This window comes from Actinoallomurus iriomotensis, assembly GCF_030269445.1.
Classification (GTDB): Bacteria; Actinomycetota; Actinomycetes; order Streptosporangiales; family Streptosporangiaceae; genus Actinoallomurus; species Actinoallomurus iriomotensis.
Genome location: NZ_BSTJ01000001.1, coordinates 145,569 through 200,931, shown reverse-complemented (window position 1 = coordinate 200,931; position 55,363 = coordinate 145,569). Strand labels below are relative to the sequence as shown.

The window sequence follows — 55,363 nt, the reverse complement described above, 5'->3', positions numbered from 1 at the left end:
CCGCCGCCGCAAGGTGCCGATCATCGTGCACGAGGCGAACCCGCGACCCGGCCTGGCCAACCGCCTGGGCGCGCGGTTCACCGAGCACGTCGCGGTGGCCGCCCCCGACACGCCGCTGCCGCACGCCGAGGTCGTCGGCATCCCGCTGCGCCGGGAGATCGCCACCCTCGACCGGCTGGCCATGGGCGACAAGGCGCGGGCGCACTTCGGACTGCGGTCGGACCTGCCGACCCTGCTGGTCTTCGGCGGGTCGCAGGGAGCACGCTCGCTCAACCGCGCGCTCACCGCGACGGTGGACTCCCTGCGCGCCGCCGGCATCCAGATCCTGCACATCGTCGGCCCCAAGAACGCCAGCGAGCCCGAGGTCACGCCCGACGACCCCGCGTACATCATGCTTCCGTACTGCGACCGGATGGACCTGGCGTACGCCGCGGCCGACTTCGCGATGTGCCGGGCGGGCGCGATGACCTGCGCGGAGATGACCGCGGTGGGGCTGCCCGCGGCGTACGTCCCGCTCCCGATCGGCAACGGCGAGCAGCGCCTCAACGCCGAGCCGATCGTGGCGGGCAACGGCGGCCTGCTGGTCGAGGACGCCGAGCTGACCGCCGACTGGATCCGCGCCAACGTGCTGCCGGTCCTGTCCGACGCCGAGCGGGTCGCCCAGATGTCCGAGGCCGCGGCCCGCATGGGCCGCCGAGACGCCGACGTCGCCCTCGCCGCCATGGTCGCCCGGGTCGTGGCGGCCGGCGAGTGAACACCGGCGCCCGAACCGCAGGGAGAGAAAGATGAGCCTGGTCACGCCGGTCGAGGTCGTGCCGGCCGATCGGCTGGGACGCGTCCACTTCGTCGGCATCGGCGGAGCCGGCATGTCGGGCATCGCCCGCATCATGCTGGGGCGCGGCATCCCGGTCTCCGGCAGTGACGCGAAGGACTCCGACCTGCTGGCGGACCTGCGCGAGCTGGGCGCGACGACGTACGTCGGCCACGCCGCCGAGCACGTCGGCGACGCCACCACGGTGGTCGTCTCCACGGCGATCCGCGAGACGAACCCGGAGCTGGCCGCCGCCCGCGAGCGCGGCCTGCTCGTCCTGCACCGCGCCGCCGCGCTGGCGTCCCTGATGGACGGCCGCCGGTCCGTGGCGGTCGCCGGCACGCACGGCAAGACCACGACCACCTCGATGCTGACGGTCGCCCTGCAGCACGCCGGCGCCGACCCGTCGTACTGCATCGGGGGCCAGCTCGTCACCACCGGCCTGGGCGCCGCCGACGGGTCCGGCGACCTGTTCGTCGCCGAGGCCGACGAGAGCGACGGCTCGTTCCTGATGTTCGCCCCGAAGGTCGCCATCGTGACCAACGTCGAGGCGGACCACCTGGACAACTACGCCAGCTTCGAGAAGGTCAAGGAGACCTTCGCCCGGTTCGCCGAGCGGGTCCGGCCGGGCGGGCTGCTCGTCGTGTGCGCGGACGACCCGGTCGCCCGGGCGCTGGGCGAGGACGGCGCGCGACGGGGCCTGACGGTCCGCACGTACGGCGAGGCCGCGGACGCCGACTACCGGGTGACGGGCTTCACACCTCAGGGGTTCGGCTCCCGGTTCACCGTCGGCGAGCGTGAGCTGCGGCTGTCGGTACCGGGACGCCACTACGCCCTCAACGCCACGGCGGCGTACGCCACCGCCGTCGAGCTGGGGGTGCCGGCGGACGCCGTCGCCGAGGGCCTGGCCGGGTTCACGGGGGCGCGGCGCCGCCTGGAGCCCAAGGGAGAGGCCGGGGACGTCAGGGTGTTCGACAGCTACGCCCACCACCCGACGGAGCTGGCCGCCGACCTGCGGGCGACCCGTGACTACGTCAGCGGTCTCGGCGGTGGCCGGATCATCGCGGTCTTCCAGCCGCACCTGTTCAGCCGCACGAAGTTCTTCGGGGCCGAGTTCGGCGCCGCGCTCGGCCTGGCCGACGAGGTCGTCGTGCTCGACGTCTTCCCGGCCCGCGAGGATCCCATTCCCGGCGTGACCGGTGAGCTGGTCGCCGACGCCGTGCCCCACGACGGCGTCGTCTACGAACCGGACGGAAACGCGGCGGCCGGGCGTGTCGCGGCGATGGCGAAGCCGGGGGACGTCATCATCACCATGGGCGCCGGAGACGTGACCGCGCTCGGGCCGAAGATTCTGGAGCTGCTCGGCGCCTGACCGCCGGTGGCGGCCGGGGCCCGTCCCGCCCGACGTCCGCGCAGGTGAGGAGACCCGGTGAGCATCGAGCCCGACGAACCCGGCGGTACGGAGGACGAGGACGCGCCACGTCCCCTCCCGCGACGACGGCGGGACCGGTCGAGCCGCTGGAAGGCGCTGTTCGTCGCGCTGCTCGTCACCGGGGTGCTCGGCACGGCGGCGTGGGTGCTGCTGGGCTCGCGGCTGCTCGTCGCCCGGCACATCGACGTGGTGGGGGAGCGGCTGGTGTCGCGCGACCAGGTGCTCGCCGTCGCCCGCGTACGCCTCGGCGAGCCGCTCATCAAGCTGAACACCGGGGCTGTGCGCGACCGGGTCGAGGCGGTCCAGGAGGTCGAGACCGCCCGGGTCGAGCGGCGCTGGCCGACCACGGTGCGCATCGTCGTGCGCGAGCGCACGCCGGTGGCCGCCGTGCAGCAGGACAACCGGTTCCTGCAGATCGACCGCTACGGCGTGACGGTTCTCACGTCGGCGGCGCGCCCGCGCGGCCTGCCGGAGCTCGTCGTGGCGACCCCGGTGTCGAGCGATCCGTCGCTGCGGGCGGGGCTCGCCGTCATCCGCGCCCTGCCCGCCTGGGTGTCCCGGCGCGTCGCGAGCGTCGAGGCGCGCTCGCCCGAGGCGGTCACGCTGCGGCTCAAAGAGGGCGTCGCCATCGTGTGGGGTGCGCCGGAACGCACCGAGGACAAGCTACGGTTGCTCCGCGGGCTGCTGAGCACGGCTTCGCAGCGCGAAACCAAGACCATCGACGTGAGCGCGCCGGAGGTTGTCACCACCGAGTAGCGGTGAACCCTTCGTACGCGCCACACTGGGGCGGCCGCATGACGGGGACATTCGCCATGTGGCGGGGGACGAAACAGGATTAGTGGGATGTCGCGCGACACGCCGATCGGCTCGGGGCCGGGTTAGTTGACCCTGCAGTGGTGCGCCCCTACTGTCCGTATCAGCCTTAGGTTGACATAACTGTAAGTCTCAACTTGAGGGTGAGGGTTCCGGCCCCGGTAGGAAACATGACGGTCGCCTTGACGGGCGGCCGATGGTCATAGAGATAGAGCGAGCGGAAGGGCCCCTCGTTGTGGCAGCACCGCAGAATTACCTAGCGGTCATCAAGGTCGTCGGCATCGGCGGTGGTGGCGTCAATGCCGTCAACCGCATGATCGAAGAGGGCCTCAAGGGCGTTGAATTCATCGCTATCAACACCGACGCCCAAGCGCTGCTCATGAGTGACGCCGACGTCAAGCTCGACGTCGGCCGCGAGCTCACCCGCGGTCTCGGCGCCGGCGCCAACCCCGACGTCGGCCGCAAGGCCGCCGAGGACCACCGCGAAGAGATCGAAGAGGTGCTCAAGGGCGCCGACATGGTCTTCGTCACGGCGGGCGAGGGCGGCGGCACCGGCACGGGCGGGGCGCCGGTCGTGGCCAACATCGCCCGGTCGCTCGGCGCGCTCACGATCGGCGTGGTGACACGCCCCTTCAGCTTCGAGGGCAAGCGCCGCGCGATGCAGGCCGAGGCCGGCATCGAGACGCTGCGCGACGAGGTCGACACCCTCATCGTCATCCCCAACGACCGGCTGCTGTCGATCTCCGACCGCCAGGTCAGCGTGCTCGACGCCTTCAAGGCCGCCGACCAGGTGCTCCTCTCCGGTGTTCAGGGCATCACCGACCTCATCACCACGCCGGGCCTGATCAACCTCGACTTCGCCGACGTCAAGTCGGTCATGTCCGGGGCCGGCTCGGCCCTGATGGGCATCGGCTCCGCACGCGGCGACGACCGGTCCGTCGCGGCGGCCGAGATGGCGATCTCCAGCCCGCTGCTGGAGGCCAGCATCGACGGCGCCCACGGCGTGCTGCTGTCGATCTCGGGCGGCTCCGACCTCGGCCTGTTCGAGATCAACGAGGCGGCGCAGCTGGTGTCCAACGCCGCGGCACCCGACGCCAACATCATCTTCGGCGCCGTCATCGACGACGCGCTCGGCGACGAGGTCCGCGTGACCGTCATCGCGGCGGGCTTCGACGACATCCGCCCGGACAACAGGCCCGGACCACAGTCCGAGCCCAAGCGCAACACCCCGGCGCGACCGCCGGTGGCCACGCCGCCCGTGGCGACGCCGCCGGTGGCCGCGCCCCGCCCCGTGGTCCCGCCGCAGACGCCCCCGCCGCCGCGCGTCACCCCGATGCCCGCCCCGCCGGCCCGGAGTGCCGAGCCGGAGGACGACCACAAGCCGCAGGCACCGGCGGTCCCGGCTTCCGCCTCGCCCAAGGCGGAGCTGCCGAAGCCGACCGAGCCCAAGCACGAGCCGCCGGGCCCGGGCAAGCCGGGCGAGCCCGGCCGCGACTCCGGAGGACCGGCCGGAGCCCCGGCGAGCGGGTCGGCCGGAGGAGCGGTCGGTGGGTCGGCCACCTCGCCCCGCTCGACGTCGAATGAGGCCGTCGCGGGCCCTAAGGTGCCGCGGCCGGCGACCGAGCCTGCCGCGGCGCGCCTGAACACCGACGCGTCCCGTCGCCGCCCCGTCGTCTTCGAAGAGGACGACGACCTCGACGTGCCGGACTTCCTGAAGTAGCCACCGAAGCGACGCCGGGCCGTTCTCCTGGCCCGGCACGCCGCGCGGACCTGCGGAATCCTTCCCGCCGATCGCGCGCCGGACGCCGACGCGGCACACCGTACGGACGTCCGGTCCCCGGTCGGCGCAGGGGGGTGGGCAGGGCCCTCCCTCCCGGGGGGCCATCCCACTTCCATTGTCCAGGGTCGGAAGCGTCCGGGCAGGTGGGCGGCGCGATTGTGGATAACGTGACCGCGCGCCGCCTCGGCGAACGCGGCATTCTCGGACAGGAAGGCGTACGGCGTTCTCGGACAGGAAGGCGTACGGCGTTCTCGGACAGGAAGGCGTACCCCGGGTGGACGGCGTCCGCGCCCGCGGCCCGCGCGGCGTCGAGGATCGCCTTCTGGTCCAGGTACGTCTCGGCGGGCGACGCGCCGGACAGGCGCACGGCGCGCCCGACCTCGGTCGCGTGTACGCGGTCGCCGCTCCCGGGCGGCACCGGCCGGTCCGCGCCATGTCGGCACGGCCGGGTCCGAGCCGGACCCGGCCGCACGCGCCGACCCCGCGTGATGGGGCGGTGACCCGGCGGGATACTCTGCCGCCGTCTCCCCGCGGAGGGTCGGAAAAGGGATGAGTCGTATCGAAGAACTGGCCGCGAACCTCGCCGCCGTACGTGAGCGGATCACCAAGGCGTGTCACGCCGCCGGCCGTGCGCCGGATGAGATCACGCTCGTCGCCGTCACCAAGACCTTCCCCGCCTCCGACGTACGGCTCCTCGCCGAACTGGGGATCACCGACGTCGCGGAGAACCGCGACCAGGAGGCGGCCGCCAAGGTGTACGACTGCCGCGACCTCGACCTGACCTGGCACTTCGTCGGACAGCTGCAGACGAACAAGGCCCGCTCCGTCGTCTCGTACGCCGATGTGATCCACTCGGTCGACCGGGCGCGGCTGGTGAACGCGCTGTCACGGGCCGCGACCGACGCCGGGCGTTCGCCGCGCTGTCTCATCCAGGTCTCCCTGGACGAGGCCGGTACGGCGGAGGGCGGCCGCGGCGGCGTACGGCCCGACGGGGTGCTCGCGCTCGCTGAGGCGCTCAGCGCCGCCGAGGGGCTCCGGCTCGGCGGGCTGATGGCGGTGGCGCCGCTCGGCGCCGACCCGGCCCCCGCGTTCGCTCGTCTGGCGGAGATCTCCGATTCTCTGCGCGCCGTCTATCCGGACGCCAAAACGGTATCGGCGGGCATGAGCGGTGATTTGGAGCACGCGATCGTGAGTGGCGCGACACACGTCCGCATTGGTACGGCGTTGCTCGGAGGTCGACGGGCAATCGTCAGGTAATGTCCCCACAGTGGACCTTGGCGTCCGTGTTCAAACGTAACGATCGACCAGTGGAAGCTTCCCGCAGGGATCTCTTGTCGGTGGACGACGGAGGGGGCGTATGGCCAGCGCGATGCGCAAGATGGCGGTCTACCTCGGCCTTGTGGAGGACGATCGCTACGATGATGAGTACGACGAGTACGACATCTACGACGACGATGCCGCGGACCGTCGCCGGGTGGATCGTGCCGACGACGAGTCATCCCCTCAGCAGTCCACGGGAGCCCCGGACCAGGCGGAAGGCGATCACAAGGCGTTCGTCTCGGAGCGTCGGCCGCCTCTTGCCGAGTCGGCGGTGTCAGACCTCGCTCGAATCACTACGCTTCATCCCAGGACCTACAACGAGGCCCGCACGATCGGAGAGCACTTCCGGGAAGGGACCCCGGTGATCATGAATCTCACCGAGATGGTCGACAGCGACGCGAAGCGTCTCGTCGACTTCGCGGCTGGTCTCATATTCGGCCTGCACGGAAGCATCGAGCGTGTTACGAACAAGGTGTTCCTGTTGTCCCCAGCCAATGTCGAGGTGACCGCCGAAGACAAGGCCCGTATGGCAGAACGAGGGTTCTTCAATCAGAGCTGACAGCCACATGCGAGAGTGTTCGTGAACCTTGGAAGCTACCTGAGCATCCCGCTCTACCTGTTCCTGCTCTTCCTCATCGGCAGGCTGGTACTCGAGACGCTTCAGGCGTTCGCCCGGTCGTGGAGGCCTACCGGGGTGGTGCTGGTGTTGGCGGAGACCACTTACACGGTCACCGATCCACCCCTTAGACTGCTACGCCGTTTCATCCCGTCCGTTCGGCTGGGTAACGTTGCGTTCGACCTGAGCTTCACGGTCCTCTTCTTCATGGTCTGGTTCTTGATCATCGTCGTCCAGCCGCTCTGATCGGGTACCGTCCGTTCGGGGACAGACTCCAAGCGCGCCAAGGAGACCAGATGCCGCTGACACCCGCGGATGTGCGGAACAAGCAGTTCAGTACCACCCGGCTTCGGCCGGGCTACGACGAAGAGGAGGTCGACGCTTTCCTCGACGAGGTCGAGGCGGAGCTCGACCGGCTCATCCAGGAGAACGAGGAGCTGCGGGCCAAGCTCGCCGAGTGCCTTCGTGGCAAGGTTCCGGCGATGGCCGCTCCCATCGTCGAGCCCAAGCCCGAGATGACGCACATGCCCGAGCCGCCCAAGCCTCCGGAGCCCAAGCCGGAGCCGGAGCCGATGCTGGGCAGCCTCGGCATACCCCCGGTCGCGCCGCAGCCGCCCGCCCCGGTGAGCAGCCCGGGTGAGGACAACATGGACACGGCCGCCCGCGTGCTCGCGCTCGCGCAGCAGACGGCCGACCAGGCGATCGCCGACGCGCGCCGCGAGGCCGACGAGACGCTGGGCCGCGCCCGCCGCGAGGCCGAGGAGATCCTCGGCAAGGCCCGCCGGCAGTCCGAGCAGATCGTCAGCGAGGCCCGAGCCCGCGCCGAGTCGCTCGAGCGCGACGCCCAGGACCGCCACCGTCAGGCGATGGGCTCCCTCGTGCAGCAGCGTGAAGAGCTCGAGCGCATGGTCGACGACCTCAACGCCTTCGAGCGTGAATACCGCAGCCGCCTGAAGGCCTACCTCGAGGGCCAGCTGCGCGAGCTGGAGGCCGGAGCCAGCCAGAACGCGCCGTTCGGCGTCGGCCCGGGCGGCACGGGTCCGCAGCCCGCACAGCCCGCCATGCCCCAGCACGCCGAGGTGCGCAACGGCCAGCCGTCGGTCGGACCGGCCAACACCGGCCAGAATCCCTTCCCGCAGCACCAGCCCGAGCCGCAGCACGCCCAGCACGCCACCGGAGGGTTCCACACCGCCGACAACCCGCCGCACGACCGCCGCTGATCAAGCGCGCGTCGCGAGAGGCGAATGTCCAGCCTCGAACAAAGTGGTAGCCGGTTGGAGGCGACCGAATCGGCCGAAGTTGCGCTAGCGTTGCTGCGCATCTCCGTACGACGGTCGGTTAGAGGGAGACCTGCGTGATCATCCTGAGTGGTGTGCTCGTCGTCCTGGCGATCGCCCTGCTAGTCACGGGCATCGTCACGGGCAACACCGGGCACGAGGTTGCGGGGCTTGACGGACTGAAGCTGATCTACGTCTCCATCGGGATCAGCATCATCTCCGCCCTCTGCCTAGCCATCGGGGTGTTCCTACGCCGCAAGGAGCTGTTCGGCAGCGCCGAGGCGGAGTCGTCCGCCAAGAGGTCCGCGGCGCGGTCCAAGACCGCCCGTACGGCCAAGGCGAAGGCACGCGTGGGCGCGGGCGAGGAGGCACCGGTCTCGGTGGTCCCGACGACCGCGATCGACGTGCCCCCCGAGACGAGCGTCTATGTGATCCCCGGCCGTAAGCGCTACCACCTGGAGACCTGCCGCCAGCTGGCGGGCCGCGACAAGGAGGAGCTCACCTACGTCGAGGCGCGCGAGGAGGGCTTCACCGCCTGCACGGCCTGTCTCCCCGACACGGCACTGGCGGCCCGAGCGGCGGTCACGGAGACCGAGCCCGCCGCCGAGACACCCGCGTCCCCCGAGGACGCCCGCCCCACCGAGTCCCTGGAGACCGCGGCGGACACCGCCGAGCTCACCGCTCCCAGGGCCGACGACCCGGCCTCGGTGACGCGCACGGATCTGCCCGTCACCCGGCTCGACGACGACGAGACCGCACCCGCAGCCGAGTCCCCAGCGGCGGCCGAGTCGACCGTGACGTCCGAAGCCGACACCCTCCACGAGGCCGACCACCACACCGACCAGGAGACCGACGCGGAGCCGCAGTCGGAGGTCGCCGAGGAGCCGTCCGAACCGGCCGCCGAACGACCGCTGGCGCGCAGCCGGTCGTTCTTCGAGCCGCTGGACCGGGACGACGCCAGGACCAGCGACGAGACGCCCGCCGAGGACGACGACGCGGCCCGCGCCGAGGAGCCCGCCGAGCCCGAGGCCGCCACCCCGGCGCCGTCGGAGCCGGAGGCCGCCGAGGAGCCGGAGTCCGTGGAGGACTCCGAGACGGCGGAGCAGCCGTCCGAGACCGAGGATGAGCCGGCCGCCGAGGCCCCCGCGGAGACGGACTCGGCCGAGACGGATTCGGCCGAAACGGCGGTGACCGAGACCGGCCGGTCCGACGACGCCGACGACCGGGCGGCCGACGAGGCCGAGGATCGGCCCGACGACCAGGCCGACGAGGAGCCCGCCGACACGGACGAGTCCGCGACCGGCGACGAGGACGAGGACGAGACGCCGAAGCCGGCCGACGACGCCGAGTCCGACGCCTCCGACGACGACGCCTCCGACGACGACGCCTCCGACGACGACGCCTCCGACGACGACGCCTCCGACGACGACGCCTCCGACGACGACGCCTCCGACGACGACGCCTCCGACGACGACGCCTCTGAGGACGACGCGGCGTCGGACGACTCGCTCGTCCGCATTCTGAGCGGCACCAAGCGCTACCACCGTCCCAACTGCGCCCTCATCGAGGACATCGCGGACGACGCCGACGACCTGGAGTCGCTGACCCGTACCGAGGCGAAGGAGCGCGGCTGCACCCCCTGCCTGGTGTGCCAGCCCGACAAGGATCCCTCGGACGACTCCTACTGAGCTCGCCCACACCGCAGAGGACCCGGCTCCGCCCGGGTCCTTTTCGTATGCGCGGGACCGGCCTCCGCCGGTAACGGCCAGGCGCCGGAAGGCGGTGCGTCCTACGGAGGCGGACGTTCGGGCCCGCCCGCGGCAAGGGCCGCTTCAAGGCGCGCGATGTCCTCGGCGTCCTTGGCGCGGCGCGGACTGCCCGGCACCCAGACCGGCATCATCCGCTTGATCTCGATCTGCGCACGGGGAGCGATGATCGGACAGGAGAGGCTCCCGATGCGGCCGGTGTGCGGCTCCAGCAGGTCCTCCGGCCACGGTGAGCCCGCCCACGGGCCACCCCCGACCACGACGCGTCCCGATCCGTCGCGGCGGATCAGGTTGAAGCTCAGGTCCTGCCCGTCCTTGAGCATGTCGAGCTGCTGTTCCGGCGGCAGGCCCGCCACCGGCCGGTACCCCCGCCGGGCGAGCTCCGCGCCCAGACGTTCCGCGTCACCGGCCCAGGCGAACCAGTCGATGTCACGGTGGTCCCGTGTCACCTCGCCGAGGAAGAAGTCCATCGCCCAGCCGCCCCGGAGCCAGACCGGAACCTCGCATGCCGCACTCGTCGCCAGCACTTCGGCGATCAGCCGAAGCTGCCGGCCGGCACGGAAGGTGTCCACGGCCGCGGACGCTAACGTCCTCCGGCGGCCGACGGCAACCCGGAATCGTGCGGCCGGCGGTGAGGGCGGGGCGACGGAACGGCGCCGCTGCGTCTGGAGGCGCTCTCCGCGTTGGCTCTTCCTGCCTCGTGCGGAATGATGCCCCTGTGGAGCTTTCAGGAAAGCCTTCCGAGCCCGATCCGGCGCGCATGCGCGCCTCGGACGCCGACCGCGATCGGGTCGCCGAACAACTGCGGGAGGCGCTGGCCGAGGGCCGGCTGACGGCCGAGGAACACGCCGAACGCCTCGACGCGGTCTACGAGGCGAAGACGTATGCCGAGCTGGCGCCGATCGTGGAGGACCTGCCGGCGACCGGCGGCGTGCGCCCGCCGGAGACCGGGCCGTCCGTCCGTGACGACCTGCCCCCGCCCCAGTCCGGCACGCCGAACATCGTCGCGATCTTCAGCGGCGCCGATCGGCGGGGACGCTGGCTGATCGAACCCCGGACCAACGTGGTCGCGGTCTGCGGCGGCGTCGAGCTCGACCTCCGGCAGGCGGTGCTGTCGCAGCGCGAGGTCACGATCAACATCGTCACCGTCATGGGCGGCGTGCAGATCACCGTTCCGCCGGGCGTGCGCGTGGTGAACTCGATCGCCGCGGTGCTCGGCGGCACGTCACTGCCGTCGGAGGACACGGTCGACGCGGCCGCCCCGGTCGTCCGGCTCACCGGATTCAACCTGCTCGGCGGCGTGGACGTGAAGCGCCGGACCGCGGACGGCGCCGACCTGTCCGGCAAGCCGGACCACCGCACGCTCCACGAGGAACAGCGCCGCATCCACCTGGAGTTCCGCGAGAAGCAGCGCGAGATCCACCGCGAGTTCCGCGACCAGCAGCGCGCACTACGCCGCCGCCGGCGCGGCTAGGACCCTAGACCGTCGGGGTGGGCCGGTAACGTACGTTCACGGCCGACGTGGGGTCGCCTTCGCCCACCCGGTGCAGGCGGACGGGCTCACCGCCGGGGTTGTCGTACAGCCGGATGCCGTCGCCGAGCAGGACCGGGGCGACGTGCAGGTCGATCTCGTCGATCAGGCCCAGTTCGAGAAGCCGACGCCCGATGGTGGGCGAGAACACCTCGAGGTTCTTCCCGCCGGCCGCTTCCAGCCCGATCCGCACCGCCTCCGCCGGGTCGCAGTTCAGGAACGTGATCCCTTCGGCGGGCGTCGCGTCCTCGGGGTGGTGGGTGAGCACGAAGATCGGGCCCTCCCAGGCGCCGCCGTACGGGCGCTTGTCATCGATCGCGGCGTCCCAGCCGTCTCGCCCGCCGAGGATGGCGCCCGTGGTCTCGACGTACTCGTCGACCAGGCCGGGCCGGAACGAGGTGCCGGCCATCCAGTCCATCGCGTGGTCCGGCCCCGCCACGAAGCCGTCCAGCGACATCGTGAAGTGCCAGAGCACCTTCCCGCCCGCGATCTGCCGCTCGGTGTCGCCCATCATCGCCTCCGCCATCTGCTTGCATTTTGCAATCGGTAAGGCGACATTAGGTCATCCGGTTGTATATTGCAATCGGATGAGGGAGGGATCTGCGTTGGTGCAGTCAGCGCGTTCGGGATGTCCGATCAACGCCGCGGTCGAGGCGTTCGGCGACGGCTGGAGTCTGCTCGTGCTGCGGGACGTCATGTTCGGGAGCCGGCGCTACTTCAGGGAGCTGCTCGCAGGTTCGGAGGAGGGGATCGCCTCCAACATCCTCGCCGACCGGTTGAAGCGGCTGGTGAACGCCGGCCTGCTGACCCGCGAGGACGCGGGGCCGGGACGGCGGGCGGCCTACAGCCTGACCGAGGCGGCGATCCAGCTGGTGCCCGTCTTCGCGCAGCTCGGCGACTGGGGGGTGCGCCACCGGCCGACAACGAAGCGGCTGCGCGTGCGGGCGGAGCTCCTCGCCGCCGGCGGCCCGGAGCTGTGGGCCGAGTTCATGGCCGAGCTGCGGACCATCCATCTCGGCGCGCCGCCGCCGGAACGCGACGGCCCGAGCGTGATGGAACGCCTGGCCGAGGCCTACGCCGCCGCGCTCTGACGGCCGTACGTGAACGGGGGGCGGGGCCGCCCACGGCGACCCCGCCCCCCGCGAAGTGTCAGGACGCCTTGCGCAGCCAGAAGGTGAGGCGCAGGCCGTCGTCCCGGTTCGACGGGAGCTCCTCCTCCGGCTCGTCGTCGTGCCAGGTGTTCGCGAGCACCTCGCTCGCCACCTCGGCACCGTGTTCGGTCAGGGCCTCGTCCAGGTCGGCGTCCGTGGTGCGCCACCACAGCTCGATCCGGTCGGTGATCTCCAGGCCGGCGTTCTTGCGGGCGTCCTGCACCAGGCGGATCACCTCGCGTACGAGACCGGCGCGGCGGAGTTCCGGCGTGACGGTCAGGTCCAGGCCGATCGTCTCCCCGGCGGCGCTCTCCACCGCCCAGCCGCTCAGCGGCCGCTCGGTGACGATCACGTCGGACGGGGTCAGTTCGACCTTGCCGACCTCCGGCGCGTCGACCGTCGCGGTGAAGGACTCGCGCAGCGCGTGAGTGAGAGCCGCGGGCTCGGCGGACGTGATCGCCTGGGCGACCTGCGGCGTCTGCTTGCCGAACCGCTTGCCCAGCTCGCGGAAGTTCGGCTTGACGACGTACTCCACGAGGTCACGGCCGATCGAGGCGAGGGTGTCGAACCCCTGGACGTTCAGCTCGTCGGCGATCTGCGCGCGGAGCTCGCCGGGCAGCGTGTCCCAGCCCGGCGCGCCGACCAGAGCGCGGCCGAGCGGCTGGCGGGTACGGACGGCGGAGGAGGCCCGCGCCGCGCGGCCCAGCTCGACCAGCCGCCGTACGAGCGCCATCTGCTCGCTCAGCGCGGGGTCGACCAGTGTCTCGTTCACCGTCGGCCAGCTCGCCAGGTGCACCGAGTCCGGGGCGTCGTCCCGGCGTAGCACGTTCCAAACGTAGTCGGTCAGGAACGGGGCCATCGGCGCCATCAGCCGGCTCAGCGTCTCCAGGCACTCGTACAGGGTCGCGAAGGCGGCGGCGTTGGCCGGCCCGCCCTCCGGGCCCTCCCAGAATCGGCGTCGGGACCGGCGGACGTACCAGTTGGACAGGTCGTCGATGAACTCGGTGAGCCGCCGCCCGGCCGCCGTCGTGTCGAAGCCCTCCAGCGCCTCGTCGACCTCGCGTACGGTCCGGTGCAGCTCGGCGAGCACCCAGCGGTCCAGCAGCGGACGGTCCGCGGGCGCCGGGGCCGGCGTCTCGGTCGTCCAGTCCGAGGCGTTCGCGTAGAGGACGAAGAAGGAGACGGTGTTCCAGTACGTGAGGAGCACCTTGCGGACGATCTCCTCCAGCGCCGCGTCGCCGACCCGGCGGGCCGCCCACGGCTGGCCGGCCGCCGCCATGTACCAGCGCAGCGCGTCGGCGCCGTGCTTGTCCATGAGCGGGATCGGCTCCAGGACGTTGCCGAGGTGCTTGCTCATCTTGCGGCCGTCCTCGGCGAGGATGTGCCCGAGGCAGACGACGTTCTCATACGACGAGCGGTCGAAGACCAGCGTGCCGACCGTCATCATGGAGTAGAACCAGCCGCGGGTCTGGTCGATCGCCTCGCAGACGTACTGCGCGGGGTAGGACGACTCGAACGTCTCCTTCTGCCGGTGCGGGGCGCCCCACTGGGCGAACGGCATCGAGCCGGAGTCGTACCACGCGTCGATGACGTCGGGCACGCGGCGGGCCTCGTCACCGCACTCGGGGCAGGCGAAGGTGACGTCGTCGACGTACGGGCGGTGCGGGTCGAGCGCGCTCAGGTCCGTACCGGCCAGTTCGCCGAGCTCCTTCAGCGATCCCACGCACGTCACGTGGTCCGCGGCGCACAGCCACAGCGGCAGGGGAGTGCCCCAGTAGCGGCTGCGCGACAGCGACCAGTCGACGTTGTTGCGCAGCCACTCGCCGTACCGGCCCTCCTTGATCGTCTCGGGGAACCAGTTGGTGGCGGCGTTCTCCTCCAGCAGCCGGTCCTTGATCACGGTCGTCTTGATGTACCAGGCGGGCAGCGCGTAGTACAGGAGCGGCGTGTGGCAGCGCCAGCAGTGCGGGTAGCTGTGCTCGTACGCCTCGGTGCGGAAGAGCCGGCCGCGTTCCTTCAGCTCCTCGATGAGGCGCGGGTTGGCGTCGCGGAAGAAGACACCGCCGACGAGCGGCACGGTGAGGTCGAAGTGGCCGTCCGGCCGGACCGGGTTCACGACGGGCAGCCCGGCGGCGCGGCAGGCGTTGAAGTCGTCGGCGCCGAACGCGGGCGCCAGGTGCACCAGGCCGGTGCCGTCCTCGGTGGTGACGAAGTCGGCGGTCAGCACCCGGTGGGCGTCGGGCACCTCCACCAGGTCGAACGGGGGCCGGTAGGCGGTGCCGGCCAGCTCGGACCCGGAGTGCCGGGAGACGATGTGCCAGCCCTCGCCGAGGACGCGGGCGAACAGCGGCTCCGCGACGATCACGCGACCGGGCTCGCCGGAGCGCGCCGCGACCACGTACGTCACGTCCGGGTGGACGGCCACGGCGGTGTTGGAGACGAGGGTCCAGGGAGTCGTGGTCCACACGAGCAGGTCGGTGCCCTCGAGCGGCCCCTCGGCGAGCGGGAAGCGCACGGTCACCGTCGGGTCGGTGACGGTCTCGTAGCCGCCCGGCTGGCCGAGCTCGTGGTCGGACAGGGGAGTGCCGCAGCGCGGGCAGTACGGGCTGATGCGGTGGTCGCGGACCAGCAGGCCCTTGTCGAAGACGACCTTGAGCGACCACCAGACGGACTCGACGTACTCGGGGTCCATGGTGCGGTACGCCTGCGCGAGGTCGACCCAGTAGCCCATGCGCTCGGTCATCGCCTCGAACGCGTCGACGTGGCGGAGCACCGACTCGCGGCACCGGGCGTTGAACTCGGCGACGCCGTACTCCTCGATGTCCTTCTTGCCGGTCAGGCCCAGCTCGCGCTCCACGGCCACCTCGACGGGCAGTCCGTGGCAGTCCCAGCCGGCCTTGCGGCGGACGTGGAAGCCCTTCATGGTCTTGAACCGGGGGAACAGGTCCTTGAACACGCGCGCCTCGACGTGGTGCACGCCGGGCATGCCGTTGGCGGTCGGGGGGCCCTCGTAGAAGACCCAGGGGTCTCCGCCGGCGGTCTGGTCGAGCGAACGCTCGAAGACCTTGTCCTCGCGCCAGCGCGTGAGCACCTCGCGCTCCAGGGCGGGCAGGTCGACCTGGGTGGGAAGGGCGCGCATCCGGCGCGCTCGCAGCTCTTCGGCCATGGGACTCCTCCGGCGACACGGCATTGACACGTGGACCGGAGGGACGAGGCGCGTGGGCCCCGCGGTACCACCCTCCTTGGCCGCCCCGGAAAGGGAGCGACCCGCTCATTCATGCTCGGCGGCCGGGTCTACTGGGTCGAGGTGACCGTTCTGCCGGCGGCTACGGGGTGATCAGATCGCCGGGCACACCCCCGGACTCGCACCGTCTCCGGGTCGCTCATGGTTGCGTACGGCGGCAGGTGTCCCCATCAACGCCTTGCCGATAGCGACCATAACGCACAGAGGGCGATGAGTTCTTCCCGGTTATGTACGGGCGGCGTACAGGACCCGGTCGCGTCCGGGGGTTTTCGGTCGGGTGATCGGGGAAAATCGGATGTTTGGCGGTTGAACGACGGGGTTCGGACCGGCGTTCCGCGCCAAGTTTGGGTAAGCGGCCGGTCGGCGTCGGCTTTGCTAACCGCCTGTATTAGGACATATGCGGCGTGTTACAAGACCTGGTCATTTGCCGTCTCGATGACGCGCGACCTATGCTTCCCGCACTGCCAGAGATGATCGGCGCAAGGGGGGCCCGACTATGGACGGCACTGCCGGCCCGAAGGATAGGAATCCCACGGCTGAGGCGCCTCGCGCGACACGCACCGGCACACGGCGCGCGTCCGCGACGGGACGAAAGATCTCCCCGGCGACCGCCAAGCGGTTGCCGGTCCGCCAGGGGGAAGGTCACTGGACGGCGGGCGAGCTCGCCGACGTACGTGACCGGCTGGAACTGGAGATGACGGCTCTGCGTTCGGAGATCGCCGCGGCCGAGTCGCAGATCGCCGAGCGGATGAACGATGTGACGGAGGGGGCCGGCGACGACCAGGCCGACGCCGGGGCCAAGACGTTCGAGCGTGAGCACGAGATGGCGCTCACCTACAACGCGCGGGATCTGCTCGCGCAGAACGAGCGCGCGGTCGACCGGATCGGCCAGGGCACCTATGGTGTGTGCGAGTCGTGCGGGCAGCCGATCGGGAAGGCGCGCCTGCAGGCCTTCCCGCGTGCGACCCTATGCGTGATATGCAAACAGAGAGAGGAGCGTCGCTGAGCGACGCCATGAACCCAGGGCAAGACGCCGGCGTCCGGCCACGGCGTATCGGCGTGCTCGTCGCCATCGCGATCGCCGCGTTCGCGCTCGACGTGATCAGCAAGGCGATCGTGGTGGCGACGCTGCCCGACCGGCCGCAGCCCGTCGAGCTGCTCGGCGGCCTGCTGACCCTGCGGGTGATCCGCAACAGCGGTGCCGCCTTCAACATCGGCACCGGCATGACGCTGGTGTTCACCGTGATCGCGGCGGGCGTGGTCGTGGCCATCCTGCGCTACGCGCGGCGGCTGCGCAGCCTGCCGTGGGCCGTCACGCTCGGCCTGCTGCTCGGCGGGGCCCTGGGCAACCTCGCCGACCGCCTGTTCCGCTCGCCCGGGGTGTTCCGCGGGCACGTGGTCGACTGGATCGAGCTGCCGCACTGGCCGGTGTTCAACCTGGCCGACGCATCGATCGTCTGCGGCGGCGTGCTGGCCGTCCTGCTCGCCTCGCGAGGTCTGCAGGTGGACGGCACGGTGCAGCGCGACGACAAGCCCGAGAAACCCGAGAAACCTGAGAAACCCGAGCAGCCCGAGGCCGGTGCGCCCGGCGAGGCCGCCGAGCCGGAGACGCCGGCCGCGGACCGGCGGGAGGCCTCGGTGGCCGGCGACGACCAGAGCGGCGGCCCCCGACCGGACGCCGAACACTGATGGCCGAGCATCGCAGCCTGCCCGTGCCCGACGGGCTCGAGGGCGAGCGCCTCGACGCGGCGCTCGCGCGGTTGTTCGGGCTCTCGCGCACCCGCGCCGCCGAGGTGATCGCCGCCGGCGACGTGCTCGTCGACGGCCAGGCCGGCGCCAAGTCCGACCGCATGCAGGCGGGGTCCTGGCTCGAGGTCACCCTGCCCGCCCCGCCGTCGGCGCCGAAGCCGCGGCCGGAGCCGGTGCCGGGCATGACCATCCTGTACGAGGACGCCGACATCGTCGTGGTGAACAAGCCGATCGGCGTCGCCGCCCACCCGACCCCCGGCTGGACGGGGCCCACGGTGCTGGAGGGGCTGCTCGGCTCCGGCCACACGGTCGCCACCAGCGGAGCCGCCGAGCGCCAGGGCATCGTCCACCGCCTCGACGCGAACACCACCGGCGCGATGGTCGTGGCCAAGAGCGAGCTGGCCTACTCCATGCTGAAGCGCGCCTTCAAGGAGCGCACGGTCGACAAGCGCTACCAGGCGCTCGTCCAGGGACATCCGGACCCGCTGCGGGGCACGATCGACGCGCCCATCGACCGGCACCCCTCCGGCGACGGCCGGTTCGCCGTTGTCGCGGGCGGGCGCCCCTCGGTGACGCACTACGACACGATCGAGGCGTTCCGCGCGCTCAGCCTGCTCGACATCAAGCTGGAGACCGGCCGCACCCACCAGATCCGGGTGCACATGTCCGCCGTACGCCATCCGTGCGCGGGTGATCTCGCGTACGGCGCCGACCCGACGCTCGCGGCGCGGCTGGGGCTGCGGCGGCAGTGGCTGCACGCGGTCCGCCTCGGGTTCGACCACCCGTCCGACGGGCACTGGGTGGAGTTCGAGAGCCCCTACCCGGACGACCTGGCCCACGCCCTCGAGGTCGCCGCCGCCGAGTCCTGACCGGCGCGGCCGGTCCGGATCACTCGGCCGCGAGTGCCGCGAGTTCCTCGGGGGCCAGGACCACGACCGCGCCGGGCTCGGTCCGCACGAGCCCGGCGGTGGCCAGCGCGCTCAGCGCGCGGTTGACCGCCACACGGGACGCGCCGACGCTCTCGGCGAGGCCGGTCTGAGATCCGGGGAGGATCACCCGGTCGCCGGGCCGTACGGCGGCGCGCGCGAGCCAGCCGGCGACGCGTGCGGTGGTGTCGCCGAACGCGACCCGCACCAGGTCGTCCTGGCGGTCGTGCAGCCGGCCGGCCAGGTGGCGCAGGACGTGGTGGCGCACGCCGGGCACCTCGTCGATGAGCGTGAGCAGGTCGCCCGCCGGGACGAGCCGGATCCGCGTGCGCGTCGCCGCGAGCCATGTCGCGGTGTGGGTCCGGCCGGCCAGGACGGCGGCCTTGTCGACCGTGCACGGCGCCGCGAACTCCCCGAGCCGCAGCCGCCGTCCCCGCGCCGTCTCGCGTACCGCGGTCAGCGCCCCGGCCTCCACGACGATGAGGTGGCCGGCCGGGTCGCCCCGCAGGGCGACGACCGTACCGGCGGTGACGGTGCGGGCGGTGGACCGGCCGAGCAGGGAGGTGAGCCGCCGCCGGTCCAGGCCGGCGAAGAGCGGCACGGCCCGCAGCGTCGCGACGTCATCCGGCATGAACCGGAGTATCGGCCGATACAGCGCCGGCGGGCAACACGGCCCTAGCGTGCGGCACATGTACGTACTCGAACTCGCCTTCGACGATGACGAACGACGGCTCGCGGCGCGGCCGGCCCACCGGGAGCGACTTTCCCGCCTGCGCGCCGAGGGGACCCTGACGATCGCCGGGCCGTGGGCCGACGAATCGGGGGCGCTGCTGGTCTTCCGTACCGACGAGCGCGGCCTGCGGGACATCCTCGCCGCCGATCCCTACTACTCCACTCCCGGCGTGACCGTCGTCGGGTACCGCCGCTGGACACCCCTCGCACTTGACGACGAGGACGTTATGAACGTACGTTCATGAACATACGTTCATAACGATGTGGCGGGGGAGTGTCATGACGACGATCGTCAACACGGCGCAGGCCGAGGCGTGGAACGGCTACGAAGGGGGTCACTGGGCCGCCAACCAGAGCCGCTACGACGCCGTGAACAGCGGCTTCAACGAGCCGCTGCTGGAGGCCGCCGCCATCGGCGCGGGCGACCGGGTCCTGGACATCGGCTGCGGCAACGGCCAGCTCACCCGGCTGGCCGCGCGGCGCGGCCGGCACGCCACCGGCGTGGACCTGTCGGCGCCGATGCTGGAGCGGGCGCGGGCCACCGCGGCCGAGGAGGGAGTCGCCAACGTGACCTTCGAGCAGGCCGACGCCCAGGTCCACCCGTTCCCCGAGGGGGCGTTCGACGTGGCGGTCAGCCGGTTCGGCGTCATGTTCTTCGCCGATCCGGTCGCCGCGTTCGCCAACGTCGCCCGCGCGCTGCGGCCCGGCGGCCGGGTGGCCTTCCTGAGCCTGCGGCACCTCCGTGACAGCGACCTGGGGACGGTCTTCGCCGCGGTCGGCGGCCGGCGCCCGTCAGGCCCCGCCTCCGCGCCCGGCGCGAGCGGACCCGAGTCGCTGGCCGACCCCGACCACGTCCGCCGGCTTTTCACCGACGCCGGCCTGACGGACGTCACGTCCACACCCGTCGACGCCACCCAGGTGTGGGGGCACGACGCGGAGGACGCGGCCGCCTTCGTCGGCGCCTGGGGGCCGGTACGGTCCGCCCTGGACCAGATGGGCCCGGCCCTCGCCTCCCGGGCGCGCGACGCGCTGACCACGGCGATGCGCTCCTTCGAGAAGGACGGCGCGGTACGGCTGCGCGGGGCCGCCTGGCTGATCACGGCCACGCGCCCCTGACCCTCGGCCGGCGCGCGGCGCCAATACGATGCGACGTGATGTCACCGAGAAGAGCGTCCGCCCTGCGCGGCGGCGACCAGAGCCTGCGCGACCATCTGATCGCCGCCGCGGAGGCGCTCATGGCCCGGCGGGGCACCGCCGGGCTGACCGTGCGCGACATCGCCCGCGAGGCCAGGGTCGCCGACGGCGTCCTCTACAACCACTTCGCCGACAAGGAGGACCTGCTCGCCCAGGCGCTGCACGCCCACGTGAGCTCCGTCGAGCGCTCGCTGGGTACGCCGCCGGCGCGCGCCGGCGCCGGCGAGGTCGCGGACAACCTGCGGGCCTACGTCGAGCACGGCCTGCGGCTGCACGTCGCGATCCTGCCGGCCTTCGCGGGCCTGCTCGCCCAGCCGAAGGTGCTCACGCGGTTCGCCGGCCTGCCGAACCCCATGGCCGGCGGCCGCGGCCTGCGCGCGCATCTCGCGGACTACCTGCGCGCGGAACGCGACCTCGGCCGCCTCGCGCCGGACGCCGATCCCGAGTCCGCCGCCGTCATGATCGTCGGCGCCTGCCACGAGATGGTCCTGCCGAACCTCCTGCGCGGCGTCCCCGCCGAGGAGATCGAGATCCCGCCCGGCTTCACCGACGGCCTCGTCGCCACGGTCATGCGCGGCATCGGCCCCGCCTGAGGCCGCCCGCTCCCCGATGGCCCTACGGCGCGCGAGGGGTTATCCTCAGGGCGGCGTCGATCCACCGCCGAACCTCCTTCGGCCCTCCCCGGCAGGGCCGCCTGGTGGAGGCAAAGGGGACTGGTCTTCCCGGATCGCTGGTCATCCGCCCGCCACGGGCTCCTCGCCGGGGGCCGAGTCCCGTGGTTCGCCGAGGGCCCTGATGACAGCGAACAAGCACTTCAAGCGCCGCGTCCGCGAACGCGCCCGCCGTACCGGCGAGTCCTACACCGCTGCCCTCAGGCACCTTCGGCGGATGGACGCCGAGGAGCAGCCCATGTCGTGGCAGCGCATCGAGAAATCCCAGTTCGGCTACGCCGTCCAGGTCCCCGAGGACTGGGACGAGCGGCCGCCGAACCTGAAGAACAGCCCGTGGGAGACGGCGCGGTTCGGCCAGCGCACGGATCGCCGGCACAGCCTGATCGTCTTCCGCGCGCCGAACCGGCGGACGGGAAGCCCGGGCGACATCGCGGCGGGCGCGCGTACCTCACTGGAGAGCTCGGGGTTCACCGACTTCCGGATCACCGACGCTCGGGTCGGTGGCCGGGAGGGAGCCCTCCTGGAGTGCGCGCTGCATGACGCGGGGCGGGTCTGGGCGGTCCGTGAGTACTTCGTCGCCGTCGACGGCGTCCACTTCTGCCTGGGGCTCGGCTCGTCCGTGCCCGAGGAGGACGCCGCCCTGTTCGGTGAGATCGCCACCCGGTTCGAGATCCTGCCCTGACGCGCACGGCGGTGACCCGCGCCGCGGGTCACCGCCGTAAGGGTCAGACTCCGACCAGCAGCGTGCTCTCAGACGACTCGTCGACCAGGGCCACGCGGACCTCCTCGGGGAGGTAGTGCCGCAGCGGTACGGCGAAGACCGCGGTGGCGGCGGTGCCCTCGTACTCGGCCGTGTAGCAGAGGATCCGCGTGTCCTCCTCGTCCCACGTCTCCCGCAGACCCGACCTGAGCAGCGGGCTGACCTGCCGGTACGCCGGGCTGGCCAGGAGCTGTTGCAGGCTGGACTCCAGCGGCATCTCGAACGACCGGTCGGCGAGCGGGTGGCGCATGCGGATCCGCAGCCGCCGCAGCGGCAGCAGCCACAGGCCGTCCGCCTCCGGAGACAGCGCGAGAAGGGCCGCCACCTCGGCGACGAGCAGGACGGCGGTGCCCGCGCCGAGCCCGCCGGCCCACCAGGCGTCCGCCTGCGTGCCCAGCAGCGCCGCCGCCGTGACCAGCCCGGCGCGGGCGAAGGAACGCCAGGTCACGGGCGTACGCCGCTTGCTGAGGCAGCCGCAGGAGGAGTCCGGTGCGGCCACCTTGGCGTAGGTGAGGTACCCGAGGAACCCCACGCCGAGGACGACGGCCGCGACCGCCTCCGCGGCGTACGCGGGCGGGAGCAGGAGCACGGCGGCCAGCGCCAGTTCCAGCGCCCCGGTCAGCCGGTACGCGAACAGGGCCCGGCCTTCGCCGACCAACGAGGGGAGCGCGGAGCGTTCGGCGGACCGCCGCGCGGACCGGCCGAGGCACTTGAGCCCGCCCGACCACAGCAGCGTGCCGCCGATGAACAGGGGCTGGACCGACGCCGGCCACTCGAGCATGGTGAACTCCCTCCTCAGATCCCGGCGTAGACGGTCGCGATGTCGACCTCGTTGGTGTCGGGCCGCCAGGCGCCGATCACCTTGACGTGCTTGCCGACCTGGAGCCCGGACAGGTCCGAGATGGCCGGCGTGTGGTTGTAGACCGCGGCGGTGGTGCCGGTCACCACGTGGCCGACGACCTTGTTGCCGTGGTGGTCGAGGTGCAGCCTGCCCGAGTCGATCGCGGTGATCGCGGCGTCCAGGTTGACGATGTTGACCCAGACGGCGTCGGCGGCGAGCGCGCCGTCGGGCATCTTCACACCGCGGGCGTACAGGCCGTCACCGACCTTGATCTCGTCGAACGTCGTGGGGCGGAGCTTCCAGACGCTCGTGCCGTGGGTGACGTAGACGCGGTGCAGCGCCTTGTCGGAGCCGGAGACCTTGAGGAGGGAACCGCTGATCGCGGTGATCCGGCCTTCGGCGAAGTTCGGGTCGCGGGCGCCGGGATCGAGGTCGATCCGCGGCGCGGCGAACGCGGTCTCCGGGGCGAGGGAGCCGAGCGCGGTGGCGCCGGCGACGGCGGTGCCGCCGAGCACCGCGGAGCTGAGGAACCGGCGGCGGTCGGTACTGGGCATGGCGGGGCCTCCGGCTAGCTGTCGATGCGTACGGGGGAGAGACCGGTGGAGAGGCTGGCGATCGCGCTGTACGCGGAGGGCGTCAGGTCGATGAGCCGGTTGCTGGCGCAGGCCGAGCCGCAGCAGGTCCGCTCGCCGCAGAACGAGTTGGTGTCCGGACCGCAGTCGGCGATCGAGACGCTGACGCACGAACCGCTGCACTGGCTGGTGACGTAGAAGACGTGGCCGCACGTACGCCGCGCCAGGCCCTCACCACACTGGTCGGGCCGGGTGATGTTGAAGCACGCGTCCGAGGCGTTCGGCCAGGCGCACTGGTGGGAGCTGGAGTTGCAGGTTCCACAGGCGCCGCCGCCGGCGCTGCCGCAGGGGCCCCAGGCGGCGCCGCAGCAGAACCACGACATCTCGCCGTAGGCGGGTGCACCGCTGTTAGAGCAACCCATGACTGCCTCCGTTCGGTAGATCCGAGAGGGATGGGATGTGGCAGGCCTGCCTGGGTGCCCCTGAGAGTGAAGAAGGAAAGTTTCGCTGTCAACGATGGAGTCAGGAGGTGATTTTCTACAAAGCGACGGGCGGCGCCTTAGCAGAATGGCCGCGCGGCGCTCGTCACCGAGGTTCCAGATCGACCGCGAAACGCCCCCCGTCCGACGGAACCGCAGGGGCGCATGGCCTGACCCGGCCAGAGCGACAGCCGGTTCCGCGCGGTCCGCGACTTCGCCGCCGGGGCGCTCAGACGCCGAGGAGGCGGAGGCCGGCCGTGAGCGCGGCGGCGACGAGGAGTACCACCAGGAACGGCGCGCGAAGGAGCAGAGCGATCACGGCGGCGGCCAGGCCGGCCAGCCGTGGCGCGTCCAGTTCGAGGGTTCGGCCGCTCGCCAGTGTCTGGACCACGACCAGCGCGGTCAGCAGGGCGACCGGTACCAGTTCGCTGAAGCGGCGAATCCGCGGGTCGTCCAGGACACGCTGCGGCACGACCAGGCCCGCCAGCTTGAGTCCGTAGCATCCCAGCCCGGTCGCGAGCAGGGCGATCCACACGTTCACGAGCACTCCTCCGTCAGGGAACACACTGTGTTCCGGCCTCCCACGGAGCTCATGAACGCTCCTCCCCGGGGCCGCCGGTCAGGACGGGCTCGGGTTCGGGGCCGGCCGCGTCGCGCGGGCGGTGCCGCGACACGCCGGCGAGGGCGGCCACCGCGGCGAGCATCACCGGGATGCCCGGCGGCAGCAGGGGAGTGGTGGCGATCGCCACCAGCGCGGCGAGGACCGCGACGCGCCGCTCGGCGGCGCCGCTCCGCAGGCGGGGCCACAGCAGGGCGAGGAACGCCGCCGGGCCCACGACGTCGAGCCCGTACGTGTCCGGGTTCCCCAGTCGTGAGGCGCCCAGCGCGCCCAGCAGCGTCATCACGTTCCACACGATGAAGATGCTGATCGCGGTCGCCCAGAACCCGGCGCGCGTCGCCCGGCGGCCGTCCTGGGCGGTGGCCACGGCCGTCGTCTCGTCGATGACGACGTGCGCCGTGAGCGCCCGCCGCCAGCCGCGCACCCCCAGCGCCTCGGCGAGGCGCAGGCCGTACAGGGTGTTGCGCCCGCCGAGCAGCACGGCGCCGAGCGCCCCGGCGATCAGGTTCCCGCCGCCGGCCACCACGCCGACCAGCGCGAACTGCGAGGCCCCGGAGAACGCCGCCAGGCTGAGCGCGCACGCCTGCGCGACACTGAGCCCGGCGGCCACCGCGGCGGCGCCGAACGCCACCCCGGACAGCCCGACCGCGAACCCCACACCCAGCCCGTCCCGTACCGCGGGCCGCGTCGTCGAATCCATGCCCCGACCCTAGAAACCGCCCCGCACCACCGTCTTGCACGAAATTGCACGAACGGGAGGGGCTTCGAGCGGCGCGCCCGCGGGGGTGGGCGGGACGCCGAACGGCGCGTTCGCGGTGGCGTGTCAGGGGTGGAGGTTCGGCTGGTGCGCGTGCGGGGGCGGGCCGCCGGCCGTGGGGAACGCGTGCGCAGCGGCGCGAGCGGCCGGATGATCGGCTCGTGCAAGCGCAGAGGCCGGGGTCTCAGGCGGTGCGGCCGAGAGCGTAGGCGCCGGGTGGGACGCCGACGACGCGTTTGAAGTGGCGTGTCAGGTGGGCCTGGTCGGTGAAGCCGACCACGGTGGCCACCTCGGCCGGGCGCAGGCCCGCGTCCAGCAGGGCCCGTGCCCGCTGCACGCGCAGGTTCGTCAGATACGCGTGCGGCGGCAGGCCGTATGCCGCGCGGAACGCGCGCAGCAGCACGAACGGGCGGCTCCCCACGGCCGCCGCGAGCTCGTCCAGCGACGGCGGGTCGTCCGGCCGCGCGTGCAGCAGGTCGCGTGCGGCGCGCACCGCCCGGGGCGCCGTGCCCTCGTCGTCCGCGTGGGGCGGCCGGGCCGCGTGCCGTCTCAGCACCGAGGCCAGCGCGGTGCGCAGCGCGGACGACGACGCGAGGGCGTCGCCGCGCGCGGCGCTGGCGTGGACCGAGCGCAGCAGGCGGGCCACCGCCGGGTCGTCCACGACCGTCGCGGGGAAGTGCGGCGTGCCGCCGGGCGCGCCCAGCTCGGCGGCGACCTCCCGCACCAGGTCCACGGCCGGGTACAGCACCCGGTAGCGCCAGCCCTCCGGCACGCCCGCCTGGCCGGTGTGCACCACCTGCGGGTTCAGCAGGGCCACCTGGCCCGACGTCACCCGCAGCAGGCTCCCGGCGTGCTGGAACTCCTCGACCCCGGACTCGATCAGCCCGATCGTGTACGTCGCGTGCGCGTGCCGGGTGTAGCGGTGGGTGACGAAGCGCGCGCTGAGCAGGTCGACGCCGGGCTCCGTGGGATGTTGCCGGTATTTCGCTACTTCCCGGTCCATTCCAGGAGGATATCCTCCCGTCCGTCTCATATAACGAGACGGACGGTTCCGGCAGATGGCGCTCGAGGTGCACGGCCGGTTACCATCGGCACATGGATCGTCGCTATTTCGCGTTTACGTCGCCGGCTCCGGGTGAGCCGGTCGCCGTGATCTGACCGCGACGACCTCCCGAGCCGGCACAAGGCAGAGCCCACGAGGCTCTGCCTTTCGCTTTTCCACGACACACGTGGGCGGCTCGTCTCCGGAGGGCGGGCCGCCCGAAGGGACACACCATGAACCTGTTGGATCCGGGCGGCGCCGTCATCATCGCCGGGCTCGCCGCCGAGCCGGACGTCGCGATGATCAGCCTCCGCCACCGCCACGGCCGCGCGGACGCCGCCGCCGAGCTGACTGCGCTGCGCCGGGCGTACGCCGGGCCGCTGCTCGTCGAGCCGTTCTCCGCCCTCGACCTGCCCGCGATCGCCGAGCACGCCGACGGCGTCCTGGTCGGCGCGGCCTGGATGCAGGACTTCCAGCTGCTACGCGCGGTCGCCCGCACCGGCCGTCCGGTGGTGATCCAGCGGGCCCCGGCGGCCACGCTGGAGGAGTGGCTGTCGGCCGCCGAGTACTGCGTCGCCGAGGGCAACCACGAGGTGGTCCTCTGCGAGACCGGCACGCGTACCCATCTGCCGCACCACACCCTCGACCTGGCCCTCGTGCGGGAGGCCGGTCGCCGCCGGCCCGTGTTCGTGGACGTGTCGTCCGACCCGGCGCTGGCCACGGCGGCCCTGTCCGCCGGGGCGCGCGGCCTGCTGCTCGGCGAGGACGCCGAGGCCGGGCGGGTGGCCGAGGCGCGGGCCCGCGCGGCCCTGCTCGCACCGCTGCTCGCCGACGGCGAGCCCGCCACCGTCGCCGGCGCGCGCGCCGAGATCGACCGGGTGGACGCGGCGCTCGCCACGCTCCTCGAACGCCGCGCCGAGCTGGCCGGGCTGGTGCAGCGGCTCAAGCCGGTGGGCGGCTTCGCCGGCCGCGACCTGGACCGGGAGCGTCAGATCGTCGAGGCGATGGCGGCGCGCGCGCCGGGGCTCGGCGCCGACCGGATCGCCCGCATCATGACCGCGGTGATCGAGGCGGGCCTGCAGGCGTCGGAGGAACGGGACCTGTCGCGGGCGTGAGCCGCCGGCGTACGACGCGCCAGCCCGCGAACAGCACCACGACCACCACCGGCAGGCACCAGAACGCGATCTGGTTGGCCTCGTCCGCGAACGGCATCAGCACGACCACGACGGCGAGGAAGGCGAGGGTCAGCCAGTTCGTGACGGGGGCGCCCGGCATGCGGAAGGAGGGCCGGGCGACCTCGCCGCGGTTGGCGGCGGCGCGGAGCCGGAGCTGGCACCACACCAGCGTCCCCCAGACGGCGACGACGCCGAGGGCGGACGCCGACGTGGCGATGTCGAAGGCCATCTTCGGCACCGCGTAGTTGAGCCCGACGCCGAGCGTCAGCACGATCGCGGTGAACAGGATCCCGCCGTACGGCACGTGCCGGGCGTTCATCCGGCCGGCGAACTCCGGGGCCTCGCCGCGCCTCGACAGGGAGCGCAGGATGCGGCCGGTGGCGTACAGGCCGGAGTTGCACGACGACAGGGCCGCGGTGAGCACGACGGCGTTCATGATGTCGCCGGCGCCGGGTACGCCGAGCCGGGAGAAGACGGTCACGAACGGGCTCTCCCCGGCGCTGTAGGCGGTCCAGGGCAGCACCATGGCGAGCAGGATCACCGAGCCGACGTAGAAGATGCCGATCCGCCAGATCACCCCGTTGATCGCCCGGGGCATGACCCGGCGCGGATGCTGCGTCTCGCCGGCCGCGATGCCGACCATCTCGATGCCGGAGTAGGCGTAGACGACGGCCTGCAGGCTCATGAGGACGACGGGCAGCCCGCGCGGCAGGAAGCCGCCGTGCGCGGTGAGGTTCGCCGGGCTCGCGTGTTCGTGCCCGACGCCGGCGGCGGTCAGCACGAGGCCGAGCCCGACGACCAGGAAGGTGACGATCGCCAGCACCTTGATGACGGAGAACCAGAACTCCAGCTCCCCGAAGAGCCGTACGGACAGGAGGTTCACGGTGAGCAGGACCACCAGGGCGGCCAGCGCGACCATCCACTGCGGCACGCCGGGCAGCCAGCGGTGGACGTAGATCCCCACGGCGGTGGTCTCGGCGACGCCGGTCATCGCCCAGTTGAGCCAGTAGAGCCAGCCGCTGGCGAAGCCCGCCCAGGGGCCGATGAACTCCCGCGCGTACGAGACGAAGCTGCCCGCGGTGGGCCGGTGCAGCACGAGCTCGCCGAGCGCCCGCATGACGAAGAAGGCGGCGATCCCGCACACGGCGTACGACAGGATCAGGCCGGGCCCGGCCGCGGCGAGCTTGCCGCCCGCGCCGAGGAACAGCCCGACGCCGATGGCGCCGCCGATCGCGATCATCCGGACCTGGCGGTTGCTCAGCGACTTGGCGTAGTCCTCGTCGCCCTCATGTCCCGGGTCGCCGGCGAGCGTGCCCGGGGGATCCATCGTCCTCGACACGTCCCGCCTCCGAAATTCACCGTTCGCACGGACTGGCTTGATGCCCGAATATGGGCCTGACCATACAAGACGCCGGAGCGTGCGCGGGTCGTTACGGGAGTGATCACGCCCGCGAACGCGGCGTTTCGGACATCTTGAGTGTCGAGTCCCGAACTCGTCGGTGGGACCCGTTAGGCTCTTGGGACCGCCGTGCGACCGGTGGTGCAAGAGACAACGAACCCTGCGACGACGGCGCGTGTCCCCCGGCACGCGTTGCTGCCGCATGCCCTGAGGAGGCGTCGCGCATGAGTGACTCGTTCGTGCATCTACACGTGCACACCGAGTACTCCATGCTTGACGGTGCGGCCCGTCTCAAAGAGATGTTCGCCGAGGTCGGCAAGCAGGGCATGCCCGCGGTGGCGATGACCGACCACGGCAACACCCACGGCGCCTACGACTTCTACAAGCAGGCCACCGCCGCCGAGGTCACGCCGATCATCGGCATCGAGGCCTACGTCGCGCCCACATCGCGCTTCGTCAAGCAGCCGGTGCGCTGGGGCGAGCCCAGCCAGAAGAGCGACGACGTCTCCGGTGGCGGTCACTACACCCACAAGACGATCTGGGCGCGCGACAAAGTAGGCCTGCACAACCTCTTCAAGCTCACCAGCCGCGCCTACACCGAGGGGTTCGTGCGCAAGTGGGCGCGCATGGACTTCGAGCTGCTCCAGGAGCACTCGGCCGGCCTGATGGCCACCACCGGCTGCCCGTCGGGCGAGGTGCAGACCCGGCTGCGGCTCGGCCACTTCGACGAGGCGCTCGCCGCGGCGGCCAAATACCAGGAGGTCTTCGGGAAGGACAACTACTTCCTGGAGATCATGGACCACGGGCTGTCCATCGAGAAGCGGGTCCGCGACGGCCTCATCGAGATCAGCAAGAAGCTCGGCATCCCGCCCGTCGTCACCAACGACTCCCACTACACGCGCGAGGCCGAGTCGGCCGCGCACGACGCGCTGCTGTGCATCCAGACCGGCAAGCAGCTCGCCGACCCGGGCCGGTTCAAGTTCGACGGCTCCGGCTACTACCTCAAGTCCGCCGACGAGATGCGGGCGATCGACACCTCCGACATCTGGGCCGAAGGCTGCCGCAACACGCTGCTGGTCGCCGAGAAGGTCGACTCGACCGGCATGTTCGAGTTCCGCAACCTCATGCCCCGCTTCCCGGTCCCCGAGGGTGAGACCGAGGAGTCGTGGTTCCGCAAAGAGGTGTGGGCGGGCATGGAGCGGCGCTTCCCCGACGGGGTGGACGAGGAGCACCGCAAGCAGGTCGAGTACGAGATGGACGTCATCTGCCAGATGGGGTTCCCCTCCTACTTCCTCGTCGTCGCCGACTTCATCATGTGGTCCAAGAACAACGGCATCGCGGTGGGCCCGGGCCGTGGCTCCGCGGCGGGCTCCCTGGTCGCGTACGCCATGGGCATCACCGACCTCGACCCGCTGCCGCACGGACTGATCTTCGAGCGGTTCCTCAACCCCGACCGCGTGTCCATGCCCGACATCGACGTGGACTTCGACGAACGTGGGCGCGCCGACGCGATCCGCTACGTCACCGAGAAGTGGGGCGCCGACAAGGTCTCGATGATCGCCACCTTCGGCACCATCAAGGCGAAGGCCGCGATCAAGGACGCCGGCCGCGTCCTCGGCTTCCCGTACGCCCTCGGCGACCGCATCTCCAAGGCGTTCCCGCCTGCGGTCATGGGCAAGGACATCCCGCTGTCGGGCATCTTCGACGACAAGCACCCGCGCTACGGCGAGGCCGGTGAGCTGCGCAAGCTGTACGAAGAAGAGACCGACGTCAAGCAGATCATGGATCTGGCGCAGGGTCTGGAGGGCCTGATCCGCCAGACCGGCGTGCACGCCGCCGGTGTGATCATGTCGGCCGAGCCGCTGACCGACCACATCCCGATCATGCGCCGCGACAGCGACGGCGTCATCATCACGCAGTTCGACTATCCGACCTGCGAGACGCTCGGCCTGCTGAAGATGGACTTCCTGGGCCTGCGCAACCTGACGATCATGCAGGACTGCCTCAAGGCCATCAAGCTCAACAAGGGCGAGGACATCGACCTGCTCGAGCTGCCGCTCGACAACAAGAAGGCGTACGAGCTGCTGGCCCGCGGCGACACCCTGGGCATCTTCCAGCTGGACGGCGGCGGCATGCGCTCGCTGCTGCGGCTGATGCGCCCCGACAACTTCGAGGACATCTCCGCCGCCCTCGCGCTCTACCGGCCCGGTCCGATGGGCGCCAACTCCCACACCAACTACGCGCTCCGCAAGAACGGCCAGCAGCCGATCACGCCGATCCACGCCGAGCTGGAAGAGCCGCTCAAGGAGATCCTCGACACGACCTACGGCCTGATCGTCTATCAGGAGCAGGTCATGGCGATCGCGCAGAAGGTCGCGGGCTACACGCTCGGCCAGGCCGACCTGCTGCGCCGCGCGATGGGCAAGAAGAAGAAGGCGGAGCTGGACAAGCAGTACGCCACCTTCGAGTCCGGCATGAAGTCCAACGGCTTCTCCGCCGCGGCGATCAAGGCGCTGTGGGACATCCTGCTGCCCTTCTCCGACTACGCCTTCAACAAGGCGCACACCGCCGGCTACGGCCTGGTCTCGTACTGGACCGCCTACCTCAAGGCCAACTACGCGGCCGAGTACATGGCGGCGCTGCTCACCTCGGTCAAGGACGACAAGGACAAGAGCGCGCTCTACCTCAACGAGTGCCGCCGCATGGGCATCAAGGTGCTCCCGCCCGACGTCAACGAGTCCGACGCCGACTTCACCCCGAAGGGCGACACCGAGATCCTGTTCGGCCTGACCGCGATCCGCAACGTCGGCGGCAACGTCGTCGACGCGATCATCGCCTCGCGCAAGGAGAAGGGCCGCTTCACCGACTTCCAGGACTTCCTGCGCAAGGTGCCGCCGCAGGTCTGCAACAAGCGCGTCGTCGAGTCGCTGGTCAAGGCCGGTGCCTTCGACCACCTCGGCCACGAGCGCAAGGGCCTGGTGATGGTGCACGAGGCCGCCATCGACGCGATCATCGACATCAAGCGCAACGAGGCGATCGGGCAGGACTCCCTGTTCGGCGGGGCCGACGACGGCGTGGTCGACACGACCTTCGACGTCGCCATCCCGGCGGGGGAGTGGGACAAGACGACGCTGCTGGCCTTCGAGCGCGAGATGCTCGGCCTGTACGTCTCCGACCACCCGCTGCTCGGCATCGAGCACATCCTGTCGGCCAACGTCGACTGCTCCATCGCCGCCCTCACCGCCGACGAGCGCCCCGACGGCCAGATCGTCACGGTCGGCGGCCTGATCACCGGCCTGCAGCGCAAGATCACGAAGAAGGGCGACTCCTGGGCGCTGACCGTCCTGGAGGACCTCGAGGGCGCCATCGAGCTGATGATCTTCCCCTCGGCGTACCAGCTGTGCTCCACGCTCCTGGCCGAAGACGCGATCATCGTCGTCAAGGCGCGCCTGGACAAGCGCGAGGACACCGCGAAGCTGATCGCGATGGAGGTCACCCAGCCGGACCTGACCGTCAGCGACGCGGGCCGTCCCCTGACGGTGTCGCTGCCGGTCGCCCGCGTCACCCCGCCGGTCGTGCAGCGGCTGAAGGAGGTCCTGGGCACCCACCCGGGCCAGACCGAGGTCCACCTCCAGTTGCAGAACGGTCCCCGCACGACGGTCGTCCGTCTCGACGACAAGCTTCGCGTCACCGCGTCCCCGGCCCTGATGGGCGACCTGAAGCAGCTCCTCGGCCCGGCCTGCCTGACCTGAGGTCTCAGCCGGTGACGACCCACCGGACGGCGTGGGCCTCGATCGGTCCAGCACGTCGAACTCGCAGAAGTAGTGGGGGAGCGCGTCGTAGAAGACGGTGTGCTTGGCGTAGAGCCATTCGCCGTACATGACGTAGCGGTCGCCGAGCCGGGGCCACAGCAGGTGCTGGACCGTCGCCGCCCACGCCTTCAGCGGACCGAACTGCCGCTCGCGCGGCCCGCCGGTCAGGTAGTGCCCCCGACTCTGCAACCGCAGCCCGCCGTCGGCCGAGAAGCTGATCGCGGCGTTCGCCCCGTCCAGCTTCTCCTCCACTACCAGGTACCGCCCGGCGATCTCCGCGAACGGCACGGCGGCCAGGTCGAAGTCACCGGGCTGGAGCCGCGACCCCTCGATGTGAGGGGTTCGCGGGTATCTGCGGAGCATGACGTCCGTTGTAACGGACCGGCCTCCGCCCCACCAACCGTTTATCGGGCCGCGTCGGCCCGGACCTCGGCCGCGTCCCGGCTGAACGTCCGGCGGTAGGCGGTCGGGGAGACGCCCACGGCCGCGTGCAGGTGCTGGCGCAGCGACGTCGCCGTGCCGAAGCCGGCGCGGACGGCGACGCGGTCGATCGGCAGGTCCGTCGTCTCCAGCAGGCGGCGCGCCTCCTCCACCCGCTGGCCCAGCAGCCACTGCGCCGGGCTGACCCCCGTCTCCTCGCGGAACCGGCGCGTGAACGTCCGTACGCTCATGCCCGCCTGCCGGGCCAGCCGGGCCAGGCTCAGCGGCTCGTCCAGGTGGCCCAGCGCCCAGGCGCGGGTGGCGGCGGTCGAGGTGCCGGTCGGGTCGGGCAGCGGCCGTTCGATGAACTGGGCCTGCCCGCCGTCGCGCCAGGGCGGCACCACGGAGCGGCGGGCGGCGCGGTTGGCCACCTCGCTGCCGTGGTCGCGGCGGACCACGTGCAGGCACAGGTCGATGCCCGCGCCGACGCCCGCCGAGGTCAGCACGTCGCCGTCGTCGACGAACAGCACGTCGGCGTCCAGCCGCACCTTCGGATAGAGCGCGCGGAACCGGTCGGCGTGCCGCCAGTGCGTCGCGGCCCGGCGGCCGTCGAGGACTCCCGCCGCCGCGAGCACGAACGCGCCCGTGCAGATCGACATCAGCCGCGCGTCCGGACGCCGCCGGGCCAGGGCCTCGGTCACGACCGGCTCCAGCCGGCCCTCCGTCAGCGCCGCGCCGTCGTGGATGCCGGTCACCACCACCGTGTCGGCCTCGGCCATAGCCTCCGGCCCCACGCAGGGCTGGACCAGGAAGCCGCCCGACGTGCGGACCGGACCACCGTCCGGCGTGCAGACGCGTACCCGGTAGAGCCGCCGGTCGTCGCCGTCACGGGCCCCGCCGAAGATCTGCGTCGGCACACCGAGGTCGAACGCCACGACGTCGTTCAGCGCGAGGACGACGATCTCATGGGGGGTCATGGCCCGATTATTGCTCATGATGGCTCTCCGGCCACTCGTCCGCCGGGCCCGGCCTGTACGAGGATCCTCGGGTGACTGCGACAATCCCTGACACTCCGCCCAAGACGCGCCCGCGGGTGCACCGTGCCTGGGTCGTGGCGGCGGTCGCACTCGTGGCCCTGGTGGGCGCCGCCGGATTCCGCGCCACGCCCGGAGTGCTCATCGACCCGCTGAGCCAGGACTTCGGCTGGCCGCGCGGCACGATCTCCGCCGCCGTCTCGGTCAACCTGGTCCTGTACGGCCTGACCGCGCCGTTCGCGGCCGCGCTGATGGACCGGTTCGGCATGCGCAAGGTGGTCTCCGCCGCGCTGCTGCTCGTGGCGGTCGGCAGCGGGCTGACCGTCTTCATGACCGCGCCGTGGCAGCTCATCGCCTGCTGGGGCGTGCTGATCGGCCTGGGCACCGGGTCGATGGCGATGGTCTTCGTCGCGACGGTGACGAGCCGCTGGTTCGTCGCGCGCCGTGGCATCGTCACCGGCGTGCTCACCGCGGCGGGCGCGGCCGGCCAGCTCGTGTTCCTGCCGGTCCTGGCCAACCTGACCCACGCGTACGGCTGGCGGTCCGCCTCGGTGACGGTGTGCGTCGCCGCCCTGGCCGTCGTGCCGCTCGTCGTGCTGTTCCTGCGCGACCATCCCGCCGACGTCGGCGTGCTCCCGTACGGCGCGACGGAGCAGGTGCCGAAGGTGCGGTCGACCGGCGCGGCGCGCAACGCGCTCGGCATGCTCGACACGGCCGCGCGGACCCCGGTGTTCTGGCTGCTGTCCGGAAGTTTCGCGATCTGCGGAGCCTCCACCAACGGCCTGGTCGGCACCCACTTCATCCCCGCCGCGCACGACCACGGCATGCCGGAGACCACGGCCGCGAGCCTGCTGGCGCTCGTCGGCGTCTTCGACGTCGCCGGAACGATCTTCTCCGGGTGGCTCACCGACCGCGTCGACTCACGGGTGCTGCTCGGCGTCTACTACGCGCTGCGCGGCTGCTCGCTGCTCGTGCTGCCGAGCCTGTTCGCGGGGACGACCCACCCGAGCATGCTGGTCTTCATCATCTTCTACGGCCTCGACTGGGTGGCGACCGTGCCGCCGACCGTCACCCTGTGCCGGGAGAACTTCGGCATGTCCGGGCCGATCGTGTTCGGCTGGGTGTTCGCCTCGCACCAGGTCGGCGCGGCGATCGCGGCCGAGGCCGCCGGCGTCGTACGGGACCAGCTCGGTGACTACGCGGCGGCGTGGTACGGCGCGGGCGCGCTCTGCCTGATCGCGGCGGGGCTATCGGTCCGGATACGACGAGGCCATATCGTGTCGCCGGACCCCGCCTGAAACACTTTGCCCGCTGTTTACCGAGCCGACAGCCGGGGCGTTTAGCGTTCCGAACGTGCCTGAGACGCTGGCAGAGGAACTGCTGCTCCTCGCTCACGACATCCGCGGCAAGTGCCGCATCGCTCCGACGGCGATGGACTGCGGGGTGGTCGGCGGGCTGCTGTCCGAACTCGCCCTGACCGGTCGCGTCACCGTGGACGAGGCCGGTGGGTCCGTCCTCGTGCCGTCCGGTGGACCGCCGACCGGCGACCCGGTCCTCGACGAACTGCTCGACGCGATCGCGGACACGCCCCGTACCGCCCTCGCGTGGGTCACCCGGCTGCGCGGCACCGGCCTGACCGACCGCCTGCTCAAGCGGATGGTCGACGCCGGGCAGGTCGAGGTCGACCAACACCGGAACTACGGCCTGTTCCCCGAGACCTGGTATCCGGTGCGCGACATCGTCTCGCTCTGGGAGGCCCACCAGCGGGTGGTGGACGCCGCGACCGCGAGCGTCACGCCCGACGCCCGGACGCTCGCCCTGGGCGCCCTCGCCGCCGCGGCGGGCCTGGCCAAGGTCCTGCTGGCCACCTCGGGCGACTGGCGGGTCCTCGGCACGCGCATTCGGGAGAGGACCGCGGACGACTGGGCGGCCGACGCCGTCCGCCGCGCCGTCCTTCCCGAACACCGCGGCGCCACCGTCTGACCCGGTCTTCGTCCGGCGCGCGCGACCGCCCCCGGCGGGGCTATCTTTCGGGGAGGGATTGCTTCGGCCGGAGAGGCACGGTGAACATGGGCAGCGGTGACGGACGGCCGGGTGACGCCGAGGCGGTGCTGGCCGAGGCGCTCAAGGCGTTCTGGGTGATGGTCGGGGTGCTCGCGGTCATCTGGGTCGTCCAGGCGGTCAACTGGGCGGACGGCTACGGGCTCAGCCTGCACTACGGCATCCACGCGCGGGACGTCACCGGTCTCACGGGCGTGCTGACGGCGCCGTTCCTGCACCTGAGCTGGGCGCACATCGAGGGCAACTCCGGGCCCCTGTTCATCTTCGGCTTCCTGGCCGCCTTCCGCGGCGTGAAGAAGTTCCTGAGCCTCACGGTGCTGATCGTGCTGGTCAGCGGGTTGGGCGCCTGGCTGACCTCCGGCCCGGGCACGGTGACGGCCGGTGCGAGCGGCGTGGTGTTCGGCTACTTCGGGTACGTGATCGTGCGCGGCTTCTTCGACCGGCACCGGATCGACATCGCGGTCGGGCTCGTCATGGCGTTGTGCTTCGCGTACCAGTTCGCGGTCCTGCTGCCGCACCGCGGCATCAGCTGGCAGGGCCACCTGTTCGGTTTCATCGCGGGCATCGCGGGCGGCTGGATCCTCCGCGAACGCCGCCCCCGGGCGACCAAGCCGACCACGCCGGACGGCGGCACCCGCCCCCTCCCGTCCGGCACGACCCCCGGCTCACGCGCGGACCTGCTCAAAGAGCTGGACGACCTCGGCCTGTAGCACCGCACCCGGAGACCCCGCCGGAGCGGGGTCCCCAGGGCCTTCTCAGCCGAGCAGGGCGGTCACGGTGCCGGCGCCGACCGTGCGGCGGCCCTCGCGGATCGCGAAGCCCAGGCCCTCGTCCAGCGCCACCGCGCGGCCCAGGTTCACGGTCATGGTGACCGTGTCGCCGGGCAGCGCCATGCCGCCCTCGCCCAGTTCGATCTCGCCGGGCACGTCCGTCGTCCGGAGGTGGAACTGCGGCCGGTACCCGGAGAAGAACGGGCCGCTGCGGCCGCCCTCCTCCGTGCCGAGCACGTACACCTCGGCCCGGAACCGCGTGTGCGGCCGGATCGCGCCCGGCGCGGCCACGACCTGCCCACGGCGCACCTGCTCGCGTCGTACGCCGCGCAGCAGCACGGCCGTGTTGTCACCCGCCTCGGCGTGGTCCATCGTCTGGCCGAACGTCTCCAGACCGGTGGCGACCGTGGCGAGCGTCGCGCCCAGGCCGACCACCTCCACGTGGTCGCCGAGCCGGACCGTGCCCTGCTCGACCACCCCGGTCACGACGGTGCCGCGGCCGGTGATGGTCAGGACGTTCTCGATCGGCAGCAGGAACGGCCGGTCCAGGATCCTCGCCGGCACCGGCACGTACGCGTCGACCGCGGCGAGGAGGTCCTCGATCCGCCGGACCCAGTACGGGTCGCCCTCGAGCGCCCGCAGCCCGGACACCCGGACCACCGGGATCTCCTCACCGGGGAACCCGTATCGCGTCAGCAGCTCCCGCACCTCCAGCTCGACCAGGTCCAGCAGTTCGGCATCCTCGGCCGTGTCCGCCTTGTTGAGCGCCACGACGATGTGGCGGACGCCGACCTGCCGGGCGAGCACGACGTGCTCACGGGTCTGCGGCATCGCGCCGTCCTGCGCGGACACGACCAGGATCGCCCCGTCGACCTGGGCCGCGCCGGTGACCATGTTCTTGACGTAGTCGGCGTGGCCGGGCATGTCGACGTGGGCGTAGTGCCGGGTCGGCGTCTCGTACTCGACGTGCGCGATGTTGATGGTGATGCCGCGGTCCCGCTCCTCCGGGGCCCGGTCGATGCCCTCGAACGGCACGACCTTCGCCAGCCCCTGCCGGGCCAGCACCGCGGTGATCGCCGCGGTGAGCGTGGTCTTGCCGTGGTCGACGTGCCCCATCGTGCCGATGTTGAGGTGCGGCTTGCCGCGTTCGTACAACCGCTTGGCCATGGTGATGTCCTCGCGTCAGAAGAGATGGACGTGAGAACCAGGGCGGTCAGGGGACCGCCGCGCCACCCTCCTCCGCGGGTTCTCGAAGGACGGGGCGGAGGAGGGTCAGCGTCGCAGGCCGTCGGAGAGCACGACCGCAGCGCCCGGCGCATCGAAGTGCGCGGGCGTGCAGAACGCGGCCATGCCGAACATGACCGCAGAGTACGGTCGCCGCCGGGGAACGGTCCAGCGATTTTCCGCCCAACGGCGGCTCAGCGCGCGATCAGCTCCATCGACAGGGAGACGAACCGGTCCTCTTCGTCGAACTCGGCCACGCAGGTGCCGCCCTCGGGCAGCGCCGCGACGATCGACGTCTCGTCCTCGCGGAAGGTCAGCCGGTGGTGGCTGAAGAACCGCGACACCGTCAGCCGGTGGTCGGCCGGGAAGAGCGTCAGCCCGCTGGTGATCATCCGGGGGGCGGTGAGGGAGTCCCAGCCGGGCACCGGAGCGGACGCGTCCTGGATGGCGAAGTAGGCCACACCGCCCTCGTAGCTGCCCGGGATCGTGCCCGGCGAGCCGATCAGGCCGGTGGCGGCCATCGCCACGATGTCGCCGCCGCTGCGCGCTGGACCGTCGTACCAGGACAGGTCCAGCTCCCGTGCGGTCAGTTCGGCGATGGCGAGGCGCGCCCCGATCGCCGTGGGGTTCACGACCGCCGGGTGGTCGGGGCCGAACTGCGGGTTCGCCCACCCCCACAGCCAGCTGCGGTTCTCCTCGGCGTAGCTGCCGAGAAGGGCGACCTTCAGCGTGACCTCACCCTGCGTGTACGTGCCGGTGGCCAGGTCGGCGCTCCAGTCGGCGGCGGGCAGGAAGTCGACGAGGGCCTCCTGCTGCTGGGCCGAGATCGCCGCGTACGCCGCTCCCAGCCGGTCGAACGCCGGGCTGAATCCAGACATGGCGGGCACACTATCTCAGAGACCGCCGGAGCCCCATGCCCTACCGCGCGACGGGCCGGGTTCCGGGTGGTCTCCGGGGCGGCTCGGGCCGGGGAACGACCGGTGGGCACGCGCTACGCTGCGATCATCAGCGAGAGGCGGGGGGAAGTACGGATGGCCGGCCAGCTTCGGATCGGAGTGGCGGCGACTCTCGTGATCGCGGTACTCGGCGTTCCCGCCGGGTTGCTGTGGACCACGGTCGCGCCGCGCACGACGTACGTGATCGCGGGCGGCAAGGCGCTCCTCGGCGACCCGGAGAGTCAGACCCTGATCGCCGCGGACGGCTGGTTCGCCGTGCTGACGGCGTGCGCCGGCCTGTTGTGCGGCGTCGTCGCCTACGCCCTGGCCGGACGGCTGCGGGAGATGGGGCTGCTCGCCGCGCTCGGCGTCGGCGGCACCGCCGCCGGGCTCATCGCGTGGTGGGCCGGCAGCATGGTCGGGCGGTCCTCCTTCCAGCACGTGGTGCGGACGGCGCGTGACGGCACGGCGGCCAAGGGCGCGCTCGGCCTGCACGCGGTCGGAGTGGTGATCGCCTGGCCGCTGATCGCGCTCGTGGTGTTCGGGCTGCTCGAGGCGCTGGACGTCGCCCGGCGCGAGTCACGCGCGACCGCGGGCGATGCCCGCGGTGGTGGCCTGGGTCAGGGTGACCAGGTCGGCGGGGGCCAGTTCGATCTGCAGGCCCCGCCGTCCGGCGGAGACGTAGATCGTCGGGAACCCTGACGCGGAGGAGTCCACGACCGTCGGCAGCCTCTTGCGCTGGCCCAGCGGGCTGATGCCGCCGCGGACGTACCCGGTCACGCGCTCGGCCGCCGCCGGGTCGGCCATGGCCGCGCGCTTGCCGCCCGCCGCGCCGGCGAGCGCCTTGAGGTCGAGCGTGGCCGACACCGGCACCACCGCGACGGTGAGGTCGCCGTCGACCTCGGTCACGAGCGTCTTGAACAGCCGGTCGTGCGGCACCCCGAGGGCGTCCGCGGCGGCCTCGCCGTAGGACTCCTCACCGCCGCCGGGCTCGTACGGATGCAGGGTGAAGGCGATCCCGGCGCGGGTCGCCGCGACGGTCGCGGGCGTGCCCTTGCCGCCGCTCTTCTTCGATCCCATCCGCCGTGACTCCTTAGTTGGGACTGACGCCTCCGCCGAGGAACTCCGACGCCGGCACGGTCGGGAACGTCTCGAGCAGGAGATTCTCCCGCCTCAGCAGTTCGTACTCCAACCGCAGCCGCGCCGCGGCGTGGTCGGCCTGCAGGAGGCGCTGCTTGTCCGAGCGGTCCAGGACCAGCGAGGCCGCCACGAGGTAGGACAGCGACCCCGGGTCGGCCGGCAGGTCGTCGAGGTCGGCGACCTCCGCGCCGTGTGAGACGAGGCGGTCGCAGTAGCGCCGGAACTGGCCGGTCACCGGCGCGACCGCGTCCTGCGCGCCCGGCCCGTCCTCCTCCGGCAGCAGGGTCACCTCGGCGCGGAGGTAGGCGAGCGAGTCGTCGACGTCCTCGACGCGGAACCGGGTGCCGCCGGTCGCGACGACGTCGTACCGCCCGTCCTCGTGCTCCCGTACGTCGCGGACCTCGGCCGTGCAGCCCACGGGGGCGAGCCGGCGGGCGGCTCCGGGGCCGACCTCGTGGCCGAGTTCGATCGAGACCACTCCGAACCGGCGCGGCTCCTCGCCGGAGAGCAGATCGCTCATCAGGAGGCGGTAGCGCTCCTCGAACACGTGCAGGGGCAGGACGAGCCCCGGGAAGAGCACGGCCCCCAGCGGGAAGATCGGCAGCCGTTCGGTCACCGCGCCAGAGTACGACCTCTCGGCGATCTTCGCTTCCCGCTGTTGATCTACAATGTAAAGGCGCGGGCCGTGGCACCGGCCGCACGCGACCGCGCCGGCCGGGCACGGCGGCCCCTGCGAGTGGCGTCCGGGCGGGTGGCGCCATAACCGGGTGGTGTGACGCTAGTCACCTTGGACTAGATCGCGTCAACCTGCACACAGCACCGGAAGGGGCGGCGTTAACGTCGGACCGTCCGCGCGGCAGGCGGCGCGCGGCCCGGCGGGTCGAAGCCGAAGACGACACCGCCGGTTGCTCTCCCGCTGGGAGGCCATCATGTGGCTGAACTTCATCTTCCTCGTCCTCGCGTGCCTGTGTGTCGGATTCATCCTCGGCTGGGTGGTGGCCCGGCCGCGGCGCTGGGGTGTCTTCGTGGCGAACGCCCCCCAGCCGAGCGTCCCCCGGACGGACGCCCCTCAGGAGGGCGGCGACCAGGCGGACACCGACTCCTTCGCCCGGCGGGCCTGACGCGGTCCCAGGGCCTGTCTCGAAGCCCCGCTGTCCTACTGCGCGGCGCCCAGACGACGCCTCGCCGCGTTGTCGCCCCCACCCCACGAAACCGTGCCGAACGGCTCCGCCGCCCGGCACGCTTCCGCGGGGACCCCGGCAAGAGTCGCCAGCCAAACCCAGGCTGACTCCCTCCTCCGCCTTGCGACGCGCCGCCTGGACACCGCTCGCTACGGACGGGGACTTCGAGACAGACCCTAGTAGTGCTTTGTTACGTTTGTGATCTTGGTTTCGATGATCGTGTGTGAGGTCTGGGGAGGTTGCCGCGGTCCGGTCGCGGTTGGAGGAGTTCGCGGCGGAGGTGTTCGCGGGGTTGCCGCGGGCGGATCAGCGTGCGACCGGTGGGTTGTATGTGCGGGGTTTGTTGCTGGATGGGCAGCGTAAGTCGATGCAGCCGATGGCGGAGCGGCTGGGGGTGGATCATCAGCGGTTGCAGCAGTTCATGACGTCTTCGACGTGGGATTTCGTGGGGGTGCGGCGTCGGCTGGCGGCCCGGGTCGAGCAGGTGGTGGCGCCGGTGGCGTGGGTGATCGATGACACCGGGTTCCCCAAGTACGGTTCATCCTCGCCGGGGGTGGCCCGGCAGTATTCGGGCACGTTGGGCAAGGTCGCCAGCTGCCAGATCGGGGTGAGCGTGCACGCGGTCACCGACGACGCCTCAGCGCCGTTGGACTGGCGGTTGTTCATCCCCGAGTCCTGGGACGATGCCTGCACCGACGATCCGGCCGTGGCCGAGGAGATCAAAGGCAGGCGCACGCGGTCGAGTATCCCGGCTGCCGAGCGGAACCGGCCGAAGTGGCGGTTGGCGATCGAGATGCTGGACGAACTGCGCGGCTGGGGCTTGGAGACACCGGTGATCTGCGCGGACGCCGGTTACGGCGACAACGCTGTGTTCCGGGCCGCGCTGGCCGAGCGTGGCTTGGGTTACATCGTTCAGGTCAAGGGCACCTGCACCGCCCATGCCGCCGACGCCGTCCCTGAACTGCTGCCCTCCAAGGGCAAGGGCTGGCGTGGCCTGCCGCGTTATCGCACCAGGCCGGTCTCGCTGCGGGAGCATGTGCTGGCCGCCGGCCGCACCAGCGCTCAGCGGATCTGCTGGCGCCAAGGTTCCAAAGGCGAGTTGGCCGGTGACTTCATCGCGCTGCGCGTCCGCCCGGCCGGACGCAAGCCTCGCTATGGCGATGACGGCACCTTGGCCCAAGCCTGGCTGATCGCCCAGTGGCCGGCGGATGAGGACGAGCCGGTCAAGTATTGGTTGTCGAACCTGCCCGCCGAGACCTCACTGGCTGATCTGGTCCGGTTGGGAAAGATCCGCTGGCGGATCGAACACGACTACCGCGAACTCAAAACCGGTCTGGGCCTGGACCACTACGAAGGACGCTCCTGGAGAGGCTGGAACCGCCACGTCACCCTCGTGACCGCCGCCCACCTATTCCTCACAACCCTGCGCCTGACCAGCCCAAAAGCAGCCGGGGCAGCCTGACCCTCTACACCATCCTCCGCGAGCTCCAAGCACTACTCGCCACCTGGACAGGCCACTGCCCCACCTGCCGACAACCCCTCGCCTTAACCACCTAACAAAGCACTACTAGGGTGACGGCATGCGGATCCATGTCGTCGACGCGTTCACCGGCCGGCCGTTCGCCGGCAACCCCGCAGGGGTCTGCGTCCTGGCCGCCCCGGCCGACTCCGCCTGGATGCAGCGGGTCGCGATGGAGCTGAACCTCTCCGAGACCGCGTTCCCGCGCCCGATCGCCGGTTCCGGCGCCGACTTCGAGCTCCGCTGGTTCACCCCGGCGGTCGAGGTCGCCCTGTGCGGGCACGCGACGCTCGCCGCGGCCCACGTGCTGTACGAGACGGGCGCCGTGCCGGAGGACCGGCCGATCCGCTTCCACACCCTGCGCAGCGGCGTCCTGACCGTACGGCGGGAGGGCGGCCTGCTCGTGATGGACTTCCCGGCCTGCCCGCCGGAGCGGATCGACCCGCCCGCGGGCCTGGCGGAGGCGCTCGGCGCGTCGCCGTCCTGGACCGGGCGCAACGTCCAGAACGACATTCTCGCGGTCCTCGACGACGCCGAAACCGTGCGGTCGCTGACCCCGGACCTGTCCGCGCTCGCCGGCTACGACGCCCGGGGGATCTGTGTCACGGCGCCGGACTCCTCCTACGACTTCGTCTCGCGGTTCTTCGGCCCGGCCGTCGGCGTTCCGGAGGACCCGGTGACCGGGTCGGCGCACTGCATGCTGGCACCGTTCTGGGCCGGGCGCCTGGGCCGTACGGACCTGCGCGCCCACCAGGCCTCGGCGCGCGGAGGCGACGTCGGCGTCCAGGTGCGGGGCGACCGCGTCCTGCTCCTCGGGGAGGCCGTCACGGTGATCGAGGGCACGCTCCGCCCCGAAGAGGGCGGAGCCCCGTAAACGTCTCGAAAACTTCGTGGATCCGATCTCATTACCTGAGACCGGCGCCCGGGCCGCCGGGCGTCCTTCGTAGACTGATCAGGTGATATCCCGTATCGATCTGCGCGGGTCCCTGCCCGGCGACCTGCGCTCCGTACTGCCGCGAGCCGAGCTCGACGTCGAGGCCGCCCTGGAGAAGGTCCGGCCGATCTGCGACGACGTGCGACATCGCGGTGCCGCGGCGGTGCGGGAGTACACCGAACGCTTCGACGGCGTCGCCCTGGAGTCCGCGCGGGTGCCCGCGGAGGCGATCCGGCGGGCCCTCGACGAACTCAACCCGGCCGTGCGCGACGCGCTGGAGGAGTGCGTCCGCCGTGCCCGCCTGGTCCACCGTGATCAGCGGCGCGCCGACGTCACCACCCGGGTCGTGCCCGGAGGCACGGTCACCGAGCGGTGGGTGCCGGTCGAGCGGGTCGGGCTCTACGTCCCGGGCGGCCAGGCCGTCTACCCCTCCAGCGTGGTCATGAACGTCGTGCCCGCGCAGGAGGCCGGCGTCGGCTCGCTCGCGGTCACCTCGCCCGCGCAGCGGGAGTTCGGCGGGCTGCCGCACCCGGTGATCCTCGCCGCGTGCGCGCTGCTCGGCGTCGACGAGGTGTACGCCGTGGGCGGCGCGCAGGCGATCGCGATGTTCGCCTACGGCACCGAGGACTGCCGGCCGGCCGACCTGGTCACCGGGCCGGGCAACATCTACGTCGCCGCGGCGAAACGCCTGCTCAAGGGCGTGATCGGCATCGACTCCGAGGCCGGCCCGACCGAGATCGCGATCCTCGCCGACGCCACCGCCGACCCGGTCCTGGTCGCCGCCGACCTGATCAGCCAGGCCGAGCACGACACCCTCGCCGCCTCCGTGCTGGTGACCGACTCCACCGAGCTCGCCGACGCGGTCGAGCGCGAGCTCGCCGAACAGGTCGCCCGGACCAAGCACACCGAGCGCATCACCGCGGCGCTCGCCGGGCGGCAGTCGGGCATCGTGCTCGTGGACGACGTCGCGGCCGGGCTGAAGGTCGTCGACGCCTACGCCGCCGAGCACCTGGAGATCCAGACCGCGGACGCCGCCGCCGTCGCCGCGCGGGTGCGCAACGCCGGCGCGATCTTCGTCGGTCCGTACTCCCCGGTGTCGCTCGGCGACTACCTGGCCGGCTCCAACCACGTGCTGCCGACCGGCGGCTGCGCGTGCCATTCCGGCGGGCTGTCCGTGCAGACCTTCCTGCGCGGTATCCACGTCGTCGACTACGACGAGGCGGCCCTGGCCGAGGCGACCCGCCGGGTCGTCACGCTGGCCGAGGCCGAAGACCTGCCGGCCCACGGGGCCGCGCTCAAAGCGAGGTACGAGTGGGGGATCCCCGAGTGAGCGACAGTGCCATCTCGCTGAGCGACCTTCCGATCCGCGACGACCTGCGCGGCCAGGAGCCGTACGGCGCGCCGCAGCTGGACGTGCCGGTCCGGCTCAACACCAACGAGAACCCCTACCCGCCGTCGCCGCGGCTGGTCGCGGCCCTGTCGGAGGCGATCGCGGACATCGCGGGCGGGCTCAACCGCTACCCCGACCGCGACGCCGTCGAGCTGCGCAAGGACCTGGCCGACTACCTCGGGAACGGCGTCACCGCGCGGCAGGTGTGGGCGGCGAACGGCTCCAACGAGATCATCCAGCAGATCCTCCAGGCGTTCGGCGGCCCGGAGCGCACGGCGCTCGGCTTCGAGCCGTCGTACTCCATGCATCCGATCATCACCGCCGTGAGCGGCACCCGGTGGATCAACGCCCATCGCGACGAGGACTTCGGGCTGGAGGCCGAGCGCGCGGTCGCCGCGGTCGAGAAGCACCGGCCCGACATCGTGTTCCTCACCTCGCCGAACAACCCGACCGGCACGGCGCTGTCGCCGGCGGCGATCGAGGCGGTCCTGCGCGTCGCGCCGGGCATGGTCGTCGTGGACGAGGCGTACGCGGAGTTCCGGCGCGAGGGCACGCCGAGCGCGCTGTCGCTGCTGCCCGGCAACCCGCGGCTGATCGTCACCCGCACGATGAGTAAGGCGTTCGCGATGGCCGGCACGCGCGTCGGCTACCTCGCCGCCGATCCGGCGGTGGTCGACGCGCTGCTGCTCGTCCGCCTGCCGTACCACCTGTCGGCGGTCACCCAGGCGGTCGCGCGCACCGCGATCGCCCACCAGGAGGAGCTGCTGGGCGCGGTCCAGACGTTGCGGGACGAGCGCGACGCCCTGGTCGCGTGGCTGCGCGGCGAAGGCCTCACGGTGGCCGACTCCGACGCGAACTTCGTCCTGTTCGGCCGGTTCCCCGATCGGCACCGGGTCTGGCAGGGCATTCTTGATCGTGGCGTGCTGATCCGCGAGGTCGGCCCGCCGGAGTGGCTGCGCGTGAGCGTGGGCACCCCCGACGAGATGGCGGCCTTCCGTACCGCCCTGAAGGAGAGTCTTTGAGCGAGCGGAGCGAGGCGAAGCGCACCGGGCGAGTCGAGCGGGGTACCAAGGAGACCCGGGTCAGCGTCGAGGTCGACCTCGACGGCACCGGCCAGGTCGACGTGGCCACCGGTGTGGGGTTCTTCGACCACATGCTGGCCCAGCTCGGCAAGCACGGCTCGTTCGACCTGACCGTCAAGACCGCCGGCGACCTGCACATCGACAGCCACCACACGATCGAGGACACCGCGATCGCGCTGGGCCAGGCGTTCCGCGAGGCGTTGGGTGACAAGTCCGGCATCCAGCGGTTCGCCAACGCGAGCGTGCCGCTGGACGAGACGCTCGCGCAGGTCACCGTCGACCTGTCCGGCCGCCCGTACCTCGTGCACACCGAGCCTGAGGGCATCGCGCCGATGATCGGGCCCGACTACGACACGACGATGACCCGGCACATCTTCGAGGCGTTCGTCTTCAACGCCGCGATCTGCCTGCACATCCAGGTGCCGTACGGGCGCAACGCGCATCACATCGTGGAGGCGCAGTTCAAGGCGCTGGCCCGCGCCCTGCGTGACGCGTGCGCGCACGACCCGCGGGCGCACGGCATCCCGTCCACCAAGGGCGCGCTCTGATGTCTCCGAAGATCGCCGTCCTGGACTACGGCTCGGGGAACCTCCGGTCGGCCGAGCGGGCGATCGCCCGGCTCGGCCCGGAGGTGACCGTCACCGCCGACTTCGACACCGCTCTGGAGGCCGACGGGCTGGTCGTGCCCGGCGTGGGCGCGTTCGCCGCGTGCATGAACGGCCTGCGCGGGGTCCGCGGCGAACAGATCATCGGCCGCCGGCTCTCGGGCGGCCGCCCGGTGCTGGGCATCTGCGTCGGCATGCAGATCCTGTTCGAGAAGGGCGTCGAGCACGGCATCACCACCGACGGCTGCGCCGAGTGGCCCGGGTCGGTGGAGCGGCTGAACGCGCCGATCCTGCCGCACATGGGCTGGAACACCGTCGAGGCGCCGGAGGGCTCGGTGCTGTTCCGCGGCCTGGACGCCGGCACGCGGTTCTACTTCGTGCACTCCTACGCCGCCCGGAGCTGGGAGCTGGAGCCGGGCCGGTTCGAGGCGCCGCTGGTGACCTGGGCCGAGCACGGGGAGCGCTTCGTCGCGGCGGTGGAGAACGGCGCGCTGTGCGCGACGCAGTTCCACCCGGAGAAGTCCGGCGACGCCGGAGCCGAGGTGCTGAAGAACTGGCTCTCGACCCTGTCATGAGCAAGGAACGCCAGCGGCGGCGGGCCGCGCTGGAGGCCGAGCGTGCCCGGGCGGCGGCGGAGAACGACCGTCGCAACGCCCGCCGGGCACGTCGTCGGGCGCGCCTCGCCCGGGTCTCCCGCCTGCTGCCGCGCCGCTCCGGGCGGCCCGGCGGCCTGCTCGCGCGCCGCCGCCGTGAGCAGAACGCCATCGTGGTGGTGGCGTTCCTGCTGGTCCAGGTGCTGGCCTGGATCTCACTCTCATCGTGGACCGGACGCCTGGCCGTATTCGTGCTGTCGGTGTTCCTGCTCCCGGTTTTCGTCACGCTCGCCTTCGACCGGAGGTCGTAGATATGTCGCTTGTCCTGTTGCCCGCCGTCGACGTCGCCGACGGGCAGGCCGTACGCCTCGTCCAGGGGGAGGCCGGCACCGAGACGTCGTACGGCGAGCCCCTCGACGCCGCGCTGGCCTGGCAGAGCGCGGGCGCCGAGTGGATCCATCTCGTCGACCTGGACGCCGCGTTCGGACGCGGTTCCAACCACGCGCTGCTCGCCGAGGTGACCGGCAAGCTCGACGTGAAGGTCGAGCTGTCCGGCGGCATCCGCGACGACGAGTCGCTCGCCGCGGCGCTCGCGACCGGCTGCGCCCGCGTCAACATCGGCACCGCCGCGCTGGAGAACCCCGCCTGGTGCCGCAAGATCATCGCCGAGTACGGCGACCGGATCGCGGTCGGCCTCGACGTGCGCGGCACGACGCTGGCGGCCCGCGGCTGGACCCGCGAGGGCGGCGACCTGTGGGAGGTGCTCGACCGCCTGGAGGCCGACGGCTGCCCCCGCTACGTCGTCACCGACGTCACCAAGGACGGCACTCTGCGCGGTCCCAACACCGACCTGCTGCGCGAGGTCTGCGGCCGCACCGACAAGCCCGTGGTCGCCTCCGGCGGGGTCTCCTCGCTCGACGACCTGCGGGCGCTGGCCGGCCTCGTCCCGGACGGTGTGGAGGGTGCGATCGTCGGCAAGGCGCTGTACGCGGGCGCGTTCACCCTCCAGGAGGCCCTCGCGGCGGTGGCCACGTGATCCGGCGCATCTCCTCGGGCGGGCCGTGGGAGGCGTCCGCCGCCGACGTCGTACGGGTGGGCCGCGCGCACGCGGAGTTCTTCAAGGACGTACGCCCGGCCGCGACGACGGTCGAGGTCTCGGGCTTCGTCGACGGGCGGATACTGGTGGAGATCGAGGTGGACGCCTGCACGGCGGCGGGGGAGGTCGCATGAGCGTCGCGGTACGCGTGATCCCGTGCCTGGACGTGGACGCCGGGCGCGTGGTCAAGGGCGTCAACTTCGAGAACCTGCGGGACGCGGGCGACCCGGTCGAGCTGGCGCGCCGGTACGACGCGGAGGGCGCCGACGAGCTGACCTTCCTCGACATCACCGCGTCCAGCGGCGAGCGCGAGACCACCTACGACGTGGTCCGGCGTACCGCCGAGCAGGTGTTCATCCCGCTGACGGTCGGCGGCGGCATCCGCACCGTGGACGACGTCGACCGGCTGCTGCGGGCGGGCGCGGACAAGGTGTCGGTCAACACCGCCGCCATCGCCCGGCCGGAGTTCCTGCGCGAGGCCGCGCACCGGTTCGGCTCGCAGTGCGTCGTGCTGTCGGTGGACGCCCGCCGCTCCGGTGACGGTTTCGAGGTGACCACGCACGGCGGGCGGCGCGGCACCGGCATCGACGCCGTCGAGTGGGCCCGGCGCGGCGAGGAGCTCGGCGTCGGGGAGATCCTCCTCAACTCGATGGACGCCGACGGCACCAAGGCCGGCTTCGACCTGGAGATGCTCCGGGCCGTACGTGCGGTCGTGAGCGTGCCGGTGATCGCCAGCGGGGGAGCGGGCGCGGTCGCGCACTTCCCCCCGGCGATCGAGGCGGGCGCGGACGCCGTCCTGGCCGCCAGCGTCTTCCACTTCGGCGAGCTGAAGATCTCCGACGTCAAGGACTCCCTGCGACAGGCGGGCCACCCGGTCCGCTGATTTTTCTGCCGGGGACGTGTCGAGAACGCCCGGCGGGCTCCGACTCCTTGGTGAAAGCGCCCATCCGGGGCGCCGGATCGTTCGGAGTCCCTTCGATGAACACCACCGCCGGGAAGCGGGAGTGGATCGGGCTGGCGGTTCTCGCGTTGCCCACCCTTCTCGTCTCCATCGACGTCTTCGTGCTGCTGCTCGCGCTGCCGCGCCTGAGCACCGACCTGCACGCCGGCAGCACCGCGCAGTTGTGGATCATGGATGTGTACGGCTTCATGGTGGCCGGCCTCCTGATCACCATGGGCACGCTGGGCGACCGGATCGGGCGCCGGAGGCTGCTGCTCATCGGGGCCGCCGGGTTCGGCGCCGCCTCGATCCTCGCGGCCTACTCCACCAGCGCCGCGATGCTCATCGCCGCCCGCGCGCTGCTCGGCGTCGCGGGGGCGACGCTGGCGCCCTCGACGCTCGGCCTGATCAGCAACATGTTCACCGATCCGCGCCGGCGGGCGGTGGCGATCAGCGTGTGGATGGCCTGCTTCATGTCCGGCGCGGCGCTCGGCCCGCTCGTCGCCGGGGTCATGCTGGACCACTTCTGGTGGGGGTCGGTGTTCCTGCTCGGCGTGCCCGCGATGGTGCTGCTGCTCGTGCTCGGCCCGGTGCTGCTGCCGGAGTTCCGCGACGCCGGGGCCGGGCGGATCGACCTGCCCAGCGTCGGCCTGTCCCTGGCCGCGATCCTGCCCCTGGTGTACGGCCTGAAGGAACTGGCCCGCAGCGGCTGGCACGTCGTCCCGGCCGCCTCCATCGTGGCCGGCGCGGTCTTCGGGTGGGTGTTCGTGTGGCGTCAGCGCCGGCTGGAGGACCCGCTGCTGGACATGCGCCTGTTCGCCCGCCGGGAGTTCGGGGCGGCGCTCGGCAGCATGTTGTTCGGCACCATGCTCATGGGCGCGATCATGATGTTCATCGCCCAGTACTTCCAGCTCGTGCACGGGCTCTCCCCGCTGACGGCCGGGCTGTGCATGCTGCCCGGCGTGGGCGGCTCGCTGGTGAGCTTCCTGGTGTCACCGCATCTCACGCGCTGGGTCCGGCCCGCGTACCTCATCGGCGGCGGCATGGGCGTGTCGGTGTGCGGCCTGCTGCTGGTCGCCCAGGCCGGCGCGACGTCCGGCCTCGCCGCGGTCATGCTGGGTTTCGCGATCGCCAACTTCGGCGCCGGTCCGATGGTGACGCTGGGCACGGACCTGGTGGTCGGCTCGGCGCCGCTGGAGAAGGTGAGTTCGGCGGGCGCACTGAACGAGACGAGCGGCGAGTTCGGTTTCGCCCTGGGCATCGCGGCGCTGGGCAGCCTCGGCACGGCCGTCTACCGGTCCCGGGTCTCGGTCCCCGCGGGCGTGCCGGCCGACGCCGCGCGGGCGACCCACGACACGCTGGCGGGCGCGACGACCGCGGCCGCCGGCCTGCCCGGCCGCCTCGGCGCGGAACTGCTCACCTCCGCCCGCGAGGCGTTCATGGGCGGCATGCACGTGGCCGCGACCGTCAGCGCGCTCCTTCTGGTCGCGGTCGCCGTGACCGTGGCGACCCTGCTCCGCGACGTACACCCGGCCGGCGGGCCGGAGACCCCGGAGCCGTCCGAGGCGCCGCCCGCCCTGAAGGCGGAGGCCGTCGAGGCGCCGGCCGTCTGAGGGCCGGATGACTCCGGCCGCCCGGGTCGGCCCGGAGCTCTAGTGTGCTCATCACGATCTTCCGCGAGGAGAGTGCGATGACGCCCCACGGAATGACGGAGAACGTGAGCTCCGTCCAGGACGGGTATGAGATGGTCGACCGCTACGTCAGGTTCTACCCGACGCTGGCGCTCGGGTCGCTGGCCCTGGCGTTCCTGCCGCTCTTCGACGACGTGACGGTCGACACGGGCCCGGTCACCATCCGGCAGACGTACGGGACGGTGTTCGACATGGCGGGCCGGCCCGGGGGAGGCCCGGCGGTCATCGGCGTGCTGTTGCTGTTCGGCCTGGTCGCGATGCTCGCCGTCGCCGCGTTCGCGCCGCCACGGTCCGCCGGGCTGCCGTCGGCGATCGCCGTCGTCGCCGCGCTGATCGCGCTGCTGCTCATCACCAAGCCGGCGACCGATACTCCGAAGCCACACCTGAGCGACGGGGGGACCGCCGGTCTCGTCCTGGTCATCTGCGCGACGGTGCTCGGCGCGGCCCACGCCGTCCACCTGACCGTACTGGCCCGGCGCCCGCGGCCCGCCGCCTCGTAGTCGCCGGTCGTCGACGACATCGGGGCGGCTCAGCGGCGTTGCTCGAGCACCCACTTGGCGATCTCCGTGCGGCTGCCGAAGCCCAGCCGCCGCAGGATGGCGCCGACGTGGGAGTGGACGGTACGCGGGCTGAGGAACAGCGCGGAGGCGATCTGCTTGTCCGTCCTGCCGTCGGCGATCAGCTCGGCCACGGCGCGCTGCTTCTCGCTGAGCACCGGCGCCGGGGAACGGGCGGGCGCCGGGGTGTCGGCCCTGTTCGCGGCCCGATGGCCCAGGGCCATGTCGATGGCGTGCTCGATCGGCATGTCCGCGCCGCGCCGTTCCGCGGCCTCGTAGCCGGCGCCCAGCGCGGTCCGTACCCGCTCGACGCAGGCGGTGTGCGCGGCCGCCCACGGCTTCAGCCGCCCGATCCGTACGCCCATGCGCCGTTGCATGGCGCTCGCGGCCCCCAGCAGCGGGGCGGCCGCCTCGTGCCGTCCGAGGGCCGCGGAGGTCCAGCCGAGGGCCTCCAGGCACCACAGCGATCCCCACCGGTCGCCGATGTCCCAGTGCGCGCGCAGCACCGCCCGGAACATCTCCGCGGCGGTCTCCGCCTCGCCGTGGCGGAGTTCGGCCAGGGCGCGCGCCCACTGCGCCCAGGAGGTCGTCCACCGCGCTCCGCGGGCCCGCGCGTCGGCCAGGTGTGCCTCGGTGACGGCGATCGCCTCGTGCCGGTCCGCCGCGAACGCGGCCTGGATGGCGCCCAGCAGGTCCGCCATCGGCACGGTGCCGCCGTCCCCGGCCGCGGCCAGATCGGCGCCGACGGCGGCGAAGGTCGGCGGCTCGACCGGGGCGGTGCCGGTGAGCATCGCCGCGGCGGCGGTGAGGAACCCCAGGTTGGCCAGCGCGGCCTCGCCGCCCGGTTCGGACGCCGCCGGATCCGCCAGCGACCGGCAGGCCGTCAGCAGCTCCGCGGCGGTGGTGTCCTCGCCCAGGCACAGCGCCATCCAGCCGGCCTTCGCCAGGACGGTGAGCCGCGCGGCGGACGGGCCGCCGGTGCGCCGCAGCGCCTCGTCGGTGCGCAGCAGGGCACGCAGGCCCTCGCCGAGCGTCCCGGCGAAGAACCACAGGCGCACGGCGGTGAGGGCGCTCGCGATCCGGGCCCCGGCCTCCGCCTCGCCGACGGTGGTCGCGTCGGCGCACCGGTCGAGGATGGCGCGGTAGTTGGGCAGGTCCTGGGCCGCCTCCCAGAGGTAACGGCTCTCGTCGGGGCCGTACCAGTCGGCGCCGTGGCGCGTGGCCTGCTCGCCGTAGTAACGGCTGAACCGCCGCCGCGCCGCGACCTCGTCGCCGGACGGATCCGGCCGCGGGTCCGGCAACGGCGGCTCGGCCCGGCGCAGCCGCTCCAAGCCGTACTCCCGCACCGTCGCCAGCATGGAGTAGCGCGTGGGCGCCGCGTCGGTGTCGGCGGTCACCACGCTCTTGGTGACGAGGGTGCGCAGGAGCGCCGGTATCCGGTCGCCCGGGAGTCCGGGGTCGCCCGCGACGGCGACCGCGGCCTCCATGGTGAAGCCGCCCGCGAAGACCGCCAGGCGCGCCCACAGCAGCCGCTCCTCCGGTGAGCAGAGCTGGTGGCTCCACTCGAAGGTGTGCCAGAGCGTCCGGTGGTGGCCGGGGTGGTGCGGCCCGTCGGTCAGGAGGCCGAGCCGGAACGCCGACAGCGCGGACACGATCTCCGGGAGCGCCATCGACCGGACCAGCGGCGCCGCGAGCTCGATCGCCAGGGGGACGCCGTCCAGCAGCCGTACGAGGCGTCCGGCGTCCGCCGCGTTGTCCGCGCCGACGGTGAAGCCCTCCCGTACCGCCGCGGCCCGCTCCTCGAACAGGCGTACCGCCTCGTACTCGCGGGCCACGGCGTGGTCGGGGTCGGTCGGCGTGCTCATCGGGGGTACGTCGAGGAGGTGCTCGCCGGGGCAGCGGAGCGGGACGCGGCTGGTGGCGAGGATCCGGAGCCGGGGACACCGGGTGAGCAGCCGGACCACCAGCGGGGCGACGCCCGCCGCGAGATGCTCGCAGTTGTCGAGGATGAGCAGCGCCTCGCGGCCGGCGAGGGCGGCGGTCAGCACCGCACCGGAGTCCGGGGAGGAGATGTCGTCGACGGGCAGCGCGTCCAGCACGGCCCGTCCCACCATGCCCGTGTCGGTCACGGACGCGAGGTCGACCCACCAGACCCCGTCCGCGTAGGACCGGCGGACGGCGTGCGCGAGGTGGACGGCGAGCCGGGTCTTGCCCGTACCGCCTCCGCCGGTGAGCGACAGCAGGCGCAGCCGCGGATCGCCCAGCTTCGCGCGGGCGGACGCGAGGAGCTCACGTCGCCCGACGAAGCGGTTCAGCTCGGCGGGGACGTACCCGCCCCGCCAGCTGGGCTCCGCGGACCCGGTCATGAACGCACCGTCATGTCCGCGTGCTCGCCTTCGTCTCCGTCGGGGGGTGATGAATCGAGGTCGATCGTAGTGCGGGGTGTTCCGGCCGTCGGCGAAAGCCCGGATCGGTATCGAACTCGGTAGGACTACCGATGGCAGTGCGCCGGCGGCCGCCAATGATGATCTTTGTCGTCTCCGCCCCGCCGCGCTGGAAGATCAAGGAGTCCCTCAGTGTCATCGGTCCTGGCACGTACGCGAGGAGCCGCGCCCGCGTCCCCGAAGTCGCGGGCGGACGTGGTGAGGGTGCGGGCCGGCCAGGTGACCGTCGCCCGCGTCCGTGGCCTGCCGCGTCCGGTGGCGGACGAGGTACGCCGGCTCGGCGCCGCCGACCGCGACCTGCTCACGGTCGCGCTGTACCACGGTGGCCTGGCGGAGGCCGGACGCGACGAGCGCAGACCCCAGGCGAAGCCGGGCGACATCGTCGTCTTCGACCACGAGAGGCCCTACGACCCGGCGGTCATCAACGCCCGTGACGTCGTGGTCGTCGTCGTACCCGGGACCATGCTGGGCGCGGGCGCCGACCTGGTCCGCCGCCAGGCGGCGCGGCCGCAGCCGTGCGAGTCCGGGATGCGCGCGGTGCTGGCCGCGATCCTGTCCAGGCTGGCCGACCACCTCGGCGACCTGACCGGCACGGCGGCCGCGCACCTGGCGGACGCGCTGGTCTGCATGCTCGTCACGGCCGTCACCGAGGCTCCGGCCGAACGCGCCGCCGCGACGACCGGCCTGGCCGACCGGATCCGCGCGTACGTGCTCGCCGAGCTGAGCGATCCCGGGCTGTGCGTCGAGACCGTCGCCCGCCGGTTCGCGATCTCCCCGCGCTACCTGCACGAGCTGTTCCGGCGGCAGGGCGCCACGTTCGCCGCGTGGGTCAGGTACGAGCGCCTGGTCCGCATCCGCCGCGACCTCGGCGACCCGGCGCTGGCCGACCGGACCGCAACGGCGATCGCCGCCCGCTGGGGCGTGTACGACACCGGCCACCTGAGCCGTGCCCTGAAGCGGGAGTTCGGCCAGACGGCCACCGAGATCCGCGCGAACCCGCCGGCCTGAGCCCGGGGGAGGTCCGCGCCGGCCCCGGGCCGGACGTCACGAATCTCCCAAGACGGCCGTCCCGGGTACCCCTGGACCGTTAACGTGCGGACGGTCCGGGATGATGACGGCGGAGGGGATCATCATGCGTGCTCTGACCGTGGTGCCGCGCCAGGCCGGTTCGCTCGCGGTGTCGGAGGTGCCCGAGCCGGTGGCGGGGGAGGGCGAGCTGCTCGTCGACGGGCTCGCGCTCGGCGTGTGCGGTACCGACCGGGAGATCGCCGGCGGGCA

56 protein-coding genes and 2 pseudogenes (2 of these 58 only partly in view) are annotated in these 55,363 nt (G+C 72.2%); 40 read left to right on the top strand and 18 right to left on the bottom strand.

Features of this window, described 5'->3' with window-relative positions:
• From murG to ftsZ, 4 genes are all read left to right on the top strand, one after another.
• Positions 1-754, top strand: partial view of an undecaprenyldiphospho-muramoylpentapeptide beta-N-acetylglucosaminyltransferase gene (gene murG / locus QSK37_RS00955; protein ID WP_285566539.1) — the 3' portion only. 332 nt of this gene lie to the left of the window's left edge; the window shows 754 of its 1,086 coding nt (coding positions 333-1,086); its start codon lies beyond the left edge, outside the window; it ends in the stop codon at positions 752-754.
• Between the two features lie 31 nt (positions 755-785).
• The gene (murC, locus tag QSK37_RS00950) at positions 786-2,183 is read left to right on the top strand and encodes a UDP-N-acetylmuramate--L-alanine ligase (protein WP_285616857.1); all 1,398 of its coding nucleotides are present in this window, start codon (positions 786-788) and stop codon (positions 2,181-2,183) included.
• Positions 2,184-2,240: 57 nt separating this feature from the next.
• Positions 2,241-2,999 (top strand): cell division protein FtsQ/DivIB, encoded by a 759-nt coding sequence (locus QSK37_RS00945; RefSeq protein ID WP_285616855.1) that lies wholly within the window; start codon positions 2,241-2,243, stop codon positions 2,997-2,999.
• A 292-nt stretch (positions 3,000-3,291) separates the two neighbouring features.
• On the top strand, positions 3,292-4,776 hold the full coding sequence (ftsZ, locus tag QSK37_RS00940) for a cell division protein FtsZ (RefSeq protein ID WP_285616854.1): 1,485 nt from the start codon (positions 3,292-3,294) through the stop codon (positions 4,774-4,776).
• Between the two features lie 304 nt (positions 4,777-5,080).
• Here ftsZ and QSK37_RS00935 read toward each other — a convergent pair.
• Positions 5,081-5,227: pseudogene (locus QSK37_RS00935) on the bottom strand (biotin carboxylase N-terminal domain-containing protein); the annotation flags it as partial.
• A 158-nt stretch (positions 5,228-5,385) separates the two neighbouring features.
• On the opposite strand from QSK37_RS00935, the gene QSK37_RS00930 reads away from it, so the two are divergent.
• The 5 genes from QSK37_RS00930 to QSK37_RS00910 all read left to right on the top strand — a co-directional run bounded on the left by QSK37_RS00930 (position 5,386) and on the right by QSK37_RS00910 (position 9,737).
• The gene (locus tag QSK37_RS00930; protein WP_285616852.1) at positions 5,386-6,093 is read left to right on the top strand and encodes a YggS family pyridoxal phosphate-dependent enzyme; all 708 of its coding nucleotides are present in this window, start codon (positions 5,386-5,388) and stop codon (positions 6,091-6,093) included.
• A gap of 100 nt (positions 6,094-6,193) precedes the next feature.
• Entirely contained in the window at positions 6,194-6,715 is a 522-nt protein-coding gene (locus QSK37_RS00925) for a cell division protein SepF (protein WP_285616850.1), read from the top strand.
• A gap of 21 nt (positions 6,716-6,736) precedes the next feature.
• The gene (locus QSK37_RS00920) at positions 6,737-7,018 is read left to right on the top strand and encodes a YggT family protein (protein ID WP_285566527.1); all 282 of its coding nucleotides are present in this window, start codon (positions 6,737-6,739) and stop codon (positions 7,016-7,018) included.
• A gap of 50 nt (positions 7,019-7,068) precedes the next feature.
• A complete protein-coding gene (locus tag QSK37_RS00915) occupies positions 7,069-7,992 on the top strand; it encodes a DivIVA domain-containing protein (RefSeq protein ID WP_285566525.1) in 924 nt (307 codons plus the stop codon).
• 134 nt (positions 7,993-8,126) lie between these two features.
• The gene (locus tag QSK37_RS00910) at positions 8,127-9,737 is read left to right on the top strand and encodes a hypothetical protein (protein ID WP_285616849.1); all 1,611 of its coding nucleotides are present in this window, start codon (positions 8,127-8,129) and stop codon (positions 9,735-9,737) included.
• 101 nt (positions 9,738-9,838) lie between these two features.
• On the opposite strand, the gene QSK37_RS00905 is transcribed toward QSK37_RS00910, so the two are convergent.
• Positions 9,839-10,387, bottom strand: a complete 549-nt coding sequence (locus tag QSK37_RS00905) for a nucleotidyltransferase domain-containing protein (RefSeq protein WP_285616848.1) — start codon at positions 10,385-10,387, stop codon at positions 9,839-9,841.
• Between the two features lie 188 nt (positions 10,388-10,575).
• On the opposite strand from QSK37_RS00905, the gene QSK37_RS00900 reads away from it, so the two are divergent.
• Entirely contained in the window at positions 10,576-11,289 is a 714-nt protein-coding gene (locus tag QSK37_RS00900) for a DUF1707 SHOCT-like domain-containing protein (protein WP_432705540.1), read from the top strand.
• Between the two features lie 4 nt (positions 11,290-11,293).
• Here the strand turns inward: QSK37_RS00900 and QSK37_RS00895 are convergent, their stop codons facing one another.
• The gene (locus tag QSK37_RS00895; protein WP_285616846.1) at positions 11,294-11,872 is read right to left on the bottom strand and encodes a dihydrofolate reductase family protein; all 579 of its coding nucleotides are present in this window, start codon (positions 11,870-11,872) and stop codon (positions 11,294-11,296) included.
• 61 nt (positions 11,873-11,933) lie between these two features.
• Here QSK37_RS00895 and QSK37_RS00890 point away from each other — a divergent pair, with 61 nt between their 5' ends.
• A complete protein-coding gene (locus QSK37_RS00890; protein WP_285616845.1) occupies positions 11,934-12,437 on the top strand; it encodes a winged helix-turn-helix transcriptional regulator in 504 nt (167 codons plus the stop codon).
• Between the two features lie 58 nt (positions 12,438-12,495).
• Here the strand turns inward: QSK37_RS00890 and ileS are convergent, their stop codons facing one another.
• On the bottom strand, positions 12,496-15,663 hold the full coding sequence (gene ileS / locus QSK37_RS00885; protein WP_285616842.1) for an isoleucine--tRNA ligase: 3,168 nt from the start codon (positions 15,661-15,663) through the stop codon (positions 12,496-12,498).
• Between the two features lie 673 nt (positions 15,664-16,336).
• On the opposite strand from ileS, the gene QSK37_RS00880 reads away from it, so the two are divergent.
• From QSK37_RS00880 to QSK37_RS00870, 3 genes are read left to right on the top strand one after another with little or no spacing between them, the layout of a single operon-like run.
• On the top strand, positions 16,337-16,747 hold the full coding sequence (locus QSK37_RS00880) for a TraR/DksA family transcriptional regulator (protein ID WP_285567187.1): 411 nt from the start codon (positions 16,337-16,339) through the stop codon (positions 16,745-16,747).
• An 8-nt stretch (positions 16,748-16,755) separates the two neighbouring features.
• On the top strand, positions 16,756-17,430 hold the full coding sequence (gene lspA, locus QSK37_RS00875) for a signal peptidase II (RefSeq protein ID WP_349497935.1): 675 nt from the start codon (positions 16,756-16,758) through the stop codon (positions 17,428-17,430).
• The gene (locus QSK37_RS00870) at positions 17,430-18,359 is read left to right on the top strand and encodes an RluA family pseudouridine synthase (protein ID WP_285616841.1); all 930 of its coding nucleotides are present in this window, start codon (positions 17,430-17,432) and stop codon (positions 18,357-18,359) included. The genes lspA and QSK37_RS00870 overlap by 1 nt, the downstream gene beginning before the upstream one ends.
• Before the next feature lie 19 nt (positions 18,360-18,378).
• Here QSK37_RS00870 and QSK37_RS00865 read toward each other — a convergent pair whose 3' ends face one another.
• Positions 18,379-19,047: a Crp/Fnr family transcriptional regulator gene (locus QSK37_RS00865; protein WP_285616839.1), complete on the bottom strand. Its 669-nt coding sequence runs from the start codon at positions 19,045-19,047 to the stop codon at positions 18,379-18,381.
• Positions 19,048-19,105: 58 nt separating this feature from the next.
• On the opposite strand from QSK37_RS00865, the gene QSK37_RS00860 reads away from it, so the two are divergent.
• The 4 genes from QSK37_RS00860 (at position 19,106) to QSK37_RS00845 (ending at position 21,695) form a co-directional block, all read left to right on the top strand.
• Entirely contained in the window at positions 19,106-19,393 is a 288-nt protein-coding gene (locus tag QSK37_RS00860) for a YciI family protein (RefSeq protein WP_285616837.1), read from the top strand.
• A 34-nt stretch (positions 19,394-19,427) separates the two neighbouring features.
• Complete coding sequence (locus tag QSK37_RS00855) at positions 19,428-20,264, top strand: class I SAM-dependent methyltransferase (RefSeq protein WP_285616836.1); 837 nt, start codon at positions 19,428-19,430, stop codon at positions 20,262-20,264.
• 38 nt (positions 20,265-20,302) lie between these two features.
• Entirely contained in the window at positions 20,303-20,935 is a 633-nt protein-coding gene (locus tag QSK37_RS00850) for a TetR/AcrR family transcriptional regulator (RefSeq protein ID WP_285616834.1), read from the top strand.
• A gap of 202 nt (positions 20,936-21,137) precedes the next feature.
• Positions 21,138-21,695 carry a hypothetical protein gene (locus tag QSK37_RS00845; RefSeq protein WP_285616833.1) on the top strand — a complete coding sequence of 186 codons (558 nt, stop codon included), beginning with the start codon at positions 21,138-21,140 and terminating at the stop codon, positions 21,693-21,695.
• Positions 21,696-21,738: 43 nt separating this feature from the next.
• Here the strand turns inward: QSK37_RS00845 and QSK37_RS00840 are convergent, their stop codons facing one another.
• Positions 21,739-22,554: a MauE/DoxX family redox-associated membrane protein gene (locus QSK37_RS00840; RefSeq protein ID WP_285616832.1), complete on the bottom strand. Its 816-nt coding sequence runs from the start codon at positions 22,552-22,554 to the stop codon at positions 21,739-21,741.
• A 14-nt stretch (positions 22,555-22,568) separates the two neighbouring features.
• Complete coding sequence (locus QSK37_RS00835) at positions 22,569-23,168, bottom strand: DUF5666 domain-containing protein (RefSeq protein ID WP_285566495.1); 600 nt, start codon at positions 23,166-23,168, stop codon at positions 22,569-22,571.
• A 45-nt stretch (positions 23,169-23,213) separates the two neighbouring features.
• Here QSK37_RS00835 and QSK37_RS00830 point away from each other — a divergent pair, with 45 nt between their 5' ends.
• Complete coding sequence (locus tag QSK37_RS00830) at positions 23,214-23,384, top strand: hypothetical protein (protein ID WP_285566493.1); 171 nt, start codon at positions 23,214-23,216, stop codon at positions 23,382-23,384.
• Between the two features lie 57 nt (positions 23,385-23,441).
• On the top strand, positions 23,442-23,579 hold the full coding sequence (locus QSK37_RS00825; protein ID WP_285566490.1) for a hypothetical protein: 138 nt from the start codon (positions 23,442-23,444) through the stop codon (positions 23,577-23,579).
• A gap of 315 nt (positions 23,580-23,894) precedes the next feature.
• Here QSK37_RS00825 and QSK37_RS00820 read toward each other — a convergent pair whose 3' ends face one another.
• The 3 genes from QSK37_RS00820 to QSK37_RS00810 all read right to left on the bottom strand — a co-directional run bounded on the left by QSK37_RS00820 (position 23,895) and on the right by QSK37_RS00810 (position 26,044).
• The gene (locus tag QSK37_RS00820; protein WP_285616831.1) at positions 23,895-24,206 is read right to left on the bottom strand and encodes an AzlD domain-containing protein; all 312 of its coding nucleotides are present in this window, start codon (positions 24,204-24,206) and stop codon (positions 23,895-23,897) included.
• 49 nt (positions 24,207-24,255) lie between these two features.
• Entirely contained in the window at positions 24,256-24,984 is a 729-nt protein-coding gene (locus QSK37_RS00815) for an AzlC family ABC transporter permease (RefSeq protein WP_285616830.1), read from the bottom strand.
• A 241-nt stretch (positions 24,985-25,225) separates the two neighbouring features.
• A complete protein-coding gene (locus QSK37_RS00810; RefSeq protein WP_285616829.1) occupies positions 25,226-26,044 on the bottom strand; it encodes an AraC family transcriptional regulator in 819 nt (272 codons plus the stop codon).
• A gap of 272 nt (positions 26,045-26,316) precedes the next feature.
• Between QSK37_RS00810 and QSK37_RS51395 the strand changes: the two genes are divergently transcribed.
• Positions 26,317-27,198, top strand: coding sequence for a chorismate mutase (locus QSK37_RS51395; protein ID WP_349497934.1), 882 nt, complete (start codon positions 26,317-26,319; stop codon positions 27,196-27,198).
• Here QSK37_RS51395 and QSK37_RS00795 read toward each other — a convergent pair.
• A complete protein-coding gene (locus QSK37_RS00795; RefSeq protein ID WP_285616828.1) occupies positions 27,134-28,597 on the bottom strand; it encodes an amino acid permease in 1,464 nt (487 codons plus the stop codon). The two genes, QSK37_RS51395 and QSK37_RS00795, sit on opposite strands and share 65 nt — an antisense overlap.
• Positions 28,598-28,881: 284 nt before the next feature.
• Here QSK37_RS00795 and dnaE point away from each other — a divergent pair, with 284 nt between their 5' ends.
• A complete protein-coding gene (gene dnaE / locus QSK37_RS00790; protein ID WP_285616826.1) occupies positions 28,882-32,409 on the top strand; it encodes a DNA polymerase III subunit alpha in 3,528 nt (1,175 codons plus the stop codon).
• Between the two features lie 45 nt (positions 32,410-32,454).
• Here dnaE and QSK37_RS00785 read toward each other — a convergent pair.
• Positions 32,455-32,832, bottom strand: a pseudogene (locus QSK37_RS00785) (RNA ligase family protein); the annotation flags it as partial.
• Positions 32,833-32,873: 41 nt separating this feature from the next.
• Positions 32,874-33,866, bottom strand: a complete 993-nt coding sequence (locus QSK37_RS00780) for a GlxA family transcriptional regulator (protein WP_285616824.1) — start codon at positions 33,864-33,866, stop codon at positions 32,874-32,876.
• Between the two features lie 71 nt (positions 33,867-33,937).
• On the opposite strand from QSK37_RS00780, the gene QSK37_RS00775 reads away from it, so the two are divergent.
• From QSK37_RS00775 to QSK37_RS00765, 3 genes are all read left to right on the top strand, one after another.
• Positions 33,938-35,221, top strand: coding sequence for an MFS transporter (locus tag QSK37_RS00775; RefSeq protein WP_285616823.1), 1,284 nt, complete (start codon positions 33,938-33,940; stop codon positions 35,219-35,221).
• Between the two features lie 55 nt (positions 35,222-35,276).
• A complete protein-coding gene (locus QSK37_RS00770) occupies positions 35,277-35,906 on the top strand; it encodes a GOLPH3/VPS74 family protein (protein ID WP_285616822.1) in 630 nt (209 codons plus the stop codon).
• Between the two features lie 86 nt (positions 35,907-35,992).
• Positions 35,993-36,694: a rhomboid family intramembrane serine protease gene (locus tag QSK37_RS00765; protein WP_285618845.1), complete on the top strand. Its 702-nt coding sequence runs from the start codon at positions 35,993-35,995 to the stop codon at positions 36,692-36,694.
• A 45-nt stretch (positions 36,695-36,739) separates the two neighbouring features.
• On the opposite strand, the gene tuf is transcribed toward QSK37_RS00765, so the two are convergent.
• The 4 genes from tuf to QSK37_RS00745 all read right to left on the bottom strand — a co-directional run bounded on the left by tuf (position 36,740) and on the right by QSK37_RS00745 (position 40,669).
• Positions 36,740-37,921 carry an elongation factor Tu gene (tuf, locus tag QSK37_RS00760; protein ID WP_285616821.1) on the bottom strand — a complete coding sequence of 394 codons (1,182 nt, stop codon included), beginning with the start codon at positions 37,919-37,921 and terminating at the stop codon, positions 36,740-36,742.
• Positions 37,922-38,172: 251 nt separating this feature from the next.
• Entirely contained in the window at positions 38,173-38,856 is a 684-nt protein-coding gene (locus tag QSK37_RS00755; RefSeq protein WP_285616819.1) for a DUF6882 domain-containing protein, read from the bottom strand.
• 636 nt (positions 38,857-39,492) lie between these two features.
• The gene (gene ybaK / locus QSK37_RS00750; protein WP_285566466.1) at positions 39,493-39,993 is read right to left on the bottom strand and encodes a Cys-tRNA(Pro) deacylase; all 501 of its coding nucleotides are present in this window, start codon (positions 39,991-39,993) and stop codon (positions 39,493-39,495) included.
• A 13-nt stretch (positions 39,994-40,006) separates the two neighbouring features.
• The gene (locus QSK37_RS00745) at positions 40,007-40,669 is read right to left on the bottom strand and encodes an LON peptidase substrate-binding domain-containing protein (protein WP_285566464.1); all 663 of its coding nucleotides are present in this window, start codon (positions 40,667-40,669) and stop codon (positions 40,007-40,009) included.
• A gap of 313 nt (positions 40,670-40,982) precedes the next feature.
• Between QSK37_RS00745 and QSK37_RS00740 the strand changes: the two genes are divergently transcribed.
• The 13 genes from QSK37_RS00740 (at position 40,983) to QSK37_RS00680 (ending at position 51,584) form a co-directional block, all read left to right on the top strand.
• Entirely contained in the window at positions 40,983-41,174 is a 192-nt protein-coding gene (locus QSK37_RS00740; RefSeq protein WP_285616818.1) for a hypothetical protein, read from the top strand.
• A gap of 283 nt (positions 41,175-41,457) precedes the next feature.
• Positions 41,458-42,696 carry an IS701 family transposase gene (locus QSK37_RS00735; protein ID WP_285616817.1) on the top strand — a complete coding sequence of 413 codons (1,239 nt, stop codon included), beginning with the start codon at positions 41,458-41,460 and terminating at the stop codon, positions 42,694-42,696.
• A 118-nt stretch (positions 42,697-42,814) separates the two neighbouring features.
• Complete coding sequence (locus tag QSK37_RS00730) at positions 42,815-43,627, top strand: PhzF family phenazine biosynthesis protein (RefSeq protein ID WP_285616815.1); 813 nt, start codon at positions 42,815-42,817, stop codon at positions 43,625-43,627.
• Positions 43,628-43,709: 82 nt separating this feature from the next.
• On the top strand, positions 43,710-45,017 hold the full coding sequence (gene hisD / locus QSK37_RS00725; protein WP_285616813.1) for a histidinol dehydrogenase: 1,308 nt from the start codon (positions 43,710-43,712) through the stop codon (positions 45,015-45,017).
• Positions 45,014-46,099 (top strand): histidinol-phosphate transaminase, encoded by a 1,086-nt coding sequence (locus QSK37_RS00720; protein ID WP_285616811.1) that lies wholly within the window; start codon positions 45,014-45,016, stop codon positions 46,097-46,099. The genes hisD and QSK37_RS00720 overlap by 4 nt, the downstream gene beginning before the upstream one ends.
• The gene (gene hisB / locus QSK37_RS00715; protein ID WP_285616810.1) at positions 46,096-46,707 is read left to right on the top strand and encodes an imidazoleglycerol-phosphate dehydratase HisB; all 612 of its coding nucleotides are present in this window, start codon (positions 46,096-46,098) and stop codon (positions 46,705-46,707) included. Before QSK37_RS00720 ends, hisB begins: the two co-directional genes overlap by 4 nt.
• Entirely contained in the window at positions 46,707-47,339 is a 633-nt protein-coding gene (gene hisH, locus QSK37_RS00710; protein ID WP_285616809.1) for an imidazole glycerol phosphate synthase subunit HisH, read from the top strand. Before hisB ends, hisH begins: the two co-directional genes overlap by 1 nt.
• Positions 47,336-47,668 carry a hypothetical protein gene (locus tag QSK37_RS00705; RefSeq protein WP_285616808.1) on the top strand — a complete coding sequence of 111 codons (333 nt, stop codon included), beginning with the start codon at positions 47,336-47,338 and terminating at the stop codon, positions 47,666-47,668. The genes hisH and QSK37_RS00705 overlap by 4 nt, the downstream gene beginning before the upstream one ends.
• 2 nt (positions 47,669-47,670) lie before the next feature.
• On the top strand, positions 47,671-48,393 hold the full coding sequence (priA, locus tag QSK37_RS00700) for a bifunctional 1-(5-phosphoribosyl)-5-((5-phosphoribosylamino)methylideneamino)imidazole-4-carboxamide isomerase/phosphoribosylanthranilate isomerase PriA (protein ID WP_285616807.1): 723 nt from the start codon (positions 47,671-47,673) through the stop codon (positions 48,391-48,393).
• Positions 48,390-48,587 (top strand): RidA family protein, encoded by a 198-nt coding sequence (locus QSK37_RS00695; RefSeq protein WP_285616806.1) that lies wholly within the window; start codon positions 48,390-48,392, stop codon positions 48,585-48,587. Before priA ends, QSK37_RS00695 begins: the two co-directional genes overlap by 4 nt.
• On the top strand, positions 48,584-49,336 hold the full coding sequence (hisF, locus tag QSK37_RS00690) for an imidazole glycerol phosphate synthase subunit HisF (protein ID WP_285616805.1): 753 nt from the start codon (positions 48,584-48,586) through the stop codon (positions 49,334-49,336). Before QSK37_RS00695 ends, hisF begins: the two co-directional genes overlap by 4 nt.
• A 95-nt stretch (positions 49,337-49,431) precedes the next feature.
• Positions 49,432-51,006, top strand: coding sequence for an MFS transporter (locus tag QSK37_RS00685; RefSeq protein ID WP_285616804.1), 1,575 nt, complete (start codon positions 49,432-49,434; stop codon positions 51,004-51,006).
• Positions 51,007-51,083: 77 nt separating this feature from the next.
• Positions 51,084-51,584 (top strand): hypothetical protein, encoded by a 501-nt coding sequence (locus QSK37_RS00680; RefSeq protein WP_285616802.1) that lies wholly within the window; start codon positions 51,084-51,086, stop codon positions 51,582-51,584.
• A gap of 29 nt (positions 51,585-51,613) precedes the next feature.
• Here QSK37_RS00680 and QSK37_RS00675 read toward each other — a convergent pair whose 3' ends face one another.
• The gene (locus tag QSK37_RS00675; RefSeq protein ID WP_285616800.1) at positions 51,614-54,007 is read right to left on the bottom strand and encodes an ATP-binding protein; all 2,394 of its coding nucleotides are present in this window, start codon (positions 54,005-54,007) and stop codon (positions 51,614-51,616) included.
• A 210-nt stretch (positions 54,008-54,217) separates the two neighbouring features.
• On the opposite strand from QSK37_RS00675, the gene QSK37_RS00670 reads away from it, so the two are divergent.
• Entirely contained in the window at positions 54,218-55,093 is an 876-nt protein-coding gene (locus QSK37_RS00670) for a helix-turn-helix domain-containing protein (RefSeq protein WP_285616798.1), read from the top strand.
• Between the two features lie 124 nt (positions 55,094-55,217).
• Positions 55,218-55,363: the 5' portion of a glucose 1-dehydrogenase gene (locus QSK37_RS00665; protein WP_285616797.1), read on the top strand. It continues 904 nt past the right edge of the window; 146 of the gene's 1,050 nt are visible here — the first part of the coding sequence; its start codon is at positions 55,218-55,220; its stop codon lies beyond the right edge, outside the window.

Excerpts from the sequence above, each read along its gene's own strand:
- murC (WP_285616857.1), top strand. The coding sequence starts at position 786 with ATGAGCCTGGTCACGCCGGTCGAGGTCGTGCCGGCCGATCGGCTGGGA.
- QSK37_RS00930 (WP_285616852.1), top strand. The coding sequence starts at position 5,386 with ATGAGTCGTATCGAAGAACTGGCCGCGAACCTCGCCGCCGTACGTGAG.
- QSK37_RS00925 (WP_285616850.1), top strand. The coding sequence starts at position 6,194 with ATGGCCAGCGCGATGCGCAAGATGGCGGTCTACCTCGGCCTTGTGGAG.
- QSK37_RS00915 (WP_285566525.1), top strand. The coding sequence starts at position 7,069 with ATGCCGCTGACACCCGCGGATGTGCGGAACAAGCAGTTCAGTACCACC.
- QSK37_RS00900 (WP_432705540.1), top strand. The coding sequence starts at position 10,576 with ATGCGCGCCTCGGACGCCGACCGCGATCGGGTCGCCGAACAACTGCGG.
- QSK37_RS00895 (WP_285616846.1), bottom strand. The coding sequence starts at position 11,872 with ATGGCGGAGGCGATGATGGGCGACACCGAGCGGCAGATCGCGGGCGGG.
- QSK37_RS00890 (WP_285616845.1), top strand. The coding sequence starts at position 11,934 with ATGAGGGAGGGATCTGCGTTGGTGCAGTCAGCGCGTTCGGGATGTCCG.
- ileS (WP_285616842.1), bottom strand. The coding sequence starts at position 15,663 with ATGGCCGAAGAGCTGCGAGCGCGCCGGATGCGCGCCCTTCCCACCCAG.
- lspA (WP_349497935.1), top strand. The coding sequence starts at position 16,756 with ATGAACCCAGGGCAAGACGCCGGCGTCCGGCCACGGCGTATCGGCGTG.
- QSK37_RS00870 (WP_285616841.1), top strand. The coding sequence starts at position 17,430 with ATGGCCGAGCATCGCAGCCTGCCCGTGCCCGACGGGCTCGAGGGCGAG.
- QSK37_RS00865 (WP_285616839.1), bottom strand. The coding sequence starts at position 19,047 with ATGCCGGATGACGTCGCGACGCTGCGGGCCGTGCCGCTCTTCGCCGGC.
- QSK37_RS00860 (WP_285616837.1), top strand. The coding sequence starts at position 19,106 with ATGTACGTACTCGAACTCGCCTTCGACGATGACGAACGACGGCTCGCG.
- QSK37_RS00855 (WP_285616836.1), top strand. The coding sequence starts at position 19,428 with ATGACGACGATCGTCAACACGGCGCAGGCCGAGGCGTGGAACGGCTAC.
- QSK37_RS00850 (WP_285616834.1), top strand. The coding sequence starts at position 20,303 with ATGTCACCGAGAAGAGCGTCCGCCCTGCGCGGCGGCGACCAGAGCCTG.
- QSK37_RS00845 (WP_285616833.1), top strand. The coding sequence starts at position 21,138 with ATGACAGCGAACAAGCACTTCAAGCGCCGCGTCCGCGAACGCGCCCGC.
- QSK37_RS00840 (WP_285616832.1), bottom strand. The coding sequence starts at position 22,554 with ATGCTCGAGTGGCCGGCGTCGGTCCAGCCCCTGTTCATCGGCGGCACG.
- QSK37_RS00835 (WP_285566495.1), bottom strand. The coding sequence starts at position 23,168 with ATGCCCAGTACCGACCGCCGCCGGTTCCTCAGCTCCGCGGTGCTCGGC.
- QSK37_RS00825 (WP_285566490.1), top strand. The coding sequence starts at position 23,442 with ATGTTGAAGCACGCGTCCGAGGCGTTCGGCCAGGCGCACTGGTGGGAG.
- QSK37_RS00815 (WP_285616830.1), bottom strand. The coding sequence starts at position 24,984 with ATGGATTCGACGACGCGGCCCGCGGTACGGGACGGGCTGGGTGTGGGG.
- QSK37_RS00810 (WP_285616829.1), bottom strand. The coding sequence starts at position 26,044 with ATGGACCGGGAAGTAGCGAAATACCGGCAACATCCCACGGAGCCCGGC.
- QSK37_RS51395 (WP_349497934.1), top strand. The coding sequence starts at position 26,317 with ATGAACCTGTTGGATCCGGGCGGCGCCGTCATCATCGCCGGGCTCGCC.
- dnaE (WP_285616826.1), top strand. The coding sequence starts at position 28,882 with ATGAGTGACTCGTTCGTGCATCTACACGTGCACACCGAGTACTCCATG.
- QSK37_RS00780 (WP_285616824.1), bottom strand. The coding sequence starts at position 33,866 with ATGACCCCCCATGAGATCGTCGTCCTCGCGCTGAACGACGTCGTGGCG.
- QSK37_RS00765 (WP_285618845.1), top strand. The coding sequence starts at position 35,993 with ATGGGCAGCGGTGACGGACGGCCGGGTGACGCCGAGGCGGTGCTGGCC.
- tuf (WP_285616821.1), bottom strand. The coding sequence starts at position 37,921 with ATGGCCAAGCGGTTGTACGAACGCGGCAAGCCGCACCTCAACATCGGC.
- QSK37_RS00755 (WP_285616819.1), bottom strand. The coding sequence starts at position 38,856 with ATGTCTGGATTCAGCCCGGCGTTCGACCGGCTGGGAGCGGCGTACGCG.
- ybaK (WP_285566466.1), bottom strand. The coding sequence starts at position 39,993 with ATGGGATCGAAGAAGAGCGGCGGCAAGGGCACGCCCGCGACCGTCGCG.
- QSK37_RS00740 (WP_285616818.1), top strand. The coding sequence starts at position 40,983 with ATGTGGCTGAACTTCATCTTCCTCGTCCTCGCGTGCCTGTGTGTCGGA.
- QSK37_RS00730 (WP_285616815.1), top strand. The coding sequence starts at position 42,815 with ATGCGGATCCATGTCGTCGACGCGTTCACCGGCCGGCCGTTCGCCGGC.
- hisH (WP_285616809.1), top strand. The coding sequence starts at position 46,707 with ATGTCTCCGAAGATCGCCGTCCTGGACTACGGCTCGGGGAACCTCCGG.
- QSK37_RS00705 (WP_285616808.1), top strand. The coding sequence starts at position 47,336 with ATGAGCAAGGAACGCCAGCGGCGGCGGGCCGCGCTGGAGGCCGAGCGT.
- priA (WP_285616807.1), top strand. The coding sequence starts at position 47,671 with ATGTCGCTTGTCCTGTTGCCCGCCGTCGACGTCGCCGACGGGCAGGCC.
- hisF (WP_285616805.1), top strand. The coding sequence starts at position 48,584 with ATGAGCGTCGCGGTACGCGTGATCCCGTGCCTGGACGTGGACGCCGGG.
- QSK37_RS00685 (WP_285616804.1), top strand. The coding sequence starts at position 49,432 with ATGAACACCACCGCCGGGAAGCGGGAGTGGATCGGGCTGGCGGTTCTC.
- QSK37_RS00680 (WP_285616802.1), top strand. The coding sequence starts at position 51,084 with ATGACGCCCCACGGAATGACGGAGAACGTGAGCTCCGTCCAGGACGGG.
- QSK37_RS00675 (WP_285616800.1), bottom strand. The coding sequence starts at position 54,007 with ATGACCGGGTCCGCGGAGCCCAGCTGGCGGGGCGGGTACGTCCCCGCC.